Raw genomic sequence first — 57,671 nt, 5'->3', positions numbered from 1 at the left:
TGAGTATCGTAGCTCAGGAATTGGGAAGCAATTAATTGATGCTGTTAAACAATGGGCAAAAGAGAAGAAAGTAGACTATATAGAGCTTCTTGTAGTAGAACAAAATAAACGTGCTTATGAACTATATCTCAAAGAACATTTCGAACCTGTACATACTGTAATGAGGTATGAGATATAGTACATTCGCATTATGAGTGCAATTGTGTCCTCAGTGAGGACACAATTGCAACAAACTCAAAAACAACAACTTACACACACTTTCCAAAATTTATTAGTTTACCTAATTTAATTATTTCGTTCACTTTTCAAACATTACAATTATTTAATATTACTGTCATATCTAAAAAAACTAACTTGTGCTTACACAACTAATTAAGTATAAGAATGGAACATCATTTCACAGATATTATTCAGATTATTAAGCAATCTCAAAACAATGCTGTTAAAGCTGTTAATGTAGAATTAATCAACCTTTATTGGAACATTGGGTATTACATTAGTCACAAACTTAGTACTTCTGATTGGGGAGATAAGACTGTAAATGATTTAGCTGGATACATTCAAGAACACAATCCAGAACTTAAAGGGTTCAATAAAAGGAGTTTATATAGAATGATTCAGTTCTATGAAACATACTGTGATTCTATAATTGTGTCCTCAGTGGGGACACAATTACAACATACTGATTTAGAACCTGTTACTCCCACCTCACCTAAAATAGCTTCTGCTCATTTATTTCCTCAAAACATCAAAAAAACTATGCTCGTCCAGCTGAGCTGGACACATCACCGAACTATATTCTCTAGATGTAAGTCAAAAGACGAGAGAGAGTTTTACATTCAATTGTGTGTAAAAGAAAAATATAGTGTTAGAGATTTAGAACGCCAAATAAATAGTTCTATATATGAAAGAACAATGTTAAACTCAAAATCATACTTTCCATCTATCAACAATTTATCTCAAGATATAAATGCTGTATTTAAAGACAGCTACATATTCGACTTCTTACAATTACCTGATTCACATAATGAAAGTGATCTTCAAAAGGGGTTAATCACTCAAATGAAAAAGCTAATCTTAGAATTAGGAAAAGACTTCCTATTTATTGAACAAGAATATAAAGTACAGGTAGGTAATAGTGACTTTTACATTGACCTTCTGTTTTATCATAGAGCTCTACAATGCTTAATTGCTTTTGAACTTAAAGCAGATAAATTTAGACCTGAACACATAGGACAGCTCGAACTCTACTTAGAAGCCCTAGATAGAAATGTCAAACGAGATAATGAAAACCCTAGTATAGGAATATTACTATGTAAAGATAAAGATGTAGAAGTTGTAGAATATTCTATGAGTAGAAGTCTATCTCCTACTATGGTTGCAGAGTATAAAATGCAATTACCTGATAAAAACATCTTACAAAATAAACTAAAAGAATTATTCTGTAAGCATTCATAGTATATTATTTATTTTTAAAGCAGATAACTTACTCTTTTAGAACTTTGGCAATGCCAAAACTCAAAAACAAAGCTATCAATAACAATACACAAATTAAAGCCAACACTACTGCAAACGCTAAAGTATAATCTATAATTTGAGCAATGCCAAAAAACATACTTCCAATAGCAGCTACTCCAAATGCAGAACCTATCTGTAAACCACAGTTTACTACTCCTGAAGCAAGCCCTGCAAACTGAACAGGTATATTACTTAAGCTTAATCGAACTACAGAAGCTAACGTAAGTCCCATACCACATCCAATCACAAACAAATCAGCATTAAACAACAAGGAATCAAAGCTATACAAAGTATATAGTAATAATAAAAAACCTACAGCATAAATAACTAATCCCAAAGAAAGAATACTTTGTTTAAAATATCTACTAATCACAGAGGAACTCAATGACATAATAATAAACCCAATACCAAAAGGAATAATAGCCTTACCAGCCTCCATACTTGTCCAATGTAATTCTTCTTGTAAATAAATACCTAACACTAAATAAAACACTCCACTTGCATAATAAAGAAAACTTGTAATCACACCTAACTTCAGATTCTTAAACTTAAAGATAGTAAAGTCAACTAATATACTCTTCCCTTCATGTTTACGCTTATTCTGAACCTTGACAAACAAGTACAAAAACACTACTGAAGCAACTAAGAATGCTATAGTCTGTATATCTATTCCCCTCTCCACTATAGTAGTCAAAGGATAGATAAAACTCATTAATCCTAAACTCAATAAAGCAGTTCCTCTATAATCAACTTTCTCTATTGACTTAAGCTCTTGTTTAGGCAAGGCTATAATTGCCATGACCAACGCAAATAACCCGACAGGTAAATTAACTAAAAATATTACACGCCATCCTAAGTTAAACACATTCCACTCTATCAATACTGCCCCAAGATATTGTCCTAATGCAGCGGCTATTCCAAAAGTAAAACTATACAACGCCATTACTAGGCGTTTCTCTCTTTCGTCAAAAAGCGTGTGTAATATCGCCAATACCTGAGGGATCATTACTGCTCCTGAAACACCTTGCATCACTCGCCCAGCTATCATAACAGTGGGTGTCTGCGATATTCCACATAAAACTGAGGAACTAATAAACCCCACTAAACCAATTATAAATATCTTTCTCCTTCCATAGATATCTCCAAATCTCCCACCTGATATCTGAAACACAGCATAAGCACAAGTATAGAAAGATACAATCATCTGTAATTCACTACTACTTGATTGAAGAGAGTGTTGTATAGAAGGCAATGCTAAATTGACAATATAAAAATCTAAAGGTGAAAGTATAGTAGCTACTAATAATATAAATAGTATAAACCATTTGTCTCTAAAAATCATAAAACACATTTTAAAAACTTAGTCAAAGCTTTACCTCGACTAAGCTATTATTACCTTACAAAATTCCTAAACTATTCACTCCTATTGATAACGCATATAGAATTATAAACAACCCTAAACGTTATTTATCAGCTTACTGATAACTAAAAAATAACTCCTCTCCCTCACCATGTATGACTTTACACCCTACTCCGAAGATTGTTTTAATATTCTCAGGTGTCAATAAATCAATAGGCTTCCCTTGACTATGTACTGTAGTGTCCTTTAAAGCATAGATATATTCACAAAAGTTAGCGATTAATGATAAGTCATGCATGGTAGCTAATACACCTATTCCTAACCCTTTTACGATCTTTAGTATTTCTAATTGGAAGCGAATATCTAAGTGATTCGTAGGCTCGTCTAAGATAATTAGTTCAGGTTGCTGTGTTAGAGCTCTTGCCAAAAAGATACGTTGTTTCTCTCCTCCTGATAAAGTAGAAAGAGACTTGTCTTTATAATCTAACATATCTACTTGTTCTAAACTTTTTAAAGCCAAGTGATAATCCATTTCATCAAAAGCCTGCCACCTTGCCTTAAACGGTATTCTTCCCATCAAGACAACATCTAATACTGTTGTATCAAACGTAGTATCGTTAAACTGTCCTACGACAGCTATTTTTCTTGCCATCTCTTTTAGAGAGAAGTCCTTCATATTCTTTCCTTTGTACAGTACCTCTCCACTTTTCGCTTTGAGTACGCGATAAATAATCTTTAACAGCGTTGACTTACCACAGCCATTACTTCCAACTACTCCTACGAATTGACCAGCTTTTACTTGTATACTTACCTTGTTTAAAATCTCTCTTGTAGGATAACTAAAAGAAACCTCTCTCACATCTAATAATACTTCGCCCATTATATTCTCTTTTTATTGGTTAGTAAGATTACAGCAAACAAAGGACACCCTATCAACGCTGTGACAATACCAATAGCTACTTCACTCTGAGGAATAAGTACTCGGGACAACCAATCTGCTCCTACTAAAAAGAAAGCACCTATCACCGCACTAAATAACAGTGTCCAATAATGTTTACTCCCCACTATACTTCTTACGATGTGAGGAATAGTTAATCCTACAAAGCCAATCACTCCACAGAACGAAACCACTAAGCTTGTCAATACTGTTACTAAGACAATCATAATAACACGTTGTACATTAGGGTTAATCCCTAATGTTACAGCTGACTCATTGCCCATCATCATCGCATCCAGCTCCTTAGCGTGTAATAAAAAATAACCTAACACTAATATCAAAGCAACAAATACAATACCGACTTGTGTCCAACTTACCTGTGCTAAACTTCCCATACTCCAGAATGCCACAGCTCTCACCTTTTCACTATCTTCAGCTACATACACTAACGCATTTGACAGTGCTGCACAGAAAGCATTAATTACTGTACCTGCTAATATTAGATACAAAGTAGATACACGACTATTCTTTAAACTTAACATAAAGATAAAGAACGTAGCTCCGCTCGCTCCTATAAATGCCATAATAGGTATACCTAACTCACTTAATACACTTCCTCCTACTCCTATCCCCAATACGATAGCAATAGTCGCTCCTAAAGAAGCACCAGAAGAAATACCTAATAGAAAAGGATCTGCTAATGGATTCTGTACAGTCGACTGCATTACTGCTCCACAGATAGCTAAAGCTGCTCCTACTCCTATCGCCATCATAACTCTTGGCATACGCATAGTCAGCAGTACCTCTTCTATAATAGACAGACGTATTCCTCCTTCTGAGTACACCACTTCTGCCTCTGCATTTAAGAGATGTTTTAAGTCTATTATTGTTATTGGTATTTGTCCTGATAAAACTGCCCAAATTGCCGTAATGAGTACAACAATCAATAAAGCAATTAAATAGATATACTTCTTTTTATTTTGTTTCATTTGTAATTTTTGGATATATAAAAGATAGTAACTGTTGATAGAGAGACACAAACTCCAATCCTCCACTTACAGCATTAGAATAGTCTACTGTCATTATGCGATTATGTTGTACAGCATCTAACTGTCTTAGCACTTTGTGTTCCTTAAAATAGTGAAGTAAATCAGATAGACTATTTGCCTGAAAGCTCGACAGAATAATATAGTCAGGGTTAAGACTGACCATATATTCTATAGATACAGGAATGACCATATTCTTACTCGTTAGAAACTCTACATTAAAGTCTGCTAACATAGAACCCACTAGACATTTATCTTGTGTATAACAGTAGTAAATATCACTCGAACGAACATTCGCTAAGAACAATACTCTCCTTGCTTTTCCTTTTTTAGCAAGAGGCACTTCATTCTTTAACTTTTGTAATTTCACTTGTTCTTCTTTAATAAATGCTTCTACTTCCTTCTCTTTTTTAAACACTTGACCGAAGGTGCGTAAGTCTTTATAAAACACCTCTAAAGTACGTGCTTCATTAAAGTCAAATACCTCTGTCACCTCAACGCCCTTCTTCTGCCAGAACTCCTTACTTCCACTTCGCTTAGCCTTAAAAGCAGACTCCATCCCAAACAGATGAGTCGGTCGGGTAGCAATAATAGATTCTATAGAAGGCCAGAGTGAAGTCAATATAGGCCAATCTGTATATTCACCTTTCTTTACCTTCTTATCAAGATACCCTACTCCCACTACCTGATCTTTAGCATCGAAGTGTTTGACCATTTCCATAGCTTGTTGACCGAATATCACAATCCTTTCTTTCGATTGACTATAGATATTTTGAAAGCAAATAAGGCAAAGCACAAGTACTCCTCTCTTCAACATATACATCATTGCTTAAAAGCTATAACTTAAACTTAGTTTTAGATTAATAGGATCTTCTGGTCGCCAGTAATAGAACCCTCCTCTTGAGTTGTAATAAGCTCCGTTATATAAATAGCGATCAAATAGATTATTTACTAATAGAGACACCTTTAAATCATCCTTCTTCCAACTCGCACCAACATCTACACGAGTATAGTCTGGTAATGGATCTCCACTTCCTCCACCAAAGGCCCATGTCTGACGGTCTCCCATAAAAGTAACTCCTCCCATAAAAGACAAGTTCTTTAGCAGTCCATCCTCTATTGTATAATCAACCCAAGCATTAGCTATATGCTTAGCATATCCACTTACCTTTGTTCCTTTCTCAGCTCCTTTAGTAGCCTTCGTTACTTCAGAGTCAGTATAAGCATAATTCAAATTGATATTTAATCCTTTAGCTAATCTACCTGTGATATCTACCTCTACCCCTTGTGTTCTCGTTTGTCCTAACTGTAATACATAGCTCTCACCAGGTGCATTACTTGGGTCATTAGATAGGTGGTTATTTTTTGTGATACTGTATAAAGACACAGTTGACTGTAATCGTTTATTAAAGAGGTTATTCTTTACTCCAAATTCTATATTATGTCCAGTCAATGGAGTTACTGAAGAACCATCTTTTTTAATTCCTGTCTGTGGCACAAAGGTCTGATCATATAGTCCATACAGATTCGTATGATAGCCTAACTTATAACTTACCCCAAAGCGTGGAGTAAACTTATTGTTGCTTCTGTTATCTCTATTTCCGTTCTCTTTTACAGTAGTATAACGACCTGCAACCGTCACAAATAACTTCTCTTCGAAGAATGCCATCTCATCCTGTACATACACACCTGTATAGCTCTGTCCTACATCAGCCTGCCCAATACCATATTCTGCCACACGCTGACGTAGAGGCTTACTTCTATCAAACTGAGGATAACCATGCACTGGCTTTTGATAAGCATCGTTATAAATATTAAACGTACCTATATCATCGTAGTCAAACTTCTGACTCCAGTCCACGATATAGCGTTTATGTCCCATATCTACCCCTCCTAGTATCTTGTGTTTAATAGCCCCTGTCTCTACCTCACCATTTACGAATACTTGTCCTACAGTAGTTGTATTCTCAGCATCCCATAAGTTACTTGTTCTTACGAAGTCACCTTTATCATCTATATGCGTCACCCACATATACTGTCCCTCTTGATCAAACTTAAAATACCCTACCTGAGCATTCAATGTCCATTGGTCATCAAGCTTTGTTTTCAGATGCGCATTAAAGCTGTGGTCATTCATAACCGATGGTTCAAAGCCAGGGTCACCAAAACTGCGTTTACGAGGCAACGTAGCAAATCCTTCTTTAGAGAATAGATAATCAGCTCCAAAGTCAGCTAGCTTTAATCGTTGATAGACATACTCAGTCTTTAAAGTTGTTTTATCACTTAATTTGAATAGGAATGAAGGAGCAAAAGCGATACGTTTATTAAACTGAAAGTCTCTATATCCATTCTTACTACTTCCCATTAAGTTGATACGATAGAATACTTTATCGCTCACAGGAGTTAAGTTACCTTCCACATCAGCACTTGCACGCATAAAGTCAAAGCTACCATAGTTTACTTCTATTCTTTGTCTTGTTTGTTCTGTAGGCTTTTTAGTAACCACATTATAGATACCTGAAGGTTCTCCATTAGACATCATAAAGCCCGCAGGCCCTTTTACAAACTCTATATGATCTACAAAACTCATATCCTCAGCCATAGGACCATAAGTAGATGATACATTCATCCCATTTCTAAAAGCAGACGCTCGCGCACCACGCATATTGATACGAGCATATACATCACCCCATTCTTCTAATCGTACTGCTCCACTCACATTACGAGTGATACCGTCTGTCAATGTTGTGATCTGGCGTGCTTCTATTAACTCATTAGAGATAACCTGAATATTCTGAGGCACATTCTCTATCGCCTGACTTAGACGCAAAGACTCTGAAGTTTTCTTTTTGACAAAAGGACTATTCTCTAAAGTGATTACTACATTTTCTAACTGTTGAGAAGACATCTTTAAGCTATCTTTCACCTCTTGTGCTAAAAGCCCATGACTACTAATAAGCATTAGTAACGATAGACTGATTATATGTTTATTCATAACTTTATGTGTTTATATTATTTAAATCCATTTTAAATAACCAATCGCAAAAGTCCTATATTCAGTGACAGTACACATAACGCTATAAGGTCATAAAACAACGTTAGAAGAAGTATTATAACTAACTACAAATCATTTCACTAACAACTTATTTAAAACTAATATAAATACTTATTTTTGCAGATGATAAGAAACATAAGTTATGTTACAAGGAAATAATCAAGGAAACTTAATCGTAGATAGTCATCATATAGAAGGAGCTACACATACTATGGATATCACAGTGATCCATACCGCTGTGGCGAGTATAAAACACGGGGTATACACTGCCGAAGAAGACTTCTATCACACCGTACTTCCTACTAAAGAATCTATCCTTACATGTAGCTGTATACAAGGAAGTAGTTTAACGCTAAACCATGATAATCTCAACATTCATGAGCAAGGGGCTCTATTGTTTAAAGAAAGAGCTGTTCCTTATGAACACATTATGAAAACAGCAAAAGACAAAAGAGGAGAATTTTTAGAAATAGCAGTAAACAAAACCTTTGTCACCAACTTATTTGAAGAAGAAAAAGAATACTTAGAAGAACTATTAGGTAGCCAATCTTCTAAACTCATCTTTGACTTAAATCTTAATACATTACAAGTATTACAACAGCTTATCTCTAATCCATATCAAGGAAAACTAGCTGAGCATTATATCAATAATAAAGTAGAGGAAGCTCATTTATTACAATACCACAATTGGAGTTATAATAGAACCCATAAAGAATTAAGCCTTCACCGAAAAGATGAACAGGCACTACACGAAATCAAATCGTATATCACAGAGAATTATAACAAAGACTTCACGATACAAGAGTTAGCACTGAGAGTAGGTATTAACCAAACCAAACTAAAGAAAGGCTTTAAAACACTCTTTGGGACGACTACGTTTAAGTATATCCATGACCTGCGCATGCAGAAAGCTTTAGAAATGATAAAAAGTAGAGAGTATAATATCTACGAGATAGCAGAGTATGTAGGTTATAAACACAGTCACCACTTCTCCACAGCATTTAAGAAGTACTATGGTCAACTACCTACTAAGATGAAGGTGTAACATACAAAACACTAAAAAAACTCTGAATACCAATACATTGAATACATTTATACAAACAAATTTGCTTACATTTGTGGTATGAAAAAGATATATGAACAATATAAAGGTATTCATCCAGGCATTATACTTGATAGAGAATTAAAGAAACGTTCTATTAAGCAGAGACCTCTTGCCTTATTACTTGATGAACATCCTCAAACCTTCAATGCAATCACAAAAGGAAAAAGAGCTATGCCTATTCCATTAGCGCTTAAAGTAGAGCGAGAATTAGGAATAGAAGAAGGTACTTTCTCTATTTTACAAGTTTACTATGATATCGCTAAAGTAAAAGAAACAGAAGCTACTAAACCAAATATATCACTATTAACCCCTGCTCTATTTTGGGATACAGATATCAATAAAATTAATTGGACAAAACAATATAAGTCTGTAATCCTACGCATTTTTGAAAGAGGAAACGAAACTGATAAAGAAGAAATAGTACGCTTTTATGGGGAAGATAAGGTAAATGAAGTATTAAGATCTGCCGACAATAGCTTACAGTATTCACCTAAGATAAATAGACTTTAAAATCAGATGCTTTACTATAACACTATCACGAATACGCTAAAAGAAGTCCTCTCAATACTTATGAAGCACCCTCTTTTTAAAGATTTTAGGTTAGTGGGTGGTACGGCATTAAGTTTACAAGTTGGGCATCGTATGTCTATAGACATTGACCTATTCACAGATAACCCCTATAGTACTGTTGATTTTGATTAAATAGACACTTTTCTACAAAACACTTTCCCATATTGTACTCACTTCTCTAATCTTCCCCCTTCTATCGGCAAAAGCTATAATGTAGGAAACTCTAAAACTAATTCTGTAAAACTAGATATTTATTATACAGATACCTTTATTCAGTCACCTATGGTAATTGACGATATTAGAATAGCTACTATAGATGAAATAATAGCTATGAAAGTCGATGTTGTACAACGTGGTGGTCGTAAAAAAGACTTTTGGGATTTACATCATTTTATCAACCAGTATTCTTTTAAACAAATGCTTATGTTACATCTATTAAGATATCCATATAACCATGAAGCAGAAATAATAAAAGCAAATTTTAGTGACTTTACACATGCTGATGATGACTTTGATCCTATTTGTTTAAAAGGTAATTATTGGGAGTTTATAAAAGAAGATTTAAAAGATTTTGTGGACTAACTCATAGTATAAGTTATTAACTTCTTAATAAGCTACTCTCTCTATAAATCAGATTATAAAAAACACACCTCCAATGTGTCAATAAACACATAGAAGAATATAAATATTAAGGTAGTACTATGGTCAACTAATCAGTAAGATAAAAAACTAATCTATACTACCAACTCCTTTCATATAAAAACCTTTCCTTGTTCCCTTTCTTATCTTTAAATCTCTTATTTTAGTCATTTAATACTATAACCCATGATTAGAAAAGCACACTTAGACGACATCCCTGCGATACATAAACTATACAGTACTCTCTTTGACGGAATGGCAGCATTAGAGCCTGCCTATATGAAGGTAGCACAGCAAGACACTGCTTTTATAGAAAGTGTTATCAAAGGAGAAAATGATTTTATTATTTTTGTAGCAGAAGACGATAAGGAAGTTCAAGGTTTTGCTATAGCACAGTTACAGAGTGCACCACCCTATAACTGCTTTGTACAGCAACGTTTAGTTTACCTAATGGATTTAGTTGTTAACCCTGATAGTCGCGGAAAAGGCTATGGAAAGAAGCTAATCCAAACTGTCAAAGAATGGGGAGTTCAAAATAAGGTAGACTACTTCGAACTAAGTGTTCTCTCTCAAAATAATAAAGCAATAGACCTATACCTAAGAGAAGGGTTCGAGACCTTTAATATCTCTATGCGTATGCGCCTTGACGACAAAGCATAAAATAAATGAATCAAACTGACTATGCACTAGGTATCACAGTACCGATAGAGGCAGATTATGTATTATCACCTACTGTACTGTATGATGACGAACTTACAGGTATCTACTTTAACACAGAAGATGAGCAATACGGACGTATCACATTTAGTAATCTAGATGCGATACGAGTATGTCGTGGAGAATATCTTCCCTATCCAGATGACTGGACAGAAGATAAGGAAGTGCCTTGGGTCTATGTAGTACAGCATTCTAAATGGCAGATGGAACGATATAGGTATGAAAAAAGTCATTATGGAAGAGCTTATGAATTCGGTGGTGATGTAGAAGATATGCTTACCGACTTTAAGCATTATATCTTTAAGTTTCACGACCAATTTGTTGAAGTTATCGCAAGAGGTTTTTGGTGGGAAAAGGACACTAAATCTTTAATGAACCAACCTCTACAAGTAGGTCATCCCTTCTTAAACTTACCAACTGAAGAAGCAACTTTACATCAAGCCCATGGGTTAACTACTCAGATTACTAAAAATACGCTACCTATAGATGTACTGATAGAACATACTCAATATTGCTCTCAGAAGTTATATCAATTTGCTTTAATACTCGAAGGTACAGCCAGTGTGGACAACACTGTCTCTATAGTGAATAAAGATGGAAAAGTACAGAGTGAACTAAGAGGTTACTTTGGTAGAAAAGCGCAGACATTCGATGGGATTCCAACTTTAGAAAAAGTCCTTCCCTATATAGAAAACTACATGTCAGAAGTAGCAGAAAGAAGAAGAGCAATGGGAAAATAGATTCTATTTTCATTCTATTGCTCTCTAGAACTTCTAATTAATGACTCATAAGATATTTCAGATTACCTAATTATCCTAAACTACTCTAGTTTTCTAGCTGAATGGTATTAGATTGATTTGGTATAAGTCCGTACTGTGTCCGTTATGAGTCCGTAGTGAGTCCGTTATTTTGATTAAAATAACGGACTGAATATGGATTCATATCTTTATTACTACTTACACATTTCGAATGAGATCAGACCTAGACATTAAGAGTAGTAAAAGGGATTCACTAGATTATTCTTAAGAATTACACAGTATCATTCGGAATCTATCTCTTTTGTAAGGATACATTTTATCAATTTACCTTTAGCAGTTGATATTTTACCATCTTAGACTGTATTATTTAATTCCTTAATTCTTATACAAATTCAAATATACATCCTAATTAACTGACAACAAACAAGGTGTAGTAATTAACACTGAATAATAAATCTCTATTTTTTTAACAAATCATAGCTCCTACCTAACTGTTTTTTCACTATATTTAATGAACACTATTTTAGATAAAAAAGTTGCGAATTATATATGACAGAGGAAGAAATTGATTTAGAAAACAAAGCAATTGCTAAAGAATACAAAGAGCTTTTAAAAATAAGTTATCAGACCTTATCTGAGGATGATAAAAAATTAATCCGTAAAGCATTTGATGTAGCGGTTGAAGCTCATAAAGACCAAAGAAGAAAATCTGGAGAAGCTTATATTTTCCACCCAATTGCTGTAGCCAAAATTGTTGCTTCAGAGATTGGGTTAGGCCCTACTTCTATTGCAGCTGCTTTAATGCATGATGTAGTAGAAGATACGGATATTACAGTAGAGCAAATAGAAGAATGGTTTAATCCTAAAATTGCCAAAATTGTTGAAGGATTGACAAAAATGGCGCTGTTAGAACCAGATCCTCATATTTCTATGCAAGCGGAGAACTACCGCAAGATGCTTTTGACCTTAAATGATGATGTACGTGTAATCTTAATTAAGATAGCTGACCGTTTGCACAATATGCAGACTATGGAAAGCATGGTAGATTATAAACAGGCCAAAATAGCGTCTGAGACACTGTATATCTATGCGCCACTAGCACATAGACTAGGGCTATTTAACATCAAAACTAAACTAGAAGACTTAGGATTAAAATATACTGAACCTCGCGTATATCAAGACATTCTTAACAGAATGAAAGAAAGCAAGGAAGAACAAGATCAGTATATACAGACCGTAAGTGATATACTTAAAAAGTCATTAGACGAAGAGCAAGTAGAATACTCTATGAAAGGTAGACCGAAATCTATCTACTCTATCCGTCGTAAAATGAAGGCTCAGAACGTAACCTTTGATGAGGTGTACGATAAATTTGCGTTGCGTATCATTTATAAATCTACTCCTCACGATGAGAAGTTTATCGCATGGAAGATTTATTCTATTGTGACAGACCACTTCCGCCCTAGCCCGAACAGACTTAGAGACTGGATATCAGCTCCAAAATCTACTGGATATGAGGCACTACACATCACAGTGATGGGACCTAAGGGAAGATGGATAGAGATACAGATACGTAGTGAGCGTATGGACGAAATAGCGGAGAAAGGGTATGCTGCTCACTATAAGTATAAACAAGGTATCACAGAAGAAAACAGTTTAGACAGATGGCTTAATCAACTGAAAGAAGCATTAGAAAATGCGGAAGCAGATGCTGTAGATTTTGTAGAAGACTTTAAGCTGAGTTTATATGCTAAAGAGATTTACATCTTTACTCCTAAAGGAGAAATTAAATCTCTACCTAAAGGAGCTACAGCCCTTGACTTTGCCTTTGCGATACACTCAGAGGTAGGTTTGCGTACTAGAGGTACTCGTGTCAATGGTAGACTAGTACCACTAAATCACGTCCTTGCCAGTGGTGATCAAGTAGAAGTAATCACATCAGAAAACAAAAAACCTAGCGTAAGTTGGCTAGATTATGTAACTACGACTCGTGCTAAAAACAAGATTAAAAGTTCATTAAATGAAGATACGAAGCGTATAGCAGAAGATGGTAAAGAACAACTACAGCGCAAGCTAAAACATCTGAAGGTAAATCTAGACGAAAAAACGGTCAATGAGATGGTAGCTTATTTTAAGCTAAAAACAAGTCAAGATTTATTCTATAGAATTGGGGCTGGTGTCATTGATAACGTTCAGTTAAAAGAATATGCTGCTAATAGAAACAACTCTTTATTTAGCTTCTTTAAAAAGACGATAAAAAGAGCACCTTCTATCCCAGCTATCACAGATACAGCTGCTAATAAAACAGGTGATTTACTTGTATTCGGTAAAGACAATGAGAAGTTAGATTACAAGCTAGCTACTTGTTGTAACCCTATACCAGGTGATGATGCATTCGGATTCGTAACGATAAATGAAGGAATAAAAGTACATAAGACTGACTGTCCTAACGCAATCAGTATGCGATCTAATTATGCTTATAGAATCATCCAAGCACATTGGGTAGATTCTAAGGAAGCGATGAACTTCGAAGCGACTATCAATATTACAGGTCTTGATTCTGCTGGTCTAACTACTGAGATTACGAAGATTATCATAGAAAGTAAAGTCATCAATATTCGCAGTATCTCATTAAGTGAAAATGCTGGAATATTTAAAGGATCTATCACAGTGATCGTTCCGAACAATGATGTACTGAAAAAAATGATGGGTAACCTTAAGAAAATCGAGGGAATAGAAAAAGTAACACGTGTAAATCCATCATAAAATAATTATAATTTATTCGCATATAGACTAACCTTATTTGATTTATTATAATTCAAACGAAAATAGCTCTATATTTGCAACTAAGATATTTTTGAATATGGGAAGTGAAAAAAATCAAGAAATCGTAAAAAATGTGTTCACGAAGTTTTTAGAAGAGAGAGGACATCGTAAAACACCTGAGAGATATGCTATTCTTCAAGAAATATATGATAGCGAAGAGCACTTTGATATAGAGTCTCTTTATATCAAAATGAAGAATAAAAATTATCGTGTAAGTAGAGCAACGCTTTACAATACTATTGAAATTCTTTTAGAATGTGGGCTTGTAAGAAGACACCAATTTGGTCAAAACCAAGCGCATTATGAGAAGTCATATTTCGATAAACAACATGATCACATTATTTTAACTGATACAGGAGAAGTAATCGAGTTTTGTGATCCTCGTATACAGACTATTAAAAAGACAATTGAAGAAATCTTTAATATAGACATCCACAATCATTCTCTATACTTCTATGGAAATAGAAAAACAGTAGAAGAGGAAGAACAAGTGGAAAACAACAACTAATTTTCAAACTTTTTAACAACACAAACAATGACAGTAGACTTACTACTAGGCTTGCAATGGGGCGATGAAGGAAAAGGTAAAATCGTAGATGTACTAACTTCTAAATATGACATCATTGCTCGTTTTCAAGGAGGACCAAACGCGGGACACACTTTAGAATTTGATGGGATTAAACATGTATTACGCACTATCCCTTCTGGAATTTTCCATAAAAATTCTATTAACATCATTGGAAATGGTGTAGTGATTGACCCAGTAGTTTTCATCAAAGAGATTGAGGGATTAGAGAAGTTCAACATCGACATTTACACAAGATTATTAATTTCTAGAAAAGCTCACTTAATCTTACCTACTCACCGCTTACTTGATGCAGCTTCTGAAGCAGCAAAAGGAAAAGCTAAAATCGGTTCTACATTAAAAGGTATTGGCCCAACTTATATGGACAAAACTGGTAGAAATGGATTAAGAGTTGGAGACATTGAACTTGCTGACTTTAAAGAGCGTTACCGCAACTTAGCAGACAAGCATGAGGCAATGATTAAGTTCCACGATGTAGAATTGCAATACAACTTGGCTGAATTAGAAGAAGAGTTCTTCGCAGCAGTAGAGCAATTAAAGAAATTAACGTTCATCGATAGTGAAAACTATATCCATACAGCTCTAAGAGAAGGTAAATCAGTCCTAGCAGAAGGTGCTCAAGGATCACTGTTAGACGTTGACTTTGGAACATATCCATTCGTTACATCATCTACTACTACAGCAGCAGGTGCATGTACAGGATTAGGAGTAGCTCCAAATAAAGTTAAAAATGTATTTGGTATTTTTAAAGCTTATACTACACGTGTTGGTAGTGGACCATTCCCTACAGAATTAGATAACGAAATCGGTGCTACTATGGCTACTGTAGGTCGTGAGTTCGGTTCTGTTACAGGACGTGCTAGACGTTGCGGATGGTTAGACCTAGTAGCTTTAAAATACGCAGTAGACGTGAATGGAGTTACAGAATTATACATGATGAAAGCTGACGTATTATCAGGTTTTGAATCATTACAAGTATGTACTAAATACTCGTATAAAGGAGAAGAGATCACTCACTTACCTTACAATATCGAGCCAGAAAACGTTGAACCAATTTATGTTGAGAAAAAAGGTTGGAAAGCTGACTTAACAGGATTGACAGAGTATGATCAATTACCAGTAGAACTAAAAGAGTATATCAAATTCATCGAAGATGAAGTAGGTGTACCTGTAAAAATAGTTTCTGTAGGTCCAGATAGAACACAGACTATCGTAAAATAAGATACTTAAAAAACACTTCTTAGGAAGTGTTTTTTTTTGCCCTTCTCCTACCCTGTTTATAAATTCTTCTTAACTAAAATCTTTGTACGCATTTTTTACTTAAATTTGAAAAAAATATAGTGACTTGAGAACAATACCGTATTATTTACTTTTTATACTATTCGCATTACTAGGTTTTAGTCAAAACAAAAAAAAAATCATCATACATCACGCAGACTACTCTGATATCAATCATGAGGTACTGCCAGATGCCGTAATCTTAACAGGAAATATCTCTGCTGAGCATGACGGTATGAATATGACATGTAATAAAGCGTACTTCTTCGAAAAAGAAAATTACCTAAAGCTTTTTGGGAATGTACACATTGTACAAGGTGATACCCTAACGATGAATAGCCATTATGCTGAATATAATGGAATCAATGGTTTTGCTTATGCACAAGGTGATGTACTACTTACTTCTCCAGACTCTACCTTAGAGACAGATACTTTAAAGTATGATCGTTTCAAAGACCTTGTATTCTATGATAGTCATGCCACTATTCACAACAAGGGTAGCGTATTAGAAAGTGAAAAAGGACGTTACTACACTACTGAAAAGAAATTCCAATTCTTCACAGCTGTAAAAGTAACTTCAGATAAAGGAACAGTGATCAAGTCTAATCACTTAGATTTTTATGAAGTACCACAACACTCGTATGTATTTGGCCCTTCAACAATAACTAACAAAGAAGATTACATCTATACAGAAAATGGTTTTTACGATGTAAAAAACGATTTAGGTAAGATGGTAAAAAACTCTTTTATCTGGTATGATAAAAGAAAAATAGAAGGAGACTCTATCTATTATTCTAAACTAAAAGATTTTGCTTCTGCAACGAATAACGTTAGAATAACAGATACAATCAACAAAAGTAAAATAACGGGACACTACGCAGAGTTATACAAAGCTCAAGACTCAATGTTCGTTACTAAAAAAGCTTTAGTTAGTATGAAGTCACAAGAGGGAGATTCTGTATATATGCATGCTCCACGTATCTTACTGACTGGAAAAGATAAAGAGCGTGTAATACGTGCCTTTAACGATGCTCGTATACTACGTGATAGTATGAGTGGTAAAGCTGACTCTATTCACTGGAGTGAAAAAGTGGGGCTAACACAAATGATAGGTAAACCTGTTATCTGGAATGGAGATAGCCAAGTTACAGGTCGTTTTATTCACCTACTAAGTAATGCAGAGACTCAGAAGATGGACTCTCTAAAAGTATTAGAAAATGCCTTCGTGATTCAAAAAGATACTATCGGTGATGGTTATAATCAATTAAAAGGTGTTAACTTATACGGTAAATTTAAAGAGAATAAACTAGATGAGTTAGACTTGATTAAAAATGCAGAGCTTATCTATTATATGTATAATGATAAGAACGAACTAGTCGGTATAGATAAAGGGATTTGCAGTCATATCAATGTTACTTTCCTAGAAGGTAAGATTAATACGGCTACGAAGTATGTAGATCCTAAAGGAGACTTATATCCTGAAAAGTTACTACCTAAGAATGCTCGTCTATTAAGGGATTTCTTATACAGAGGAGACGAAAAAATAAACTCATTAGAAGATATATTCACTGATGAGGAACTACATAAAGAGAAAAAAGGAGAACAAGCAAGAGAAGACATGAAAGAAGGTTATAACAAGCCTATAGACATTCTCCCTGAAACAATAAAAGCGACACCTGGTCTATCTAAAAAGCTAGAAGAGGACAGCAAAAAACAAGAAAACAAAGCGCCTAAAAAAGGCAAAAAGTAAAGTAATGAAAGAAGATTTTTATAAATATCAAGCACAGACTTCACCTAATCCCCTAGCAATGGAGATCTCTCATGCTAAAGGATCTTATATATATGACAAGAATAACAAAGCGTATTTAGACTTCGTAGCAGGTGTATCTGCATGTACATTAGGACATCAACACGAAAGAGTAAATAACGCGATTAAGGATCAACTAGATAAGTATTCGCATGTAATGGTATATGGTGAATACATCCAAGATCCTTCTGTAGAATTCTGTAAACTACTAGCAGAGAACATCCCTGCTCCGCTAAATAAAACCTATTTAGTAAACTCAGGTACTGAGGCTACTGAAGGTGCTTTAAAATTAGCAAAAAGAGTAACAGGAAGAAGTCAACTGATCTCTTGCTTTAACGCTTATCATGGTAACACTATGGGATCTATGAGTGTTATGGGATTTGAGGAAAGAAAGCGTGCTTTTAGACCATTACTTCCAGATGTGGACTTCATTCACTTTAACTGTGTAGAAGACTTACAAAAGATAACAACTAAGACAGCTGGTATCATCTTAGAGACTATACAAGGAGGTGCTGGATTTGTAGAGCCTTTTGATGGGTTCTTAACGAAAGTACGTGAAAGATGTACTGAAGTAGGTGCCTTAATGATCGTAGATGAAATCCAACCAGGTTTCGGTAGAACAGGTAAACTGTTTGGGTTCCAAAACTATGATGTAGTTCCTGACGTGATCGTTATGGGAAAAGGTATGGCTAGTGGGATGCCAGTAGGTGCATTCACTGCTAGTGATGAACACATGAATCAGTTATATGACAATCCTAGATTTGGTCATATCACTACTTTCGGTGGGCACCCTGTTATCGCAGCAGCGAGTTTAGCTACTTTAAGAGAATTAGTAGAAACTGACCTTATGGCTCAGACACTAGAAAAAGAAAAGTTATTTAGAGAACTATTAGTTCACCCTCTTATTGAAGAAATCAGAGGTCGTGGTTTAATGATCGCTCCTATGACACCTAGTGCTGACATCACTAATAGAGTGATCATGAAGTGTCAAGACAAAGGATTAATATTATTCTGGTTACTATTTGAAGGAAAAGCGATAAGAATCACTCCTCCCCTTACAGTATCAGAAACAGAAATAAAAGAAGGATGTGCTATCATCATTGAAGCACTAAATGAAGTACAAAAAGAATTAGGATTATAATATCCTAAATAATCAACTTAAATACAAATATGCATTTAGATAACGAAGAAGAAGAATACAAATTATCTCTATCTCGTTTTGAGTCTATGTTAAAGACCAATAAGGTTTTGTTTTTTGATTCAGAAGAGTTTGAGAATATCATTCTACACTATCTCGATTCTGGAAAGCTAAACCTAGCGAAAAAAGCGCTAAAACTGGGACTAGAACAACATCCTAACTCTATTGGGTTAAAACTGGTAGAAGTAGAATTATTAGTATTCCAAAACAAATTAGAAGCTGCTGACCGCTTATTAAACGAAATAGAGAGTATCGATCCGGAGAATGAAGAAGTTTTCATTCAACGCGCTACTGTATACTCTAAAAAAGGAAGACATGAAGAGGCTATTGTATCTCTACAAAAAGCATTGACTCTGACAGAGGATCTAGCTGACGTCTACTCTTTATTAGGAATGGAATATCTATTATTAGATAAAATAGATCAAGCAAAAGATAACTTTATCCTATGTCTAGAACATGATGAAGAGGATCAGTCTGCTTTATATAACGTTATATACTGCTTTGACTTCCTTAGTGAGAATGAGGAAGCTATAACGTACTTAACTAAATTTATTGATAAGAATCCATACAGTGAGATTGCTTGGCATCAATTGGGAAGACAGTATTTCACTGTTAAGAATTATGAGAAGGCAGAGTGGGCTTTTGATTATGCTACCCTGATAGACGAAGAGTTTATCGGAGCTTATATCGAAAAGGGAAAAACGCAAGAAAAACTAAATAAGTATAAAGAAGCCATTGAAAACTATATGACTACGCTAGAGTTAGACGATCCTAACTCTTATGTACTTATGCGTATAGGTAGTTGTCATGAGAGTCTTAATAACTTCCCACAAGCTTATCAGTATTACAAAAGAGCGGTACATGAAGATCCTATGCTAGACAAAGGTTGGATTGCATTAACTGATTTATGTATCATAGAAACTAATTACGAAAAAGCATTATTTTATCTACAAAAAGCATTACAAATTGATGAGTTCAATGAAAAATACTGGATAAGACATGCTATTCTAAATAAAACATTGTTTAACTTTGAAGAAGCTGAACGAGGTTATAAGGTAGCTGCAGAGCTTGGAACTGATATTGTAGAGCACTGGACTGGTTGGGCAGATGTATTATATCTTCTAGGAGATTTTGACACTGCTATACAAAAGCTTTTACAAATAGCTAACTTCCATCCTAATGATGCTGAGATAGATTATAGACTAGCTGTTATACACTTTACCCTACATGATATAGATAAAGGTACAGAATGTCTAACAAATGGTTTAAACAAGAACTTTGAAAAGAGAACAATTATAGAGACATACTTCCCTAATCAATGGGAGAATCCTATAGTACAAAGTATTATCAAAAATCACAATAAACAATAAAGCTATTCTTCTGAATAGCTTTTTTTATAAGAACTCAATATGACTAAACGCTACGGATTAATAGGTAAAAACATAGATTATTCTTTCTCACGTGCCTACTTTGCAGAAAAGTTTGAGAAATTAAAAGACAAAAAAAGTATATATGTAAACTTTGATTTACAAAACATAAATGAGTTTTCTAAAATACTTGAAAACCATAAAGATATTAAAGGGTTAAATGTAACTATACCTTATAAACAATCTATTATTCCATATCTAGACTCACTTTCTAAGAAAGCTATAGCTATAGGAGCTGTCAACACGATTCAGATTAATAAAAAAGGGCAGTTAAAAGGATATAACACAGACTGGTATGGGTTCTACCATTCTCTAAAACCAATGCTAAAGTTTCATCATAAACGCGCCTTAATACTTGGTACTGGAGGAGCTAGTAAAGCAATAGAATATGCTCTTAAGAAATTAGGTATAAAATACACTTTCGTAAGCAGAACGAAAGAAGAGTACAACTTAACTTATAGCGAACTAACTGAAGAGGTAATGAATCATTATACTATCATAATCAATACTACCCCTGTTGGAACTTTTCCTAATATAGATCAGATGCCTGAAGTCCCTGTACACTTGCTATCAAATAGACATATAGTATACGATCTTATCTATAATCCTGAGGAAACTACCCTAATGAAAGAAGCAAAAGGATATGGCGCAAAAGTAAAGAATGGCTACGAAATGCTAGTACTTCAAGCTGAAAAAGCATATAAGATTTGGAATAAACCATTCAGTCGAGATTAATACTAAATAATTGATATAATTAGTTCTAGCAAAAGAAAAGTGCGATTTATTCAATATTTTTTACTAAATTTGAGAGAGCGCGTTTATTTATTGTGCTTTACTACATATTGTTTAAATAAATACTTTTTCAAACATGTTAGAACAAAAGAATGATAACCTGCATGAGCTAGCAGATGGACAAAAACCGGAATCAAATTCAAATGCGGTTGTCCCAACTGATAAAGAAAAAGCTCTTGATTCTATTACAGCTTCAAATGCTGAGGAAGGTGAAGATTTAGCTTCTTATGAAGAAAGCAATATCCCTACTGTTAACTATGAAAAACTAGACTTAGAGAAGCTAACTAAGGAACTTCATAAGCTAATCAAGAATTACAAGGTAACAGCCATTAAAGATCATGTAGAAGACATCAAAAAAGAATTCTATAGTAAGTACAATGATCTTGTAGATGAAAAAAAAGAAGCTTTCTTTGACGAGAACCCTGATGCGAATGAATCAGATTTTCAGTACATCCTTCCTATTAAAACTGATTTTGACAAATACTATGATGAGTATAGAGTAGCTAAAAATGCATACTTTAAACAACTTCAGAATAATCTTAATGTAAATCTAGAAAAACGTTTATCTATTATAGAGAAATTGAAACAATTAATAGAAAACGAGCATAATGGTGATGCATTAAAACAATTAGGAGAACTTAGAGAAGAATGGAAGACTGCGGGGCCTATCCCAAAGGACAAATACAATCACGTATGGAATAACTACCACTTCCATGTAGAGAGATTCTATGATCAGTTACACCTAGATAGAGAATCAAGAGATCTTGACTTTAAATATAACTTAGAACAGAAACAAAAGCTGATCGCAAGAGCAGAAGAGCTATTAGAGAATGACGACATTATTAAGTCATTTAGGGAGCTACAGACGCTACACAGAATCTGGAAAGAAGAGATCGGCCCTGTAGATCGAGAGATAAGAGAACAAATCTGGGATCAGTTCAGCGAAATCACAAAACAACTGCACGATAAGCGAGAAATATTATTCGAACAACTAAGAAGTGTCGAAAGAGAAAATCTTGCCTTAAAAGTGGCTATAATAAGCGAAATAGACATTCTTTCTAAGCAAAAGATAACCAACCATAACCAATGGCAGAAAGAAATAGCTAAAGTAGAAGAGCTAAGACAGCGTTTCTTCTCTATAGGTAAAGTGCCTTTAGATAATAATGAACAAGTTTGGGATTTATTTAAACTAGCTACAAGAAACTTTAATAGTAATAAAAATGCTTATTACAAAGAGCTTAAAAAAGAGCAACAAGACAACTATGCTAAAAAACTAGCATTGATAAAGAGAGCTCAAGAACTAAAAGACAGTGAAGATTTTGCAAAGGTTACCCCTATAATGAAAAAGATACAGGATGACTGGAAACTAATAGGCCATGTACCTCGCAAATACTCTGATCAACTATGGGCTGACTTTAAAGAAGCTTGTAACTCTTACTTTGATAGATACCATGCTATTAAAAATAAAGAATCAGCTGTAGAATTAGATGCTTATAATAGAAAGAAAGAATACTTAGATCTATTAAAAGGATTCCAATTATCTGGTGATCACAAAACAGATCTAGGAGAGATTAAGAATCATATTAACAACTGGAAATCTATCGGTGCTGTACCTGCTAATAAACGTTTTATAGAAGGTAAGTTCAACAAGATTCTAGATGTACTATTTGACAAACTAAGTTTAAGTAAAAGAGAAACTGAAGCGGTTAAGTTTAATAATAGATTAGAATCTATACTAGAGACAAATGATAAGCGAAAGCTACAGAATGAAGCTGTATTTATTCAAAGAAAAATAGAAGAAATAAACTCTTCTATCATTCAATTAGAAAACAATCTAGCCTATATTCACAATGCTACTGATGATAATCCTTTTGTAAAAGAAGTTAAAAAGAGCATCGAAAAGCAAAGAGATGATTTAAAAATCTGGGAAGATAAATTAACCCAAATTAGAAATATATAAGTACAAAAAAAGAGAAACATTAGTTTCTCTTTTTTTGTTTAATAGTAAACAGAAATGCTCTTAAAAAACAAAAGGTGGATTTAATAAATCCACCTTTTTATATTATAATAGAATCCTATTATTATTTGTTTGTTTTAGCTTCTAATGCTTTTAATTTATCTGTCATTTCTAATGCACGATAAATATTTTTTAAAGTACTAATAGCTGCTTCATTACCAGGATTGATAGAAATAACTTTCTCTAAGTCATTCATCGCATCTTTATAAATAGCATGTTTTTCTTTTTGGTACTGCTCATATTTCTTATTATCAGCAGCAGACATACCTAAGCTATTCATTTTATTAGTCAACTCTTGGTCTGGTTGTAACTTAAGGAAAGCCATATTTAAATAAGCATTCTCTGACTTAGGGTTAATACGGATAGCTTGTTCATAATATTTACGAGCATCTTCAAAACGTCCAGCATCAAAACTAGTAACACCTAAGTTGTATAATAATACATCATCATTAGGGTTTTTAGCTAAAGCTTGTTTTGCTAACTCCTCATATTTACCCATATTATTAGACTTTAAATAAAGATCCATATGAGTTAATAATAAGTTGATATCATCTGGGTTAGCTTCTCTAGCTGCAACGATAGCTTTCTCAGCCTCTTCTGTTTTACCTTCTTGGCTATAGATTAACACTAAGTTTTTAAGAATCTCTGGTCTTTTAGAATCCTCTTTCACAAACTTAGGGTCAGTATGAGTACCTTGTTTTACCATCAAGTCACGCATTTTAGAGTCTTTTCCAAAACTTTGTACTTGACCAGAAGCTTTCTCTATAGCTGTATAGTAAGACTCACTTCCATTATATCCTAAATCAACTAATTGCTTATAATTCTCTACAGCAGTAGCATAATCTTTAGAGTTAATAGCAGTAGAAGCCGCATAGTATAAATACACAGTATCTTTAGGGCTTAGTTGATAAGCTTGAGTAAAACGTCTAGTAGCTCCCTTATAATTAGCAGAACCATTATCTTCGATAGCTTGTCCTACAACTTTAGTTGCAACACTTGATATCTCTTCGTCAGCTTGTTTAACGATTTTACTTCCTTTATTTGTTTCAAACTCATTCAATTTTTTGTAAGAAGCAATAATAGCATCAACGTTATTATCTACATCTACATCTTTTTGAATCTGAGAATACGCTAATGTCCCTTGTAGAGCATAATATTGTGCTTTCTCAGCGTTAGAAGCATTTCCTAATACTGCCTCAACCGCTTTTAACGCAGCAGTTGCTTCAGTTACATTTCCTTTTTTTACAGCTTTCTCAGCGTCTTTAAGCTCTTTCTTCTGAGCCATCGTCAACCCTGATAACATTAAAGCTGACAATAAATAAACATATCTTTTATTCATAATATATTGGTATGTGTTTTATTCTAAATTATCACTCCCTTGATCATCAATATCAATGATTGTATCAACATCTCCTTCTAAGATATCTTCATCATCCTCTGCCATAACTTTACATACAGCTGCGATAGAGTCATTTCCTTTAATGTTAATTAAACGAACTCCTTGAGTTGCACGTCCCATTACGCGAAGATCAGAAACCTTCATACGAATAGTTAAACCTGATTTGTTAATAATCATTAAGTCATCTGCATCAGTAACAGAATTAATAGACACTAACAATCCTGTCTTATCAGTAATGTTCATTGTCTTAACTCCCTTACCTCCACGGTTAGTCTCACGGTATTCATCTAAAGAAGAACGCTTACCATAACCATTCTCTGATACTACAAGAATCTCACTATTTAAATCACTTACAGACACCATACCGATTACTTCATCTTTGTCATCTGCTAATGTAATACCTCTAACTCCTGAAGCTGTTCTACCCATAGGACGAGTTTTCTCTTCATCAAAACGAACTAACTTACCAGAACGAAGTGCTAATAACACCTTACTCTTACCATCAGTTAATTTTGCTTCTAGTAATTCGTCATCCTCTTTAATCGTAATTGCATTAATACCATTTTGACGAGGTCTAGAATATTGCTCTAATGGAGTTTTCTTCACCTGACCTTGTTTTGTAGCCATGATAACGAAGTGCTCATTGATGTACTCTTCATCTTTAAGATCTTGAGTACAGATAAACGCTTTCACTTTATCATCATTCTCAATATTGATTAAGTTCTGAATAGCACGTCCTTTACTTGTCTTAGTACCTTCTGGAATTTCATAAACTCTCATCCAGAAACACTTACCTTTTTGAGTAAAGAATAACATGTACTGGTGATTAGTAGCCACATACATATGCTCTAAGAAATCTTGATCTCTTGTACCAGCAGACTTCTGTCCTACTCCTCCTCTATTCTGAGTTTTGTATTCAGTCAGTGGAGTACGTTTAATATATCCTGCATGAGAAATAGTAATCACCACTTGCTCATCAGCAATTAAATCAGTGATACTAACATCTCCTCCTGCATATTCTATAACAGAACGACGCTCATCACCATATTTCTCTTTTATCTCAGTTAGCTCCTCTTTAATCAAGTTCATTCTTAGCTCTACGCTAGCTAATAACTCTCTTAAATGATTAATTAACTTCATGATTTCTTCATACTCAGCACGTAGTTTATCTTGCTCTAGTCCTGTTAACTGACGTAAGCGCATTTCTACAATTGCACGAGCTTGAATCTCTGATAAGTTAAAGCGCTCTATTAACTTAGCTCTAGCCTCATCAGCATTATTAGACGAACGAATAAGAGCAATTACTTCATCGATATTATCAGATGCAATAATTAATCCTTCTAAAATATGCGCTCTTTCTTCTGCTTTTCTTAACTCAAACTGAGTTCTACGAGTCACTACATCTAAACGGTGATCAACGAAATGAGAGATTAACTCTTTTAAATCTAATAATTGTGGTCTTCCATTTACTAATGCGATATTATTCACACTAAAAGAAGACTGCAATTGAGTATATTTATAAAGTGTATTTAAAACAATATTTGGAACTGCGTCACGCTTTAATACGTATACAATACGCATTCCTTTTCTATCAGATTCATCACGAATAGTAGCAATACCTTCGATCTTTTTCTCGTTAATAGCTTCAGCAGTTTTCTTAATCATTTCTGCTTTATTAACTTGGAAAGGAATCTCAGTCACTATGATAGACTCTCTACCATCTACTTCTTCAAAACTAGCTTTAGCACGCATTACTACACGTCCACGACCAGTTTTAAAAGCTTCGCGAACTCCTTCATATCCATAGATAATACCACCAGTAGGGAAGTCAGGAGCTTTAATATAATTGATTAATTCATCGATTTCAATATCGTTATTATCGATATAAGCTAATGTACCATCTATAACTTCTGATAAGTTATGAGGTGCCATATTCGTTGCCATACCTACCGCGATACCCGATGCCCCATTCACTAATAAAGTAGGGATTCTAGTCGGCATTACTTTAGGTTCTTCTAAAGTATCATCGAAGTTTAATTGAAAATCTACAGTCTCTTTGTCAATATCAGCAAGAATCTCTTCAGATATCTTTTTCATTCTTGCCTCTGTGTAACGCATCGCTGCAGGACTATCTCCATCTACAGATCCAAAGTTACCTTGTCCGTCCACTAGTAGATAACGCATACTCCAATCCTGTGCCATACGTACCATAGCGTCGTACACTGAACTATCTCCATGTGGGTGATATTTACCTAAAACCTCTCCTACAATTCTCGCAGACTTTTTATGTGCTCTATTAGACATGATGCCTAATTCATACATTCCAAATAATACTCTTCGATGAACAGGTTTTAAGCCATCTCTAACATCAGGAAGCGCTCTAGAAACAATAACTGACATCGAGTAGTCGATATAAGCAGATTTCATTTGCTCTTCTATGTTAATAGGAATTAACTTTTCTCCTTCAGACATAAGTATATAAAATTAAAAATTGTCAAATTATTAAACGCGCTAATATACAGTTTTTATAGGTTTTCTCCACGTTTTTATACAAGTATTTCATTTGATTATCTAACAAATTGATTTTTTCTAAAAAAAACACATTCTTCCTTTTTTATTAAAGTTTTTTTTTGTCAATTAGCTAATGTCAGCTTTATACTATAGGTACACTTTTTGTATCTTTAAAGATTAAAATGAATATTCACCTAATTTGAATTGAAAAATGGATGATAATTTCTCACAAGAAGTAAAAGATGTGATTTCATACAGCAAAGACGAAGCTATTAGGCTTAGTCATGACTCTATCGGTACTGAGCATCTATTACTAGGACTATTAAAAGTGGAACAAGGTGAAGCGTCTAATATTTTAAATAACCTGGACATAGATGTTGATTTTCTACGTCATAAAATAGAAACATTAAACCCTGCTTCTCATAATAAAGAACTGCTGAGTAATAAACTACAATTGCACCTCACAAAACAAGCTGAGCGTGCATTAAGACTTACATACTTAGAAGTAAAACTATTCAAAAGTACAGAGATAAACACTGTTCACTTGCTGCTTTGTATTCTAAAAAACAGCGATGATCCTACTACACAAATCTTAAATAAGATGAAGGTGGATTATGAAGCTGTGAAACAAGCGTATTTAAATACTAGCGAGGCTCAAAAAGACTCTTCTGATGATTTATTCGAAAGTCCAAAAGCACAAACTTTTGATGATGCAAGTCAAGATGACAGTAAAAGTACTGACAGCAATGACAATGTTACAGCTAAAACATCTAAGAGAAGTAAAACTCCAGTATTAGATAATTTTGGTAGAGATTTAACCGAAATGGCTGAGAACGGAAAGCTAGATCCTGTAGTTGGGCGTGAAAAAGAAATAGAGCGTGTATCTCAAATTCTAAGTAGACGTAAGAAGAACAACCCTCTACTAATCGGTGAACCTGGTGTAGGTAAATCTGCTATAGCGGAAGGGCTAGCTCTGCGTATTATTCAGAAGAAAGTATCTCGTATCTTATATAACAAAAGAGTCGTAACTCTTGACTTAGCTAGTCTTGTAGCAGGTACTAAATACAGAGGACAGTTTGAAGAGCGTATGAAGGCTGTGATGAATGAACTAGAGAAGAATGATGATATTATCTTATTTATTGATGAGATACATACTATCGTAGGAGCTGGTGGAGCTACGGGTTCACTAGACGCATCTAATATGTTCAAACCTGCATTAGCTCGAGGCGAAATCCAATGTATCGGTGCTACAACATTAGATGAGTTTAGACAGCATATCGAGAAAGATGGGGCTTTAGAACGTCGTTTCCAAAAAGTAATCGTAGAACCTACTACTGTAGACGAAACAATTACGATCTTAAACAATATTAAAGACAAGTACGAAAGCCACCATAATGTAACTTATACTGATGAAGCTATCGAAGCGTGTGTTAAGCTAACGAACAGATATATGAGTGATCGTTTCTTACCAGACAAGGCTATCGATGCTATGGACGAAGTAGGTTCTCGTGTTCATATAACTAATATCAATGTACCAGATAATATTCTTGATCTAGAACAAAAACTAGAATACACAAAAGAGCAAAAGAATGAAATGGTACAAAAACAGAAGTATGAAGAGGCTGCTCGCTTAAGAGATGATGAAAAACAACTAGAAAAAGACTTAGCTGTAGCTCAAGAAAACTGGGAACAAGAAGTAAAAGAAAACAGAATAGTGGTTACTGAAGAGAATGTTGCTGACGTTGTGTCAATGATGACTGGCATTCCTGTAAATAGAATTGCAGAAAAAGAAATCACGAAGCTTGCTAATCTTCCTCAGTTAATCAAAGGTAAGGTTATTGGTCAAGACGAAGCTGTTAGTAAAATAGCGAAAGCAATCCAAAGAAATAGAGCTGGATTAAAAGATCCTAATAGACCTATTGGTTCCTTTATTTTCTTAGGACAGACAGGAGTTGGTAAGACCCAACTAGCTAAAGTAATCGCTAAAGAAATGTTTGACTCTGAAGATGCTCTTATCCGTATCGACATGAGTGAATACATGGAGAAGTTCGCTATCTCTAGATTAGTAGGAGCGCCTCCGGGATATGTTGGTTATGAAGAAGGTGGTCAGTTAACAGAGAAAATCAGAAGAAAGCCTTATAGCGTGATTCTTTTTGATGAAATTGAAAAAGCACATCCAGATGTATTTAATATGCTTCTACAAGTACTTGACGATGGACATCTAACAGATAGCTTAGGACGAAAAGTTGATTTTAGAAACACCATTATCATCATGACTTCTAATATCGGAGCACGTCAATTAAAAGATTTCGGACAAGGAGTTGGTTTTGGTACAACTGCTAGACAGGAACAGACGGATCAACATTCTAAATCTGTGATAGAAAATGCACTGAAAAAAGCCTTTGCACCAGAGTTTTTAAATAGAATAGATGATATCATTGTATTTAACGCTTTAGAAAGAAGTGATATAGACTTAATCATAGACATAGAGCTTCAGAAATTATTTAGAAGAATTACTGACCTTGGTTATGAATTAACATTGAGTCCAGACGCAAAAGACTTTATTGCCGAAAAAGGTTTTGATAAACAATATGGAGCAAGACCTCTTAAAAGAGCGATTCAAAAGTATATCGAAGATCCTCTAGCAGAAGAAATTGTAAATTCTAAAATAACGTTAGGTGACAGTATCGAAATGAAGCTTAACGAAGCTAAAGATGCATTAGAAATAGCAACTATAGCAAAACAATAAATATTCTTCTCAAGAGAATAAATCAATAAAAAGAGGATGTCCTTAAGGGATATCCTCTTTTTTTATCCCCTTACTTCTCCTATCCTCCTTCCCTTCTATCCCCTACTTTTCTTTATTTTGTTCTAAGTTGCTTTAGGGTTTCTAGGAGTATTCTAGGACATTCCTTCGACAAAACCGGCTTTTTGCCTAGTAAACTCCAAGGATACCCCTAGCAAACCTCAAGAAAGTGCAAGCTAAGCCCCAATATTTTATCTCCTTAAATCCAAGCTATTACACTACAACATACCTACTCTTTTACCTTTTGATTAGATTATTTTTTTCCACTCTTAGCACCCTACTGTTCTACCTACGATCTATATTTTATTATAAAACATAAACAATCAAACACTTAACAAGCTTTTTTGTCACATATTCTCTCTAAACCAGCGGCAATATGTTGTAAAATCATTAAATTTCACTTTTTTTTCTATCTCGTGTAAAAGCATTATCTTTAATACACTACATTCGCATTAGATTATTATTAATATATGTTAGACAAAGTTATTGTTGGTAGTGAAGAATGGTGTTCTTTTTCTACTTTAAATATCCCTGCTATTAAAGCGCGTGTTGATTCGGGTGCTAAGACATCTGCGTTACATGCTATAAACATTGTTCCTTTTGAAAAAGAGGGAGAAAAGTGGGTCAAATTTGATGTCAATCCTCTGCAAAACAATGGAAAAACTGTTATCCACTGTGAATCTAAGGTAATAGATAAAAGAATCGTGAAGAGCTCTAGTGGCTCTAGAGAATCTAGATACGTAATCCAAACAGAAATATCCATTGCGGATACAAACTGGGTAATAGAACTGACTTTGACTAATAGAGATTCTATGGGATATAGAATGCTACTAGGAAGAGAAGCTATGGGAGGACGTGTGCTAGTAGATCCTGAAAAACACTTCTTACTAGGTCAACCAACAACAGAAAAACTAGAAGAATACTATACTAAACCAAAAACAGAGAAGAAAGGTCTGCGTATAGGATTATTAGCTAGTAACCCAGAACTATACAGCAATAAAAGAATTATAGAAGCAGGAGAATTAAGAGGTCACGAAATGCACTTCTTAAATCTGAAGTACTGTTATATGAAACTAGATGCTAACCAACCTGAGATACACTATCGAGGTGGAAGAGTTCTTAATGATTTTGACGCAGTAATACCTCGTATACGACCAAGTATGACCTATTATGGATGTGCCTTAACTAGACATTTCGAATCTCTTAAAGTATATAGCTTAAATAGTGCTGCAGCGATAGCTCAGTCAAGAGATAAACTGTTTTCTCTTCAGTTATTATTAAATAACGGTGTAGACATACCTACTACAGGTTTTGCTAACTCACCTTTAGACACTAATGATTTAATAAAGATGGTGGGAGGAAGTCCTCTTATTGTAAAATTATTAGAAGGGACACAAGGTAAAGGTGTAGTACTAGCAGAAACTAAAAAAGCAGCAGAAAGTGTGATCAATGCATTCAAAAGTCTTAATGCAAACATCTTAGTACAAGAGTTCATTAAAGAGGCGAATGGTAAGGATATACGTTGCTTCGTGGTAGACGGAAAAGTTGTAGCTGCTATACAACGTGAAGCCCTACCTGGTGAGTTTAGAGCTAATATTCACTTGGGAGGAACAGCATCTGTAATTAAAGTAACACCAGAAGAGAAAAAGATAGCTATCAAAGCTGCTAAAGCTATGAACCTAAAAGTAGCTGGAGTAGATATTATTCGCTCTGCTAAAGGCCCTCTTCTACTAGAAGTAAACTCTTCTCCTGGATTAGAAGGAATAGAAGGTGCTACAAATAAAGATATTGCTTCAGAGATGATTAAAGCGATAGAAAAACAAGTAAAATGGTAATATTATAAAAAAGTGGTGATCTATCAATCACCACTTTTATTCTTTTTAAATCAATACAAGCTATGAACCCATCTACTAACGGCTGGATCAAAAAATACTTTACAGAACACCTAGACTATCAGATCTTCTCTACTCAGAATTGTCATGAGATTTCAACACAGATTAGAAGAATAGGATTCAGTTATGGAATAATTGATATTGATGAATTACCAAGTATTTATAAAAATTTTAAATACACACAAGAAGAACTGTCTAAGATCTGCTACTTACAGCTTTTAGAAAAGATCTATTATATATATAACAATGGGGATAATCAACAGAATTTCATCGATAAGCTCATAGAGTTTTACGAAGTATTCATTCCTCATAAGAGTAATATATTCTCTTCATTCTTTGAAGAAAAGAACCCTTATAACAAACTAGAAAACATCTTTTCTATCAGATGTAAAGAACACTTCTTTTCTCAGTCAAAAAACAATGACTTTGTACTAAATATGATTCTATTATTCATTGATATACTAGCATTCGAGGCTTATATCAATGAAAAAACAGATCCTACGATCTTTATACAACACACAGTAGAACAATTAAAAGAAATAACATTATCTGTTAAAAGAAATAAAGAGGAATTAAGTAAAAAAGACCTACAACTAATAGACTTTTTAGACAAAAACAATAATAGCGCATCTGTTGATTCAATAAAACCGAATACTCCTATCAGTAGTTTTGAGGCAAACTTTATGATAGACTACATCGTATGTAACTCTTGGAAAAATGATATACAAGAAATTATACTACCTAACTTCGAGGAAGAGCCATTCTTGTCTATTCCTTATTCACAAACGATGATAGAAGAGAGTATTTTTTACTTTTCGATAGTACTAGTCAAGAATAAATATGATTACCATTATTACAAATCAAGCAACTTATTTGATAATGTTATCAAGAACTCTACAAGCTATATAGAGCTATTGCTAACGCGAAACAAAACTAGGCTAGTAAATGAATTACAAAAGAACACCCAACTAATGAAGTTATTAGTGGATTCTACGCATAGAGATTTAAATAAAGAAGAAAAAAAGATGGTCAAAAAACAAACTATAGAAGTTATTAAAACCATCCCTTCTCTTGCTATCTTTATTTTACCTGGAGGAGGTATATTATTACCTATTTTATTAAAGTTTATCCCTTCATTACTACCCTCTTCATTTAATGAAAATACAGAGCAGTAACGAACATAAACTATATCTTTCTAAATCGAAGTTGGTATACTTCGTCTAGATCTTGATTACTCATCAAGTTTACATTCATATCGGTAACATAACCAGAGTTTAATCCATATACCCAACCGTGTATACTTAACTCCTGGTTGCGTGCCCAAGCTTCTTGAACAATAGATGTTTTAGCTAAATCATACACTTGCTCGTGCACATTTAGTTCTACAAAACGATTAAAACGCTCTACTTCATCCTCTATCTGATCTAGTTCATGGTTGTGTAATCTATACACTGTTTTGATATGTCTAATCCAGTTATCGATAATACCATAAGAGTGATTTTTCATAGCAGCTAATACTCCACCACATCCGTAATGTCCACAAACAATAATATCCTTTACTTTTAAGATATTTACAGCATAGTCTAGTACACTGAGCATATTCATATCAGAGTGAATCACCATATTAGCAATATTACGATGTACAAATACGTCTCCAGGACCTGCTCCGATAATCTCATTAGCTGGTACCCTACTGTCAGAACAACCTATCCATAATACAGGAGGTTTTTGTTCTTGTGATAAATGCTTAAAATAATTAGGGTTGTCAGCTAATTTCTCCTCTACCCACTGTTTATTATTATCTAATAGCTTCTTATAAAATTCACTATATGCCATAGTACTATTTTTTATCGATGAACATCTCTTTAACGATATTCACCTCTCCTGTTTCTACTTTATAAAAAGCTCCTACTATACCTATTTCACCAGCTTCATACATCTCACTAAGTACAGTACTTGTATTTAGGATATGATCGATAGTATACTCTACGTTGTGATATGCTACTAAATCAACAGCTTCTTTAGAATGGATGTCTAATTCACTATTATTAGCCTTTACATAATCAATCGATGGCTCTACCTTAGCTAATAGATTAGTTAAATGCCCTAATTTAGCACCTTTACAAGCTCCAGTAATAGCTCCACAATGTGAATGTCCTAAAACCATGATAAGCTTACTACCCGCTAATTTACATGCAAATTCCATAGATCCAATAATATCTTCATTCAAGACATTACCAGCAATACGTGCACTAAAGATATCTCCTAACCCTTGGTCAAAGATTAGCTCTGCAGATGTACGGCTGTCGATACAACTCAAGATAATAGCGAATGGAAACTGCCCTTCTTTAGTAGAGTTTACTTGCTCTAACAGATTACTATGTGCTTTTAAGTTTTCTACAAAACGCTTATTTCCTTCCACTAAGAAATCTAAAGCTAATTTTGGTGTAACTAATTTTTGGTCTTCTATGTTGTGTAGTCTCATTCGATTGTTGTTTATTTAAGTTGTAAACTGATAGCAAAAATACAAAACAATCAATAAAATATAACGTATTATTATTTTTTGAAGCAATTTTTATTAATACTGTAATTCATAAACAATAATTAACAATTAATATCTCAACCTTTATCTTACTCTTCTACGTAAAAGAACTAAAAAGTGATGAACCATACAGAGATATAAAATTAGCTATGTATTCTAATCATTTGTTAGCTCTAAACATATATTCCCCAATCAATTATAATTGCAATCAATCGTTAACATTAATATAAATTGCAAAAATATTTGTTTGATTACCAAAATAGTTAATACATTTGCATCATAAATAACAGGAGGAAAAATTTGTACTGATTGCAACCTCGGTAAAAAATGCTAAAGCAGAAATTGATACTTCCCCTTTAGCCATTTCCTCTATTTTTAAAATCTTAAAAAATAATTATTATGGCTTATTACTTTACATCTGAATCAGTTAGTGAAGGACATCCAGATAAAATTGCTGATCAAATCTCTGATGCTTTAATCGATAACTTTTTAGCATTCGATCAAGATTCTAAAGTAGCTTGTGAAACTTTAGTAACAACAGGACAAGTAGTTTTAGCTGGTGAAGTTAAATCTAAAACATACCTAGACGTACAACAAATCGCTAGAGAGGTAATCAAACGTATTGGTTACACTAAGAGTGAATATATGTTTGACGCTAACTCATGTGGTATCTTGTCTGCTATCCATGAACAATCTGCAGATATCAACCAAGGAGTAGACAGAAAGAGTCCAGAAGAACAAGGAGCTGGTGACCAAGGGATGATGTTTGGTTATGCAACTAAAGAAACTGAAGACTATATGCCTCTAGCATTAGACCTTTCTCATAAATTGTTACAAGAATTAGCAGCTATCCGTAGAGAAAACACGGAAGTTACTTATTTAAGACCAGATGCGAAAAGTCAGGTTACATTAGAATATGATGATAACAATACTCCTATCAGAATCGTTACTATCGTACTTTCTACTCAACATGATGATTTCGTTCAACCAACGGATAACTCTGCTCAAGCTAAAGAAGTTGCTGAGAAAGCAATGCAAGCAAGAATAGAGAAAGACATCAAAGAGATCTTAATTACTCGTCTTTTAAATAAATATCCTCAATACAAATATTTATTTGAGAATAATGAAGAAATAGAGTACTTAATCAATCCAACAGGTGTATTCGTTATTGGAGGTCCTCATGGAGATACAGGATTGACTGGTCGTAAGATTATCGTAGATACTTATGGTGGTAAAGGTGCTCACGGTGGAGGTGCTTTCTCTGGTAAAGACCCTAGTAAAGTAGACCGTAGTGCAGCTTACGCAACTAGACATATCGCTAAGAACCTAGTGGCAGCAGGTGTTGCTGATGAAGTATTAGTTCAAGTTTCTTATGCTATTGGAGTTGCTAAACCTACAGGTTTATACATCAATACTTACGGTACAAGCAATGTTAATCTAACTGATGGTGAAATCGCTAAAAAAGTTAGTGAGTTATTTGACTTAAGACCATACTTCATTGAAACTAGTCTTAAATTAAGAAACCCTATCTATAGTGAGACAGCTGCTTATGGACATATGGGACGTAAACCTCAAGTAGTGAAAAAAGTATTCACTAGACCTGGTGGAGAAACTAAAGAAGTAGAAGTAGAATTATTCACTTGGGAAAAATTAGACAGAGTAGAAGATATCAAAGCTAAATTTAGCTTATAATATTCTTATTCAATTCATATAAAGAGACTGCTATTAGTAGTCTCTTTTTTTATACTTACATATAAGAAAAATCCTCTCTTATACACATTTCTAAAATTGGTTTATATTTACTTAACTAAACCAAAATCATGAACTGGATCCTAGGTACACTTATATTACTGATACTATATATTCTTCTTGATAAAAAAAGGAATAGAAACAAAAGAAAAGCTCAACTTCAAAAATTAAAAGAAAACTGGGGGCATCCTAAGGGATTTACTGATTTTAATTTTGACAAAATAGCATCCTACCATCTTGCATTAAGTCATACTACATCGTATCAAAAAATTAGTCAAACCATTAATCAAGATCTTGATCTAGATGATACGTTTACTTATCTAGACAGAACACACTCCTTAATAGGACAACAATACTTATATCATAAACTGCACACCATTAAGTCACCAGAAGAAGTAAGAGATCTTGATCAAACAATTAATTTCTTCAGAACTGACAGTGATGAGAGGATAAAAGTACAAATATTACTAAGTACCTTAACGAATAGAAGTATATACTACTATCACACTCTATTCACTCATAATATCACAATAAATCGTTCTAAGCTAAAGCTAGCTTATGCATTGAATATTATTACAATTAGTTCTGTACTATTAAGTTTACATAGTTTAATCTGGATACTATTATTGCTTCCTATATTTAGTATCAACTTAGTTTTACACTATAAAAATAAATATGCACAATATGATCAGCTAAGTGCTACACAAAACTTTAAACATATTCTTACTTCAACTATACAGTTAGTAAGGATGCAAAAGCTATCTACTGCATATGATTTTACTGAAACTAAAAATGCTATATCTAAACTGCGTAAATTAAATACACTAACCTATTTTTTTACATCAGACAGCGCTATTAAAGATGAAATAACTACATTAGTAATGTTCCCTATAGAACTACTAAAAATAATGCTTAATATAGAAGTTATAACCTTCGAATCTTTTCTCTTAAGAGCACAAGATGCTAAAGAAGAACTAAAAACCTCTTTTGAAACAATTGCTAAAATTGATACTGCAATCTCAATAGCTTCTCTACAGACAAATAATCAACTATGCCAACCTATATTTCACAATAGCAAAGAAATACGAATAGAAGATCTAATCCATCCATTAATCAAAAATTGTGTAAGTAATACAATACATTTAAAAAATAAAAGCCTACTACTAACAGGCTCTAATATGGCTGGTAAAACTACATTCATAAGAGCATTAACATTAAATACAATATTAGCTCAAACAATAGGGTATGTATTCGCTACATCATATAAAGCTAATTTTTACCAAATCAATAGTTCTATCCGAATAACAGATGACTTACATAATGACACTAGCTATTACCTACAAGAAGTGAAACAAATAAAGCGCTTTATAATACAATCAAATACTACAGATCCACAATTATATGTATTAGACGAAATACTAAAAGGAACTAATACAAAAGAAAGAATCTCCGCTGCGTACGCTATACTTAAATATCTAAATAAAGAGAAAGATATAGTTATTGTATCCACACATGATATCGAACTCATTGAGCTACTAGAAAAAGAAGGTTATCAATGTCAATACTTACAAGAAAGTATTGTCGACAATGAGTTACATTTTGACTACAAATTAAAACTAGGTCAGCCACAAACAACCAATGCAATCAAAATATTAGAATTAAATGATTTCCCTACAGAGATTACAGATCTAGCTTATAGCACAAAAAAAATGTTCAGTTAACTAACTGAACATTTTTCTATTTCTTCATCTAAGCATTCAAATCTTGAATTCTGAGACTTAAACTCTGGTACAATTGTCTTTAACTGCTTCACTAAGTATTCTACATCATCCTGTCCCTCATTCTCACACACATAGTTACAAATCATCTCTAAATTCGCTTTTACCATATCTAAATCTTGATTACGTACTTTAGCAATCATTATCTTTTCATGATGCGTCTTCACCGTATTCTCATCATTAGCTAATAATTCTTCGAATATCTTCTCTCCAGGTCTTAGACCAGTAATCTTAATGTCGATATCTTCAGGATAACTATAACCACTCAGTCGTATCATACGCTTAGCTAAGTCAAATATCTTCATAGATTTACCCATATCGAAAACAAAGATTTCTCCTCCATTACCCATAATTGAAGCTTCTAACACTAACTGACAAGCTTCAGGAATCGTCATAAAGAAACGAGTAATATCTTGATGTGTTACTGTTAATGGACCTCCAGCATCAATCTGACGTTTAAACAATGGAATCACAGATCCATTAGACCCTAGAACATTCCCAAAACGAGTTACTATAAAGCTTGTAACACCATTATCTTTTAATGTTGATACATACAGTTCAGCTGCGCGCTTAGTCGCCCCCATAACGTTAGTAGGATTAACAGCTTTATCCGTAGATACCATCACAAACTTTGACACTCCAAATTGAACTGATAAGTCTGCAATCACTTTAGTACCTTTTACATTTGTATGAATAGCCTCATAAGGGAACGATTCCATTAGAGGAACATGTTTATAAGCTGCTGCGTGATATACTAAATTAGGTCTATAAAGTTCAAATAAAGATTCCATTTTCTTTGTATCCCTAATATTTCCAACAACATAAACAATATCACTACATTTATTAGAAACCATAGTCTGTTGCACATCATACAAAGGAGATTCAGCATGGTCGACTAATATAAGTTTCTTAAAGTTAAAACGAGCTACTTGTCTAGCTATCTCACTTCCAATAGAACCAGCAGCACCAGTAATCAACACTACTTTATCATCTATCTCTCGACCAATAATAGGATTGTCTAACTGTATTGCTTTACGTCCTAGTAAATCATCAATTTTTAACTCCTTAATTTGTTTATTAGTATAAGAACCATCTAACCAATCCGTAGCTGGTGGTATAATCTTAATCTTAACAGGAAGCTTCTCTAATACTTCAGATATATCATTTAATCTTTCTCTAGTAATATTCTGAATTGAAATAATTATTTCATCAATACGATTACTAGTTACATAAGTTTCATCAAGGATAGAAGGATTATGTATTTTGTAACCACCTAACCTATTACCTGATTTACTACTATTATCATCTACAAAAGCTACAATATGTGTTCTTACTTTTGTATCCCCTTGTAATGCGCCTACAGTAATAATTCCAGAATCACCCGCTCCATAAATAATAACGCGCTTATGATTTCTAACATCTAATACATAACTACGGTAAAACTGACTGTAGAACAAACGAGCCAAAATAAGCATCGCTGACGTAAAGAATAGATGTAATAATACGAAGGAATACGAATATCTCAAATAAGGCTCTAAACTAGATCCTAAGAACTCATTTCGTTGTAGTGAACTTACAATCATCATGATTGCACCAGAAAACAAACAAGAAATAAAAATAGTCTCAATATCTTTTATACTCGTTTGTCTAATAACACCTTTAAAAGGTTTAAATATTAAAAAACTAACTATATAGCAAACTAATAATACTGGTATTCTCTTTAACATTAATTCAATAGAGAAATTACCAAAAAAATTAGTTAACAAAAGGTTTGAAATAAAATAAGTAAACAAGACAATTAACAAGTCTATTATAAATATGATACCCCTGGGTGTATCACGCTTTAACTGTCTTTTCAGCGCATTATTCATACGATTTTCTTTTGATAACGATTCTTACAATTTTTATAAATGCAAATATAATGCATAAAATGTCACCTTTATTACTCTTCACTAGAAAATACAGTGTATTCACCCTTTTCTCTTATTATTAAGTTTTTAGAAATAAATTAACAAACAATAATACACTAAGATTAACAAAAACAAAAAAACAACTTAAGAACAATCAAATATTTATACCAGATATATACTTTTAAAATATTATAAACAAAGAAATCCCCAACCTCATACGAGATTGGGGATTCTATAAAGAAAGGCGGCGACATACTCTCCCACTGGTTAGCAGTACCATCTGCGCTAGCGGGCTTAACTTCTCTGTTCGAAATGGGAAGAGGTGAGCCCCGCTGCAATAACCACCTTAAATCGGTTGTTACTTTAACGTAACTAATATTTTTAACTATATTGATATTTTAAACTTAACTATATTTTAGAAAGTTGCCCTCCCCTTGTTAAAAACAAGGGGAGATTCACATAAGCTTACGGGTTATTAGTACTACTCGACTTTGACATTACTGTCTTCACATCTATAGCCTATCAACGTTGTAATCTCCAACGACCCTTTAAAGAAATCTCATCTTGTGGTGGGTTTCGCACTTATATGCTTTCAGCGCTTATCCCTTCCCAACGTAGCTACTCTGCGATGCCCCTGGCGAGACAACAGATGCACTAGAGGTTGGTCCAATTCGGTCCTCTCGTACTAGAATCAGATCCACTCAAATTTCTAACGCCCACAGTAGATAGAGACCGAACTGTCTCACGACGTTCTGAACCCAGCTCGCGTGCCACTTTAATGGGCGAACAGCCCAACCCTTGGGACCTTCTCCAGCCCCAGGATGTGACGAGCCGACATCGAGGTGCCAAACCCCCCCGTCGATATGAGCTCTTGGGGGAGATCAGCCTGTTATCCCCGGCGTACCTTTTATCCTTTGAGCGATGGCCCTTCCATGCGGAACCACCGGATCACTATGCTCTACTTTCGTACCTGTTCGACTTGTTAGTCTTTCAGTCAAGCTCCCTTATACCATTGCACTCTACGCACGGTTACCAAGCGTGCTGAGGGAACCTTTAGAAGCCTCCGTTACTCTTTTGGAGGCGACCACCCCAGTCAAACTACCCACCAAGCAATGTCCTCCTCAATCAAGGAGTTAGATCTCAAATAAGCAAAGGGTGGTATTTCAACAATGACTCCACAACGCCTAGCGACGCCATTTCACAGTCTCCCACCTATCCTACACATCACTTATCCAAGAACAATACTAAGCTATAGTAAAGGTGCACAGGGTCTTTTCGTCCCACTGCGGGTAATCGGCATCTTCACCGATACTACAATTTCACCGAGCTCATGGCTGAGACAGTGTCCAGATCGTTACACCATTCGTGCAGGTCGGAACTTACCCGACAAGGAATTTCGCTACCTTAGGACCGTTATAGTTACGGCCGCCGTTTACTGGGGCTTCAATTCAATGCTTCTCAACAATAAATCATCGATAACATCTCCTCTTAACCTTCCAGCACCGGGCAGGTGTCAGGCCCTATACGTCATCTTACGATTTTGCAGAGCCCTGTGTTTTTGATAAACAGTCGCCTGGACCTTTTCACTGCGGCCAGCTTGCGCTGGCGACCTTTCTCCCGAAGTTACAGGTCTATTTTGCCTAGTTCCTTAGCCATGAATCTCTCGAGCGCCTTAGGATACTCTCCTCGACTACCTGTGTCGGTTTACGGTACGGGTACTAATAATCTAAGTTTAGAAGCTTTTCTTGACAGCCCTTAGGCACACTATCTCGTTGTCCGAAGACTCAAAGTACTATCGCATTTCTCCAAGTCTGACGCATTTTACTATCAAACCTATAGGTACGTGCTTCAACGAACTATTCCGTCAGTTCGCGGTGCTTTCATCACTGTGTCACTCCATCACAATTATTAGTAGTACGGGAATATTAACCCGTTGGCCATCGACGTCCCCCTTCGGGTGTGCCTTAGGTCCCGACTAACCCTCAGCTGATTAGCATAGCTGAGGAAACCTTAGTCTTACGGCGGGGGTGTTTCTCGCACCCCTTATCGTTACTTATGCCTACATTTTCTTTTCTAAAAGCTCCAGCAATTCTCACAAATCACCTTCTGCGCCGTTAGAATGCTCCCCTACCACTTACGCATTACTGCGCAAATCCATAGCTTCGGTAGTATACTTATGCCCGATTATTATCCATGCTCGATCGCTCGACTAGTGAGCTGTTACGCACTCTTTAAATGAATGGCTGCTTCCAAGCCAACATCCTAGCTGTCTGGGCAATCAAACCGCGTTTTTTCAACTTAGCATACATTTGGGGACCTTAGCTGATGGTCTGGGTTCTTTCCCTCTCGGACATGGACCTTAGCACCCATGCCCTCACTGATGATTATCATTACTTAGCATTCGGAGTTTGTCAGGAATTGGTAGGCGGTGAAGCCCCCGCATCCAATCAGTAGCTCTACCTCTAAGTAACTATCGATCATCGCTGCACCTAAATGCATTTCGGGGAGTACGAGCTATTTCCGAGTTTGATTGGCCTTTCACCCCTACCCACAGGTCATCCGAAAACTTTTCAGCGTTAAACGGTTCGGTCCTCCATTTAGTGTTACCTAAACTTCAACCTGCCCATGGGTAGATCACACGGTTTCGCGTCTACCACTACTGACTAAAGCGCCCTATTAAGACTCGCTTTCGCTACGGATCCATGACTTAATCACTTATCCTTGCCAGCAACGGTAACTCGTAGGCTCATTATGCAAAAGGCACGCCGTCACCCCACAAAGAAGCTCCGACCGCTTGTAGGCGTATGGTTTCAGGATCTGTTTCACTCCGTTATTCACGGTTCTTTTCACCTTTCCCTCACGGTACTGGTTCACTATCGGTCTCTCAGGAGTATTTAGCCTTAGCGGATGGTCCCGCCAGTTTCAATCAAGGTTTCACGTGCCCCGACCTACTCAGGATACCACTATTCTTATCTTCTCTTACCAATACGGGACTATCACCCTCTTCGGTTTACCTTTCCAGGTAATTCTCATTAAATCCGCAAGAAATGTCGTGGTCCTACAACCCCAAAATTGCCGTAACAACTTTGGTTTGGGCTATTCCGCGTTCGCTCGCCACTACTTACGGAATCACTTTTGTTTTCTTCTCCTCCGCCTACTTAGATGTTTCAGTTCAGCGGGTTCGCCTCCTATTAGGATACTATATCTTCAATATAGTGGGTTGCCCCATTCGGATATCTACGGATCAACTCGTGTGTGCCAATCCCCGTAGCTTTTCGCAGCTTATCACGTCCTTCTTCGCCTCTGAGAGCCTAGGCATTCCCCATACGCCCTTATTTTGCTTATGTGCTTACAATTCTTTCGAATCGTACTTTCTATATATTTCTATATCTTTTTATTCTTTCTAACTGTTTTGTTAGTTAAGTTTTATCAATATGTCAATGAACTTGTGGACTTTTGTCCTTGTGGAGAATATCGGAGTCGAACCGATGACCTCCTGCGTGCAAGGCAGGCGCTCTAGCCAGCTGAGCTAATCCCCCGTTTTATCTATCGGTATCACTACCTTTAAAACGGTTAGCTAACCTCTAGTATTTCCTTATCAAATTAGTAAACTAGTAGTCCCGGGCAGACTCGAACTGCCGACCCCTACATTATCAGTGTAGTACTCTAACCAGCTGAGCTACGAGACTCTGTATTACTTAATTCTTTTATTCTTTTTTTTGGTATTAACAGCGAGAGTAAAGTATCATACTTATTAATTATTCTCTAGAAAGGAGGTGTTCCAGCCGCACCTTCCGGTACGGCTACCTTGTTACGACTTAGCCCTAGTTACTAGTTTTACCCTAGGCAGCTCCTTGCGGTCACCGACTTCAGGTACCCCCAGCTTCCATGGCTTGACGGGCGGTGTGTACAAGGCCCGGGAACGTATTCACCGGATCATGGCTGATATCCGATTACTAGCGATTCCAGCTTCATAGAGTCGAGTTGCAGACTCCAATCCGAACTGAGACAAGCTTTGGAGATTCGCATCCTGTTGCCAGGTAGCTGCTTTCTGTACTTGCCATTGTAGCACGTGTGTAGCCCAGGACGTAAGGGCCGTGATGATTTGACGTCATCCCCACCTTCCTCACGGTTTGCACCGGCAGTCTTGCTAGAGTCCCCGCCTTAACGCGCTGGTAACTAACAATAGGGGTTGCGCTCGTTATAGGACTTAACCTGACACCTCACGGCACGAGCTGACGACAACCATGCAGCACCTTGTAAATTGTCCGAAGAAAAATCTGTTTCCAAATCTGTCAATCTACATTTAAGCCCTGGTAAGGTTCCTCGCGTATCATCGAATTAAACCACATGCTCCACCGCTTGTGCGGGCCCCCGTCAATTCCTTTGAGTTTCATTCTTGCGAACGTACTCCCCAGGTGGGATACTTATCACTTTCGCTTAGCCACTCAGTCCGAAAACCGAACAGCTAGTATCCATCGTTTACGGCGTGGACTACCAGGGTATCTAATCCTGTTCGCTCCCCACGCTTTCGTTCATCAGCGTCAATAAATACGTAGTAACCTGCCTTCGCAATTGGTATTCCATGTAATATCTAAGCATTTCACCGCTACACTACATATTCTAGTTACTTCCATATTATTCAAGCTCTGCAGTATCAATGGCCGTGTCCTAGTTAAGCTAGGAAATTTCACCACTGACTTACAAAGCCGCCTACGAACCCTTTAAACCCAATAATTCCGGATAACGCTCGGATCCTCCGTATTACCGCGGCTGCTGGCACGGAGTTAGCCGATCCTTATTCTTACAGTACCGTCAAGTCTCTACACGTAGAGAGGTTTCTTCCTGTACAAAAGCAGTTTACAATCCATAGGACCGTCATCCTGCACGCGGCATGGCTGGTTCAGAGTTGCCTCCATTGACCAATATTCCTCACTGCTGCCTCCCGTAGGAGTCTGGTCCGTGTCTCAGTACCAGTGTGGGGGATCTCCCTCTCAGGACCCCTAATCATCGTCGCCTTGGTATGCCGTTACCACACCAACTAGCTAATGATACGCATGCCCATCTTATACCGATAAATCTTTATTATCAATACGATGCCATATCGATAAACCATGGAGCATTAATCCGAATTTCTTCGGGCTATTCCCCTGTATAAGGTAGGTTGCATACGCGTTACTCACCCGTGCGCCGGTCTCAAAAAAGCAAGCTCTTTCTACCCCTCGACTTGCATGTGTTAGGCCTGCCGCTAGCGTTCATCCTGAGCCAGGATCAAACTCTTCATCGTATATTTTTAATTTCGTAAATTAAAAAAGTATAATCCCAAATCTTGCGATTTGCCTTACTCTCTTATTTGTATGCTGTCAATCCAATATGTTTATGAACGTTGTCTTCTTATTTCTAAGTCTCACTTGTTTTTCAAAGCGAGTGCAAAAGTAAAAACTTATTTCGAATTAGCAAAACTTTTTTAAAAAATATTTTTCTTTATTTTTTCACTAAACTCCCGTTTTTACTGAAGCGGACTGCAAAGATACTACCTTATTTTTTACTTATCCAAATTTATTTTTATAAATTTTTTAAAGCTTATTTTTCAGTCGCTCTTGCTTCACTTTTTGTTTATGATCGTCTGCCTCTAGAGTCGTTATCACTTCTCTAATGCGGATGCAAAAGTAGTATCTTTTCCATTACTTCCAAACTTATCTTTGCCTTTTTTTTAAGGTTTTTGAAAAGTATTTCATAACTCTCTATTATATCACCTTTTACGAGTGAAAGTTTTTTTGTCTTTTTTAAAAGATTATAGCCTTATACAATCTCTATACTATATATACGTAAGGTTGGATGGCGGAATGTATTTAATATTGTACTCTATTGTATATATGTAATAATTGAGAATATGCCTTCATATAGCCTTTCTGTCTATGTATAGATGTTACTTTATCCTATATAAAGGTGTTTTATCTTCCTTTTTATAGTCTCTATACTTATATAGGTATGTATTTTTAGAAGAAAAGCCCCTTATAAAGTACCTATATCCTTGTTTTGAAGAAAAACAGGCACACTTTTTTTATTCTCATATTGAGCAAAAAACAACACAAATAACTGTTTATCAATAAGTAAAGCATATTATCTATACTCTCTTTATAAAAACACAACACTTCCCAATCCCAGTAATAACAAGCCTTTATGCCTACTTCTTCAACACCGCTTCAACATTTCTCCAAGATTACTCTACCTGAGCACCTCTTTCTTGAAACAATATTGAAGAGGTCTTGTCGCACTCTTGAAGAGGGTTAACTTATAGTGGCAATAAAAAAGCCCTAGACTATATAGTCCAGGGCTGTAAAATTCTTTAAGAATATTTCTTACTTCTTCAATACTTTGGCTCTAACGCGTTCTCCACCTACATTTATATTTAATAAGTATACTCCTCTTTCTAATTCTCTCATATCAATCACTGCACGATTAGTTGCTGTGAAATTAAATCGTTTTACTAAACGATTACTTAAATCAAAAACCTCTACTTCTGAAATAGTAAATACTTTATCCTTCGTTACTTCAACATTTGCGATATCTTGAACAGGATTTGGCCAAATTATAATATCTTCTGGATCCACTTCTTTAGTACTTGACACCTTTTCTATTCCCTCTAAATCATCATTACTGATTAAAAGACTAAAGTCTTGTCTACCATACGACAATTCACCTTTATGACTTACCACTACTTCATATTCTCCTGCATCAGGGTTTATAAGCTCTATTCTTTCTAGGTTATCGACATCATTATCTCCTTTTAGAGCATTGAGGTTACTCATATTTTTATTTAAATACCATGGAAAATACTCTTCCCCCTCCTTATACAGTCTAATATCTAAATCATTGATAAGTTTATTATTCTTAACACTTCTATTTAATTCTCTTGAATCAAATAGTGCTTCTATATCCGTCCAACTTAATGTGACTAATAATCTATCAGAAGGATTGTCAAGTTTAAACTTATATCGAAACTCTTTTTTATTAAGTAGAACACTTTCTTTTAAAACCGCACTTTCATCATCCACATTCTTCATGAACTGTATTCCTCTCTCGGCATTAATCATTCCCCATCCTATCTTATTGGTTGGGTATTTTTCTTCAAGATATTCTGCAGTATGAGTCATCAACCCACGCAATGTAGCAGAGCGCATCGGAAAATGATGTGACTGCACATATCCTTGTTGCCAAAGCGTTAGAATAGCTGATACGACTGGCGATGCCATAGAAGTACCATTCATTACTTTATACAAATCACTTGAAGGACTAGCATTACTATACCTTGGTAATTCGTATGCTGAAGACAGAATCTTCACTCCTGGCGCAGCTATATCAGGCTTAATCCTAAAATCTCCTGTAGGACCATAACTACTAAACTTAGCTACACTTAATTGATCAGTACCATCTAATCCCACAGCAGCTACTACCACCGCATTCTTTGCATTAGTATTTCCTAATAATAAATCATTGCCATTCATGGTAGGATTTATTTTAGCATAATCTTCCCTATCATTACCTGCTGAAATCACTGGTTGATAATATGGATATGTATAAGTCAGTTTATCCAACTGATAAGCGTCCTTATTATAATATCCAAAATAAGTAGGAGAAACTAGTGGATTATCATAATCATCTAGTGCTGCTATCCCATAAGAATGATTAGATACTAATAAACCCGATTGGGCTGCTGAGGCCATCTCTACTATATCGTTATCCCAATCATAACTCCATACGCTAGCTTCAGGAGCTAATCCCTTAGCTGGAGCATATACCCCGCTTGCAACTAAGGTACCCGCTACATGAGTAGCATGGTTCTTCCCAAGTTCTGCACGTTCTAAGTCTTCACCATTAAGCTTAGCAATATTAATATCTCGATCCTTTAAAATCACACGGCTCGAAGCACTACTCTTAAACTCTTGATGCTGCTCAAAGGCAGGCTTACCATCCCATAGCCCTATAATCATATTTCTACCCTGAAGATTCACTCTCTGTCTACCTCCTTTCGAAATATTATCTACACCTGTCAGACTACGTGATAACGCATTCTGAGTAGCATAATAAATGGGAATATCTCCGTCTTCAATGGCTCTCAACTGATAAATACGTCCGTCCTTATAAACTCCTTTAGTAGGAACACTATATTGTTGTTGAAACTGTAAGACAGCCTCTTTATCTGACATTACCTCTCTGCTAAACTGTTGTATAATCTCTTTGTTCTTCTGCTCATCTTGTTGACTCCTTATCTCATTTCTCAATTGAGGGCTTTGGGCAAACAGTGAACTACTAAATAATAAAGCATATACTATACTTCTTACATCCTTCATCAATATCAATGTGGTTAGAATTATATTCTTTAGAAGTCCAAATATATGATTGTGCTCTAAAAAAACTCTTATTGTGAATATAAAAATACAACCAAAATAAATAATCTATCTAAAAAAGAAGTATAAATATACCTTAAATACTCTATAAAATATCGCTCTATAAGCTCCATCAGACCTATATCACTTCATTTAGAAACAAGGTTATACAACTGAATCAACATCCTCTCTCCTTACCTATCCTTTACTATAAGGCGGTATAATGTATAGAACAGATTTCGTTGGATCACACATAAATCTTTATATTTGGACAAATCTAACAGTAACCTTAATATTTATGAAAATCAAAAAGACCGTACTTGGTGTAGTTGCAGGAGCATCGATTTTGTCTATTTCTTGTGACAAAGTAAAGAACGAAGCTGCCTCATCAGGAGATTGGAATGAAAGTAATGCTTTCTTTAACGAAAGTACATTGCCATACTATACAGCAGACTTTGACAAAATTAAAGACAAAGATTTTAAACCTGCTTTATTAGAAGGAATGCGTCGTCAGATGGAAGCTATCGACAAAATAGTAGCGAATACAGAAGAACCAACTTTCGAAAACACTTTAGAAGCACTAGAGCGCTCTAGTGAATTACTAGATAGAGTAAGTTCTGTATTTGGGCTATTAACAGGAGCTCATACTAATGATGAACTTAAAGCAATTAATTCAGAATTGGCACCAAAATTTGCTGGTCATAGAGATGCTATATACTTAAATGATGGCTTGTTCCAACGCATTAAAAAGCTTCATGACAATCAAGCTTCACTTAATCTAAACGAAGAGCAAAATAGACTACTAAATGTATACTATGAAGACTTCGAAAAATCAGGTGCTAATCTATCTGCTGAAGATAAAGAGAAATTAAAGCAGCTGAATCAAGATATTGCAACCTTAAATAATCAATTTGGGGATAAATTATTAGCAGCTACTAAACAAGGTGGTGTTAAATTCACTAAAGAAGAACTAACTGGATTATCAGATGATGAACTTAATGCTATCAAACAAGAAGATGGTAGTTATGTAATCGCATTAAACAATACTACACAACAGCCAGATCTAGATAAACTGACCAATAAAGAAACTAGAAAGAAACTATTCGATCAAGCATGGGTAAGAGCTGAAAAAGGAGATGATAATGATACAAAAGCATCTATCCTAGCCCTAGTAAAAAAACGTGCTGAGAAAGCTAAGTTAATGGGATTCGATAACTATGCAGAGTGGAGTCTACAAGGTTCTATGGCACAGAATGCTAGTAATGCTACTAAAATACTGAAAGACCTAAGTCCTTATGCAGTAGGAGCGGCTAAAGAAGAAGCAGCTGATATCCAAGCATTAATTAATAAAGAAGCAGATCCATTCACGCTAACAGCTGCTGACTGGAACTACTACGCTGAAAAAATCAGAGAAGAAAAGTATGCTTTAAACCAAAATGAGCTTAAGCCTTATTTTGAGATGAATAGTGTATTAGAGAACGGAGTGTTCTATATGGCTACACAATTATATGGTCTGAGCTTTAAGGAACGCAAAGATATCCCTGTATGGCAAGAAGATGTAAAAGTATACGAAATCTTCAATGAGGATGGTAGTCAAGTAGGGTTATTCTACACAGATTACTACCAAAGAGATTCTAAACGCGGTGGTGCATGGATGAGTAATATCGTAGGTCAGTCTAAATTATTAAACAGACTTCCTGTAATCTACAATGTAGGTAACTTCCCAAAACCAGCGAAAGGTCAACCTACACTATTATCACAAGATAATGTAATCACAATGTTCCACGAGTTCGGGCATGCATTACATGGGTTCTTTGCTAATCAAACTTACCCTACTCTATCAGGTACTAGTGTGTCACGTGACTTCGTAGAATTCCCTTCACAATTCCACGAGCACTTCGCATTCGAACCTTCTGTATTAAAGAATTATGCTAAACACTATAAAACAGGAGAAGTAATCCCTGATGCTTTAGTTCAAAAAATGAAGAATGCAGGAACATTCAATAAAGGTTATAGCATGACTGAGCTATTAGGTGCTTCTCTATTAGATATGGAATGGCATACTGTGTCTACAGATAAGAACATCACTGATGTACTAGCTTTTGAAAAAGAGGCTTTAGCTAAATATGGTTTAGACTTACCTACTGTTCCTCCTAGATACCGCAGTACTTACTTTAGCCACATCTTCGGAGGTGGATATGCTGCTGGATACTATTCATACAAGTGGTCAGAAATGTTAGACTTCGACGCTTATGATTGGTTAGAACAAAACGGTGGTATGACTCGTGAGAATGGTCAAATCTTTAGAGATAAGATTTTATCTAAAGGAAACTCTGTTCCATTAGACAAATTATACAAAGACTTTAGAGGTAAAAACCCTACAATAGATGCTTTATTAAAGTACTCTGGTTTTACGAAGAAGTAATTGAAATTGAATAAAAAACCCTCCAGATGGAGGGTTTTTTTATACATTTACTACTGAACTAATATTTCTATATTAAAAACTTCTCACTGATAACGTAGTGATAAGCTATATAAAGTAAATAAAAGTTATTTTGTTGTAACACTAAACAGCCAAGCTAAAGCATTAGCTGTAAATTGTGAATTATAAACTGTCTGATTCGTTAAAGAAGGGGTTCTTCCGTATCCTGACTTACCTATAGGTCTATTATTACTATCTACTAAAAAAGGACAAATATTATCACTTCCCATAGCTCCGCTAGTTCCACTCTGTGAGTTAAAACCACCATCTCCTGCCCACACAAAATTAAGTTCTTTGTGCCTAAATGCAAAAATATTACCATTCGAATCTCTAGACAGTACTTCTATATCATTTATTGCTCTTCCTAAAGAGTTTGGTTCTATAGCTATACCTGTTGTAGCATCATCTCCTAATTTTTTATTGCGAATATCCCCAAATGGTCCATTTAAAACTGGATCATCAACATTAAGAATAGAACAAATAGTTCCTGAACGAGTACCTATATTTACAGTACTAATATTAGTTGTGCCTAATACAGCATTCAATAAATAATAAGTACTTGCATTATCATTTGCATCTGTTACTGCTAAAAGAGCCCCTCCTGACCTAACATAGTTTGCTATTGCTATAGCTGCAGTCTCATTCATTCTTGTATTATAACCTATACTGATTAAAGCTGGGTTAGAAGTATTTATTTCAGAGGCAACATTATTAATCGACGAATCATTATTAACGATCACTGTAATACTTCCCTCCATAGCTACTGTGCTAGTAGGTAAAGATCCAAAATTATTTGGACTATCTATAAAAGCTTTAGAATGTCCTCTATCAAAACCGTAACCAAAACTAGTTTTATTCGAGTAAGTCAACATTTTCTTTGAAGACAATGCTAATGTTACATCAAAACTACAAGTAGAAGCTCCTACACTTGTTGGCATACTAAGTATCATAGTCTTCTTATCATTATTTGTTGGTGTTCCTTTTCCATATAATACAAAAGCTGTATCATCTATAAAAATCTCCTTCTTTGTAAAAACTCCTTTTGCTTCAAAGTAAATACCATCAACAGTATTCGTCACAATATGATATTCGCCAGGTTCCACAACCTCCATTATTATAGTAACATAATTTGAGGCATTAAGTGGTGTACCAGCTCTATACTTACCGAATACTTGTTGATTGCCTGGAAAACAATAAATTTTCAACACTGCTTCTTTAGATTTGACAGGTAAGTTATATACACAACTAGCACTAACAATATTCTCATTACTTGCAGTTGGATTATATTCTTTTATACCTTGAGAAGACATTTGTATAACCATAGGTAAAGTAGTCCCTCCTACCGTAGGTTTTCCTGTATTAACAATCGGTCTCATCTCTACCATCTGAATATCATTCGTAGCGACATTAAACTTAAAGTCAACTATATCAGATTCAAACTCTATCTTTTGTGTCTGAGTTGAACTAATTTCAATTACACCTCTTACTTTTCCTCTACCTGTGGCGATAACCTTAACAGGTACCATAATTTTATGAGAAGTAGTTAATGGTTCATTCTTTAAAAACTCTCCACCAGAGGTCACTTTAGTACAATCAATAATAACCTCAACCTTCGAAATTACTGCAAAATATGGATATACACTTGGTGCTTCACCTTGTTCAACTTTGACATAAGAATTACTAATAAAATCCAAATCAGTTTGCATAGGCCACGTAGGAGTACCATAACCATCCAATTCAATAATAGCTGTTTTACTACTAACTTCTTGAGATGTCAATGTTCTTGTTTTCTTAAAGTAAATCCCGTTAACAGTAGGAGTGGTAATTGTTACGACTCCACCTTGAGAAATATTATTAATAGTAACACGCATTTTCCCCGTAGTTTTAACGTCATTTAAATCTACTCCTGTATAAAAGTTCCCAATCTGCTCTACTTTAATTATATCATAAGTCAACGCTCTTTTCTCTACTTCATTATTAAGTGTACAGGTTGCTAGTTTCTTATTCAGAAAGAACTTAATCGTATCCTTTCCGCCAGAAACCCCATTAGTACGTTCATATCCTTTTACAGGAGTTCCATTTCCTTTTAAAACTAAAGTATAATCGCCTTTTTGAGGAAAAATACCACTAGCTAAAAAGCTATAACCATTCTCCTTCCCCGTATTATCATAAGCAATAGCCTGAATTTCATAAGCCCCTGGTATACTAACACTAACATCGACTGTAATAACATTTTTTCTAGAATCTAAAAACACACCTTCAATATAGTCTCCTGTAATCTTTATTGCTCTACACTTATCATCAGGTATAATAAATGTTGCAGGACCAACATCCCCACAAACATTCATCCATTGTTGACGACTTGTGTTATAAAATTCAACACACTCTATTGTTGTATTATAAATAACCATTCCGCCTAGTAATTCATGACTAGGAATCCGCATACGTTCTGTTGTAGACATACGAGGCAATAAAAAACCTTTTTCTTTAGAATTTAATTCTAAAAGACTAAAGTTCAATGGATTTAACGCATCAGAAGAAGAATCATCTGATATTTGGGTACCTTTTTCTGTCAATACCTGTGCTACACTTATCTGAGTTGGGCCTAACACATAGAAAAGGAGAATCAACAGTACAGTTCTGATGCTTTTATTTAAACTTATATGTTGTATCATAAACTTCATTTTTTTGATAAAAACTAGGGAAATTATTCTTCCCTAGTTTATAATTCTTATTAACAAGGATTACTTTTTATGTTCAATAACATAATCAATGGCCCAAGCCAACGTATTAGCATATAAAACAGCATTATAAACAACACCATTATCTGCATAATTCTTCGGTTTAGGAACACCTTGACTATCAAAATTAGAAGGGAATATAGATAGATTCTTATAATCTTTCTTCCCTATAAACCATCCGCCATCTCCAACAAACACAAACCCTAAATCACGATGCTTCATAGCCCAAATAGAATTAACATCTCCTTGTTTTGAAACTAAAGGAACATAACTATTTGGCAAATTAGAGTAATACCATCCATTATGTGCATCATTCCCCATCACCTTACCAGATAAATCTCCAAAAGGTCCTTTTATAATCGATTCGTTATTTGCAGAAGACAACACAGGATTCAGCATAGTATAATTATTAGACACACTAATACTACTACCTCCTACTGTTAAACCCGCTAACCTTTCTATAACATTCTTAGTATATGTTCTTGGTGTGCTCTCATCTCCAATGATTAATACTCCTTTCTTATCACGTACAAATGCAACTAATACATCTTGTGTTTCTGTTCTAGTAAAATTATATCCTATTACATTGATAATAATATCCACATTATTGGAAGCAATGAATCTATCTAGATCAGCTCCTTGAGCATTAGTACTTAATACTCTCACCGAATTCACTTTTACTGTTCCCATTGGGCCAAAATTAGTACTACTCTTAAGAATTGCTCCTCCAGCATAAACAGTACTACTATTGGCACCGTAATTTGTTCCACCTAAAGACAATACTACTATATCGTGTGCTTTTACTTGTGCTACTACAGAGCACAGAGACGAATTAGAATCTAATCCTTCTGCTATAAGATTAAACACTGTCAGTCCTCCTGTAGTAAATACCCCAACTGGATCTAAAGTCACTGTTGCTTTTCCTTTTATTCTATCCGAATCAGTAAAGACACCTGTTTTTGTAAAATAAACACCATTAACAGTATTTGTTTTAATTGTATAATTCTCTGCATACCCTACATTTACACTTACTTCAATACCATGTTTACCTGCTTGTAAAGGAGTATTTACCAAAAAATTGTTATTTCTACTAGTAGGTCCATTTGAAAAAGCAAAAGCACTAGAACAATCAAATGTATAATTCTTAGAACGTTCCACTACATTTATAACTGGAAAAGAAGAACAGAAAGCTCCTCCTGAATTAGGTGTTATAGTAGTAAACTCAATAGTTTTTGCTTTTACAGGAATTTTCACGTACTGTCCATTTTTCATCTCTGGATATAAGGTTACATATTGTACATTATCAGATCCATTAAAAGTCAGGGTTGTACTTGGTGCAACAAATTTCACAGGAGTATCTGTTGTTCCTTTTATTATTCCATTTAACTCTATATCAACCATACCAGGCGCTAAGACTTTTAAAGGAAGTAATATAGAGTTACTCTTAGTTAAAAAAGTATCTTCTTTATATTCTCCTCTCATTTGTATTTCATTAGCATTACATACTAATTCAAAACTAGTAGGAACTACTTTTACTTCAGCTGTAACGTTAGATGTTTTATTATTCTTTGAATTGGTAGTAAATTTAAAAGTACTATTTACAACATTTATTGGAACTCCTTGTGCATATAAATATATCTCCGCTCTCCCTTCTTGTGTAAACTCTCCTGATCCGCTAAAACTAATACCATTTAAAGTCTCTGTACTTTGTACTCTCCAGAACCCTACCGTTGTCACATCTACAAGAACTTTAATTTTATTATCATTTGCATTTAAAGCTACTCCTTTATAAGCTGACCAAGCAACATCAACTACCTGAGGTTCTACAAGTTTAAAATCTAACGCAGATGATTTCACTTTAATATGTATAGAAGTACAAGTCGTATCTTTCTTACCATTTATCATAAAACTAACTAGATCTCCTGGTGTTTCATTTGGATCTAATGGGGTTCCAAATCCTTCTAATGCAATTGAATAAACTCCTTTTGTTTCGAATATTCCAGATTTACTAAAAGAATACCCATTTGTTGTTACTGCACTAATATTATATGATCCTGTTTCTACCACATTAATTGTAATGTATAAAACATCTGTATCTCTTAGACTTTGGCCTTGTTTTAATTCTTTAGCTCCACTCGAATTTAAATAAACCTTAGAACAGTCTAATGTTAATTTTGCAGGAGGTAATGTTCCACATACACTAAGCCATTTATTTGCTGTTGTACTCCAATAGTTAATACAATCATTATCTGTATTATAAATAACAAGTCCATTTCCTCTTACTTTATCGTCAATATTAATTTTATCTCTTTCAACGGTGGTCATTCTAGGCAATAGAAAACCTTTCGTAACACTTTCCAATTCTAAGATAGAATATGGAGCAGCAGTAGCATTTGTCACACCTGCAACAGAACCATCTTTTAACTTCGTCATATCATTTTGTCCAAAAGACAATGAAGCATTTACAAGAAATAGAATCATAATCAAAAGAACCGAATGAAACGAATCGATATGTAGTTTTTTAATTTCCATCAATATTATTTTTAATGATTACTATTTTACTAATAATGCTTCTAACGCTTGCAAGCGTTTAGCCATTTCATTCATTTCAGTTTCTAACTTCTCAATGCGATATCCTTTTTTATTCAGTTCTTTTTGTTGATCAATAACATGTAAAAAGAGTTCTTCTGTCTTTTCTAATAGCTGAATAGATAATTCAGATACATTAAATGAGTATCCTAGATCTGTTTTCTCTAAATCTGTAATAGGAGTTATACCTGGTAGATGTCTATTCGTTCTAATAAATCTATCTAAACTAGTTAAATCATAGAACTTATAATCGTATTTTAAATTAGAATATCCTTCAAAATAATTATCAAATACATAGTCTGCATAATAGCTATTCGTAGCAGTTATACTACCATTTATTCTCAATTTTTCATTAGGTACTTTAGCTGAATCAGACTTTTCAGAATACCCAATTCCTACCCAACCATTGATGTAGATATCTTGGTTATTTTTAGTAGCCTGTTCTGTTGTATTAACAACGTACCAAGGCTCTTGAGCAATCTGATTAAACGAAATAAAAGTAGGGCTCTTTAATTCATCTGTATAGATTAATTGCTTCGTATTAATGTCAGCTTTTAATGAAGTTAACGTTTCTGAATTAGTAAAAATATCAGCTACATATATAGTTGTTATATCCTTATTTTCATCACTATACACTAATGCTTTCCCTTTACTATTATAATCATCTTCTAGCTTTAATGATGTTACTGTTTCTATTCCAGAAGGACTTCCATCACTTCCAATACCGCCAAACAAATCGCTCCCTTTAATATCTACAAGATCTTCCTGTTCGTTTTTATATACAAACTTCTTTGCTTTATAGGTTCTTAATAAAGAAGGTACAACAGGAGCATTAGGATCTATTTCTTTTTCTTTATCTACATGCACCTCCATCATTTCACCAGTAACAGGATTTTGTTCTAAATAAACATACATTGTTATCTCTTCAGGAGTCAAAGTAGTTAAGGTCTCAAATTTCTTAATAACCTCACTAAGCTTCATTGTTTCTTCTTCATTGGTATCTTTATTAATCCAGGTAAAGATATAATCACCTTTATCCTCAATAATTTTCACACTATTCGGATCAGCTATCTCCTTTATGTAGTGATTCAAAGTTGTATTAGAAACAAGAGTATTCCATTTATCTCCACTCCAGAAATAAAAACCTGCCAACATATCTTTAGTACCTGTATGATATATAATTAGACTATCTGGATAATCTGTTCCTACTATTGTCAACTTATCTGTACTGTTTTTTAATTCAATA

At 34.8% G+C, this 57,671-nt stretch carries 36 protein-coding genes, 2 tRNA genes and 3 rRNA genes (2 of these 41 only partly in view); 22 read left to right on the top strand and 19 right to left on the bottom strand.

Annotated elements, in window-relative coordinates; all coding sequences use genetic code 11:
* Positions 1 to 178, top strand: partial view of a GNAT family N-acetyltransferase gene (locus tag MPR_RS05650; protein WP_041890102.1) — the 3' end only. It extends 287 nt beyond the left edge of the window; the window shows 178 of its 465 coding nt (coding positions 288–465); its start codon lies off the left edge, out of view; the stop codon is at positions 176 to 178.
* Between the two features lie 206 nt (positions 179 to 384).
* Entirely contained in the window at positions 385 to 1,458 is a 1,074-nt protein-coding gene (locus MPR_RS05645) for a PDDEXK nuclease domain-containing protein (protein ID WP_041890098.1), read from the top strand.
* 28 nt (positions 1,459 to 1,486) lie between these two features.
* Here the strand turns inward: MPR_RS05645 and MPR_RS05640 are convergent, their stop codons facing one another.
* The 5 genes from MPR_RS05640 to MPR_RS05620 form a co-directional block, all read right to left on the bottom strand.
* Positions 1,487 to 2,860 (bottom strand): MFS transporter, encoded by a 1,374-nt coding sequence (locus MPR_RS05640; protein ID WP_041890095.1) that lies wholly within the window; start codon positions 2,858 to 2,860, stop codon positions 1,487 to 1,489.
* Between the two features lie 133 nt (positions 2,861 to 2,993).
* Complete coding sequence (locus MPR_RS05635) at positions 2,994 to 3,758, bottom strand: ABC transporter ATP-binding protein (RefSeq protein WP_041890093.1); 765 nt, start codon at positions 3,756 to 3,758, stop codon at positions 2,994 to 2,996.
* Positions 3,758 to 4,804 (bottom strand): FecCD family ABC transporter permease, encoded by a 1,047-nt coding sequence (locus MPR_RS05630; RefSeq protein WP_041890090.1) that lies wholly within the window; start codon positions 4,802 to 4,804, stop codon positions 3,758 to 3,760. Before MPR_RS05630 ends, MPR_RS05635 begins: the two co-directional genes overlap by 1 nt.
* Positions 4,791 to 5,678 (bottom strand): ABC transporter substrate-binding protein, encoded by an 888-nt coding sequence (locus tag MPR_RS05625; RefSeq protein WP_235280578.1) that lies wholly within the window; start codon positions 5,676 to 5,678, stop codon positions 4,791 to 4,793. Before MPR_RS05625 ends, MPR_RS05630 begins: the two co-directional genes overlap by 14 nt.
* Positions 5,679 to 5,690: 12 nt before the next feature.
* Positions 5,691 to 7,856: a TonB-dependent siderophore receptor gene (locus tag MPR_RS05620; RefSeq protein WP_041890084.1), complete on the bottom strand. Its 2,166-nt coding sequence runs from the start codon at positions 7,854 to 7,856 to the stop codon at positions 5,691 to 5,693.
* Positions 7,857 to 8,058: 202 nt separating this feature from the next.
* On the opposite strand from MPR_RS05620, the gene MPR_RS05615 reads away from it, so the two are divergent.
* The 14 genes from MPR_RS05615 to MPR_RS05555 all read left to right on the top strand — a co-directional run bounded on the left by MPR_RS05615 (position 8,059) and on the right by MPR_RS05555 (position 23,579).
* Positions 8,059 to 8,961 (top strand): helix-turn-helix transcriptional regulator, encoded by a 903-nt coding sequence (locus MPR_RS05615; RefSeq protein ID WP_041890081.1) that lies wholly within the window; start codon positions 8,059 to 8,061, stop codon positions 8,959 to 8,961.
* A gap of 78 nt (positions 8,962 to 9,039) precedes the next feature.
* Positions 9,040 to 9,531, top strand: coding sequence for a helix-turn-helix transcriptional regulator (locus MPR_RS05610; RefSeq protein ID WP_041890078.1), 492 nt, complete (start codon positions 9,040 to 9,042; stop codon positions 9,529 to 9,531).
* A 60-nt stretch (positions 9,532 to 9,591) separates the two neighbouring features.
* Positions 9,592 to 9,723 (top strand): nucleotidyl transferase AbiEii/AbiGii toxin family protein, encoded by a 132-nt coding sequence (locus MPR_RS18870; RefSeq protein WP_235280572.1) that lies wholly within the window; start codon positions 9,592 to 9,594, stop codon positions 9,721 to 9,723.
* Positions 9,724 to 10,173 (top strand): nucleotidyl transferase AbiEii/AbiGii toxin family protein, encoded by a 450-nt coding sequence (locus MPR_RS18865; protein WP_349267131.1) that lies wholly within the window; start codon positions 9,724 to 9,726, stop codon positions 10,171 to 10,173. It begins immediately after the preceding gene.
* A 243-nt stretch (positions 10,174 to 10,416) separates the two neighbouring features.
* Positions 10,417 to 10,890: a GNAT family N-acetyltransferase gene (locus MPR_RS05600; protein ID WP_041890076.1), complete on the top strand. Its 474-nt coding sequence runs from the start codon at positions 10,417 to 10,419 to the stop codon at positions 10,888 to 10,890.
* A gap of 5 nt (positions 10,891 to 10,895) precedes the next feature.
* Complete coding sequence (locus tag MPR_RS05595) at positions 10,896 to 11,687, top strand: hypothetical protein (RefSeq protein ID WP_041890073.1); 792 nt, start codon at positions 10,896 to 10,898, stop codon at positions 11,685 to 11,687.
* A gap of 567 nt (positions 11,688 to 12,254) precedes the next feature.
* Positions 12,255 to 14,471, top strand: coding sequence for a RelA/SpoT family protein (locus tag MPR_RS05590; RefSeq protein ID WP_041890069.1), 2,217 nt, complete (start codon positions 12,255 to 12,257; stop codon positions 14,469 to 14,471).
* Between the two features lie 97 nt (positions 14,472 to 14,568).
* Complete coding sequence (locus MPR_RS05585; RefSeq protein ID WP_025124782.1) at positions 14,569 to 15,039, top strand: Fur family transcriptional regulator; 471 nt, start codon at positions 14,569 to 14,571, stop codon at positions 15,037 to 15,039.
* 27 nt (positions 15,040 to 15,066) lie between these two features.
* Entirely contained in the window at positions 15,067 to 16,338 is a 1,272-nt protein-coding gene (locus tag MPR_RS05580; RefSeq protein ID WP_006259442.1) for an adenylosuccinate synthase, read from the top strand.
* Between the two features lie 124 nt (positions 16,339 to 16,462).
* A complete protein-coding gene (locus tag MPR_RS05575; protein ID WP_041890066.1) occupies positions 16,463 to 18,145 on the top strand; it encodes an OstA-like protein in 1,683 nt (560 codons plus the stop codon).
* Positions 18,146 to 18,149: 4 nt separating this feature from the next.
* On the top strand, positions 18,150 to 19,343 hold the full coding sequence (locus tag MPR_RS05570) for an aspartate aminotransferase family protein (RefSeq protein WP_041890063.1): 1,194 nt from the start codon (positions 18,150 to 18,152) through the stop codon (positions 19,341 to 19,343).
* Positions 19,344 to 19,372: 29 nt separating this feature from the next.
* Positions 19,373 to 20,770 (top strand): tetratricopeptide repeat protein, encoded by a 1,398-nt coding sequence (locus MPR_RS05565; RefSeq protein ID WP_041890061.1) that lies wholly within the window; start codon positions 19,373 to 19,375, stop codon positions 20,768 to 20,770.
* Positions 20,771 to 20,809: 39 nt separating this feature from the next.
* Complete coding sequence (locus tag MPR_RS05560) at positions 20,810 to 21,562, top strand: shikimate dehydrogenase family protein (RefSeq protein ID WP_041890059.1); 753 nt, start codon at positions 20,810 to 20,812, stop codon at positions 21,560 to 21,562.
* A gap of 133 nt (positions 21,563 to 21,695) precedes the next feature.
* The gene (locus MPR_RS05555) at positions 21,696 to 23,579 is read left to right on the top strand and encodes a DUF349 domain-containing protein (RefSeq protein WP_041890057.1); all 1,884 of its coding nucleotides are present in this window, start codon (positions 21,696 to 21,698) and stop codon (positions 23,577 to 23,579) included.
* A gap of 121 nt (positions 23,580 to 23,700) precedes the next feature.
* Here the strand turns inward: MPR_RS05555 and MPR_RS05550 are convergent, their stop codons facing one another.
* On the bottom strand, positions 23,701 to 24,975 hold the full coding sequence (locus MPR_RS05550) for a tetratricopeptide repeat protein (RefSeq protein ID WP_041890054.1): 1,275 nt from the start codon (positions 24,973 to 24,975) through the stop codon (positions 23,701 to 23,703).
* Positions 24,976 to 24,993: 18 nt separating this feature from the next.
* On the bottom strand, positions 24,994 to 27,507 hold the full coding sequence (gene gyrA / locus MPR_RS05545) for a DNA gyrase subunit A (protein ID WP_041890051.1): 2,514 nt from the start codon (positions 27,505 to 27,507) through the stop codon (positions 24,994 to 24,996).
* Between the two features lie 250 nt (positions 27,508 to 27,757).
* On the opposite strand from gyrA, the gene MPR_RS05540 reads away from it, so the two are divergent.
* The 3 genes from MPR_RS05540 to MPR_RS05530 all read left to right on the top strand — a co-directional run bounded on the left by MPR_RS05540 (position 27,758) and on the right by MPR_RS05530 (position 33,419).
* Positions 27,758 to 30,295 carry an ATP-dependent Clp protease ATP-binding subunit gene (locus tag MPR_RS05540; protein WP_041890049.1) on the top strand — a complete coding sequence of 846 codons (2,538 nt, stop codon included), beginning with the start codon at positions 27,758 to 27,760 and terminating at the stop codon, positions 30,293 to 30,295.
* A gap of 527 nt (positions 30,296 to 30,822) precedes the next feature.
* Positions 30,823 to 32,187: a 30S ribosomal protein S6--L-glutamate ligase gene (gene rimK / locus MPR_RS05535; RefSeq protein WP_006259451.1), complete on the top strand. Its 1,365-nt coding sequence runs from the start codon at positions 30,823 to 30,825 to the stop codon at positions 32,185 to 32,187.
* Positions 32,188 to 32,249: 62 nt separating this feature from the next.
* Positions 32,250 to 33,419, top strand: coding sequence for an LETM1-related biofilm-associated protein (locus tag MPR_RS05530; protein WP_041890047.1), 1,170 nt, complete (start codon positions 32,250 to 32,252; stop codon positions 33,417 to 33,419).
* A gap of 10 nt (positions 33,420 to 33,429) precedes the next feature.
* Here the strand turns inward: MPR_RS05530 and MPR_RS05525 are convergent, their stop codons facing one another.
* Both MPR_RS05525 and MPR_RS05520 read right to left on the bottom strand, forming a co-directional pair.
* Complete coding sequence (locus MPR_RS05525; protein WP_041890044.1) at positions 33,430 to 34,080, bottom strand: carbonic anhydrase; 651 nt, start codon at positions 34,078 to 34,080, stop codon at positions 33,430 to 33,432.
* Between the two features lie 4 nt (positions 34,081 to 34,084).
* Positions 34,085 to 34,729, bottom strand: a complete 645-nt coding sequence (locus MPR_RS05520; RefSeq protein ID WP_041890042.1) for a carbonic anhydrase family protein — start codon at positions 34,727 to 34,729, stop codon at positions 34,085 to 34,087.
* A gap of 456 nt (positions 34,730 to 35,185) precedes the next feature.
* Between MPR_RS05520 and metK the strand changes: the two genes are divergently transcribed.
* Together metK and MPR_RS05510 are read left to right on the top strand one after the other, a co-directional pair.
* Positions 35,186 to 36,478: a methionine adenosyltransferase gene (gene metK / locus MPR_RS05515; RefSeq protein ID WP_006259455.1), complete on the top strand. Its 1,293-nt coding sequence runs from the start codon at positions 35,186 to 35,188 to the stop codon at positions 36,476 to 36,478.
* Between the two features lie 128 nt (positions 36,479 to 36,606).
* On the top strand, positions 36,607 to 38,256 hold the full coding sequence (locus MPR_RS05510) for a MutS-related protein (protein ID WP_041890038.1): 1,650 nt from the start codon (positions 36,607 to 36,609) through the stop codon (positions 38,254 to 38,256).
* Here MPR_RS05510 and MPR_RS05505 read toward each other — a convergent pair.
* The 7 genes from MPR_RS05505 to MPR_RS05475 all read right to left on the bottom strand — a co-directional run bounded on the left by MPR_RS05505 (position 38,253) and on the right by MPR_RS05475 (position 48,577).
* Entirely contained in the window at positions 38,253 to 40,184 is a 1,932-nt protein-coding gene (locus MPR_RS05505) for a polysaccharide biosynthesis protein (protein WP_041890034.1), read from the bottom strand. The genes MPR_RS05510 and MPR_RS05505 overlap by 4 nt on opposite strands.
* 278 nt (positions 40,185 to 40,462) lie before the next feature.
* Positions 40,463 to 40,572 (bottom strand): 5S ribosomal RNA (gene rrf, locus MPR_RS05500).
* A gap of 106 nt (positions 40,573 to 40,678) precedes the next feature.
* A 23S ribosomal RNA gene (locus tag MPR_RS05495) occupies positions 40,679 to 43,570 on the bottom strand.
* Positions 43,571 to 43,688: 118 nt separating this feature from the next.
* A tRNA-Ala gene (locus tag MPR_RS05490) sits at positions 43,689 to 43,762 on the bottom strand.
* Between the two features lie 76 nt (positions 43,763 to 43,838).
* Positions 43,839 to 43,912, bottom strand: a tRNA-Ile gene (locus tag MPR_RS05485).
* 80 nt (positions 43,913 to 43,992) lie between these two features.
* A 16S ribosomal RNA gene (locus MPR_RS05480) occupies positions 43,993 to 45,510 on the bottom strand.
* The 16S, 23S and 5S rRNA genes sit together here with 2 tRNA genes alongside, the layout of an rRNA operon.
* 1,075 nt (positions 45,511 to 46,585) lie before the next feature.
* Complete coding sequence (locus tag MPR_RS05475) at positions 46,586 to 48,577, bottom strand: S8 family serine peptidase (protein ID WP_041890032.1); 1,992 nt, start codon at positions 48,575 to 48,577, stop codon at positions 46,586 to 46,588.
* A gap of 334 nt (positions 48,578 to 48,911) precedes the next feature.
* Between MPR_RS05475 and MPR_RS05470 the strand changes: the two genes are divergently transcribed.
* The gene (locus MPR_RS05470; RefSeq protein WP_041890029.1) at positions 48,912 to 51,038 is read left to right on the top strand and encodes a M3 family metallopeptidase; all 2,127 of its coding nucleotides are present in this window, start codon (positions 48,912 to 48,914) and stop codon (positions 51,036 to 51,038) included.
* A 125-nt stretch (positions 51,039 to 51,163) separates the two neighbouring features.
* Here the strand turns inward: MPR_RS05470 and MPR_RS05465 are convergent, their stop codons facing one another.
* The 3 genes from MPR_RS05465 to MPR_RS05455 all read right to left on the bottom strand — a co-directional run.
* Positions 51,164 to 53,770 carry a phage tail-like protein gene (locus MPR_RS05465; protein WP_041895200.1) on the bottom strand — a complete coding sequence of 869 codons (2,607 nt, stop codon included), beginning with the start codon at positions 53,768 to 53,770 and terminating at the stop codon, positions 51,164 to 51,166.
* 69 nt (positions 53,771 to 53,839) lie between these two features.
* Positions 53,840 to 56,368 carry a phage tail-like protein gene (locus tag MPR_RS05460; protein ID WP_041890026.1) on the bottom strand — a complete coding sequence of 843 codons (2,529 nt, stop codon included), beginning with the start codon at positions 56,366 to 56,368 and terminating at the stop codon, positions 53,840 to 53,842.
* 21 nt (positions 56,369 to 56,389) lie between these two features.
* A protein-coding gene (locus MPR_RS05455) for a phage tail-like protein (protein WP_235280569.1) crosses the window boundary here: on the bottom strand, positions 56,390 to 57,671 show its 3' portion. Its footprint extends 119 nt past the window's final position; only the last 1,282 of its 1,401 coding nucleotides appear in the window; the start codon falls outside the window, past its right edge; its stop codon occupies positions 56,390 to 56,392.

It is taken from the genome of Myroides profundi, assembly GCF_000833025.1.
GTDB classification, from domain to species: domain Bacteria; phylum Bacteroidota; class Bacteroidia; order Flavobacteriales; family Flavobacteriaceae; genus Flavobacterium; species Flavobacterium profundi_A.
This window is presented reverse-complemented; position numbering and strand designations above follow the sequence as displayed.

Coding starts and splice junctions, on each gene's coding strand:
- MPR_RS05600 (WP_041890076.1), top strand. CDS start 10,417: ATGATTAGAAAAGCACACTTAGACGACATCCCTGCGATACATAAACTA.
- rimK (WP_006259451.1), top strand. CDS start 30,823: ATGTTAGACAAAGTTATTGTTGGTAGTGAAGAATGGTGTTCTTTTTCT.
- MPR_RS05470 (WP_041890029.1), top strand. CDS start 48,912: ATGAAAATCAAAAAGACCGTACTTGGTGTAGTTGCAGGAGCATCGATT.
- MPR_RS05525 (WP_041890044.1), bottom strand. CDS start 34,080: ATGGCATATAGTGAATTTTATAAGAAGCTATTAGATAATAATAAACAG.
- MPR_RS05585 (WP_025124782.1), top strand. CDS start 14,569: ATGGGAAGTGAAAAAAATCAAGAAATCGTAAAAAATGTGTTCACGAAG.
- MPR_RS05510 (WP_041890038.1), top strand. CDS start 36,607: ATGAACTGGATCCTAGGTACACTTATATTACTGATACTATATATTCTT.
- gyrA (WP_041890051.1), bottom strand. CDS start 27,507: ATGTCTGAAGGAGAAAAGTTAATTCCTATTAACATAGAAGAGCAAATG.
- MPR_RS05645 (WP_041890098.1), top strand. CDS start 385: ATGGAACATCATTTCACAGATATTATTCAGATTATTAAGCAATCTCAA.
- MPR_RS05620 (WP_041890084.1), bottom strand. CDS start 7,856: ATGAATAAACATATAATCAGTCTATCGTTACTAATGCTTATTAGTAGT.
- MPR_RS05590 (WP_041890069.1), top strand. CDS start 12,255: ATGACAGAGGAAGAAATTGATTTAGAAAACAAAGCAATTGCTAAAGAA.
- MPR_RS05580 (WP_006259442.1), top strand. CDS start 15,067: ATGACAGTAGACTTACTACTAGGCTTGCAATGGGGCGATGAAGGAAAA.
- MPR_RS05530 (WP_041890047.1), top strand. CDS start 32,250: ATGAACCCATCTACTAACGGCTGGATCAAAAAATACTTTACAGAACAC.
- metK (WP_006259455.1), top strand. CDS start 35,186: ATGGCTTATTACTTTACATCTGAATCAGTTAGTGAAGGACATCCAGAT.
- MPR_RS05570 (WP_041890063.1), top strand. CDS start 18,150: ATGAAAGAAGATTTTTATAAATATCAAGCACAGACTTCACCTAATCCC.
- MPR_RS05630 (WP_041890090.1), bottom strand. CDS start 4,804: ATGAAACAAAATAAAAAGAAGTATATCTATTTAATTGCTTTATTGATT.
- MPR_RS05565 (WP_041890061.1), top strand. CDS start 19,373: ATGCATTTAGATAACGAAGAAGAAGAATACAAATTATCTCTATCTCGT.
- MPR_RS05540 (WP_041890049.1), top strand. CDS start 27,758: ATGGATGATAATTTCTCACAAGAAGTAAAAGATGTGATTTCATACAGC.
- MPR_RS05555 (WP_041890057.1), top strand. CDS start 21,696: ATGTTAGAACAAAAGAATGATAACCTGCATGAGCTAGCAGATGGACAA.
- MPR_RS05475 (WP_041890032.1), bottom strand. CDS start 48,577: ATGAAGGATGTAAGAAGTATAGTATATGCTTTATTATTTAGTAGTTCA.
- MPR_RS18870 (WP_235280572.1), top strand. CDS start 9,592: ATGAAGCACCCTCTTTTTAAAGATTTTAGGTTAGTGGGTGGTACGGCA.
- MPR_RS05560 (WP_041890059.1), top strand. CDS start 20,810: ATGACTAAACGCTACGGATTAATAGGTAAAAACATAGATTATTCTTTC.
- MPR_RS05625 (WP_235280578.1), bottom strand. CDS start 5,678: ATGTTGAAGAGAGGAGTACTTGTGCTTTGCCTTATTTGCTTTCAAAAT.
- MPR_RS05520 (WP_041890042.1), bottom strand. CDS start 34,729: ATGAGACTACACAACATAGAAGACCAAAAATTAGTTACACCAAAATTA.
- MPR_RS05640 (WP_041890095.1), bottom strand. CDS start 2,860: ATGATTTTTAGAGACAAATGGTTTATACTATTTATATTATTAGTAGCT.
- MPR_RS05610 (WP_041890078.1), top strand. CDS start 9,040: ATGAAAAAGATATATGAACAATATAAAGGTATTCATCCAGGCATTATA.
- MPR_RS05550 (WP_041890054.1), bottom strand. CDS start 24,975: ATGAATAAAAGATATGTTTATTTATTGTCAGCTTTAATGTTATCAGGG.
- MPR_RS05595 (WP_041890073.1), top strand. CDS start 10,896: ATGAATCAAACTGACTATGCACTAGGTATCACAGTACCGATAGAGGCA.
- MPR_RS05465 (WP_041895200.1), bottom strand. CDS start 53,770: ATGATACAACATATAAGTTTAAATAAAAGCATCAGAACTGTACTGTTG.
- MPR_RS05615 (WP_041890081.1), top strand. CDS start 8,059: ATGTTACAAGGAAATAATCAAGGAAACTTAATCGTAGATAGTCATCAT.
- MPR_RS05505 (WP_041890034.1), bottom strand. CDS start 40,184: ATGAATAATGCGCTGAAAAGACAGTTAAAGCGTGATACACCCAGGGGT.
- MPR_RS05460 (WP_041890026.1), bottom strand. CDS start 56,368: ATGGAAATTAAAAAACTACATATCGATTCGTTTCATTCGGTTCTTTTG.
- MPR_RS05635 (WP_041890093.1), bottom strand. CDS start 3,758: ATGGGCGAAGTATTATTAGATGTGAGAGAGGTTTCTTTTAGTTATCCT.